The organism is Pseudomonas sp. SDO524_S393 (genome assembly GCF_054071875.1).
Genome location: NZ_JBSVVZ010000002.1, coordinates 55612 through 111468 on the forward strand (window position 1 = coordinate 55612; position 55857 = coordinate 111468).

At 57.9% G+C, this 55857-nt stretch carries 58 protein-coding genes and 2 pseudogenes (1 of these 60 only partly in view); 50 read left to right on the plus strand and 10 right to left on the minus strand.

Annotation, left to right across the window (positions count from 1 at the left end):
• Positions 1-508: 508 nt before the first annotated feature.
• Entirely contained in the window at positions 509-1414 is a 906-nt protein-coding gene (locus ACW9IB_RS01695) for a LysR substrate-binding domain-containing protein (protein ID WP_016973508.1), read from the plus strand.
• 25 nt (positions 1415-1439) lie between these two features.
• Here the strand turns inward: ACW9IB_RS01695 and ACW9IB_RS01700 are convergent, their stop codons facing one another.
• Entirely contained in the window at positions 1440-1790 is a 351-nt protein-coding gene (locus ACW9IB_RS01700) for a RidA family protein (protein ID WP_457412007.1), read from the minus strand.
• Positions 1791-1873: 83 nt separating this feature from the next.
• Positions 1874-3196 carry an NAD(P)/FAD-dependent oxidoreductase gene (locus tag ACW9IB_RS01705; protein ID WP_457412008.1) on the minus strand — a complete coding sequence of 441 codons (1323 nt, stop codon included), beginning with the start codon at positions 3194-3196 and terminating at the stop codon, positions 1874-1876.
• Between the two features lie 426 nt (positions 3197-3622).
• On the opposite strand from ACW9IB_RS01705, the gene purU reads away from it, so the two are divergent.
• From purU to ACW9IB_RS01720, 3 genes are all read left to right on the plus strand, one after another.
• Positions 3623-4483, plus strand: coding sequence for a formyltetrahydrofolate deformylase (purU, locus tag ACW9IB_RS01710; RefSeq protein WP_457412009.1), 861 nt, complete (start codon positions 3623-3625; stop codon positions 4481-4483).
• A 9-nt stretch (positions 4484-4492) separates the two neighbouring features.
• Entirely contained in the window at positions 4493-4837 is a 345-nt protein-coding gene (locus ACW9IB_RS01715; RefSeq protein WP_457412011.1) for a bifunctional methylenetetrahydrofolate dehydrogenase/methenyltetrahydrofolate cyclohydrolase, read from the plus strand.
• Positions 4838-4994: 157 nt separating this feature from the next.
• Positions 4995-6338 (plus strand): amino acid permease, encoded by a 1344-nt coding sequence (locus tag ACW9IB_RS01720; RefSeq protein ID WP_457412012.1) that lies wholly within the window; start codon positions 4995-4997, stop codon positions 6336-6338.
• Positions 6339-6531: 193 nt separating this feature from the next.
• Here the strand turns inward: ACW9IB_RS01720 and ACW9IB_RS01725 are convergent, their stop codons facing one another.
• Positions 6532-7569, minus strand: a complete 1038-nt coding sequence (locus ACW9IB_RS01725; RefSeq protein WP_042918723.1) for a GlxA family transcriptional regulator — start codon at positions 7567-7569, stop codon at positions 6532-6534.
• Positions 7570-7800: 231 nt separating this feature from the next.
• Between ACW9IB_RS01725 and ACW9IB_RS01730 the strand changes: the two genes are divergently transcribed.
• The 3 genes from ACW9IB_RS01730 (at position 7801) to ACW9IB_RS01740 (ending at position 11751) form a co-directional block, all read left to right on the plus strand.
• Positions 7801-9285: an L-serine ammonia-lyase, iron-sulfur-dependent, subunit alpha gene (locus tag ACW9IB_RS01730; RefSeq protein ID WP_457412013.1), complete on the plus strand. Its 1485-nt coding sequence runs from the start codon at positions 7801-7803 to the stop codon at positions 9283-9285.
• Between the two features lie 3 nt (positions 9286-9288).
• Positions 9289-10299: a proline racemase family protein gene (locus ACW9IB_RS01735; RefSeq protein WP_016973516.1), complete on the plus strand. Its 1011-nt coding sequence runs from the start codon at positions 9289-9291 to the stop codon at positions 10297-10299.
• A gap of 132 nt (positions 10300-10431) precedes the next feature.
• Complete coding sequence (locus ACW9IB_RS01740; RefSeq protein WP_457412015.1) at positions 10432-11751, plus strand: MFS transporter; 1320 nt, start codon at positions 10432-10434, stop codon at positions 11749-11751.
• Positions 11752-11991: 240 nt separating this feature from the next.
• On the opposite strand, the pseudogene ACW9IB_RS01745 reads toward ACW9IB_RS01740, so the two are convergent.
• A pseudogene (locus ACW9IB_RS01745) lies at positions 11992-12162 on the minus strand (LLM class flavin-dependent oxidoreductase); the annotation flags it as partial.
• Positions 12163-12198: 36 nt separating this feature from the next.
• On the opposite strand from ACW9IB_RS01745, the gene ACW9IB_RS01750 reads away from it, so the two are divergent.
• From ACW9IB_RS01750 to ACW9IB_RS01920, 35 genes and pseudogenes are all read left to right on the plus strand, one after another.
• Positions 12199-12408, plus strand: coding sequence for a transporter substrate-binding domain-containing protein (locus ACW9IB_RS01750; RefSeq protein WP_423812591.1), 210 nt, complete (start codon positions 12199-12201; stop codon positions 12406-12408).
• Between the two features lie 59 nt (positions 12409-12467).
• Complete coding sequence (lhpI, locus tag ACW9IB_RS01755) at positions 12468-14228, plus strand: cis-3-hydroxy-L-proline dehydratase (protein ID WP_457412017.1); 1761 nt, start codon at positions 12468-12470, stop codon at positions 14226-14228.
• Between the two features lie 226 nt (positions 14229-14454).
• Positions 14455-14547 (plus strand): annotated as a pseudogene (locus tag ACW9IB_RS01760) (LysR substrate-binding domain-containing protein); the annotation flags it as partial.
• 386 nt (positions 14548-14933) lie between these two features.
• Positions 14934-15686, plus strand: a complete 753-nt coding sequence (locus ACW9IB_RS01765) for a hypothetical protein (protein ID WP_457412018.1) — start codon at positions 14934-14936, stop codon at positions 15684-15686.
• A 101-nt stretch (positions 15687-15787) separates the two neighbouring features.
• On the plus strand, positions 15788-16018 hold the full coding sequence (locus ACW9IB_RS01770; protein WP_457412020.1) for an AlpA family transcriptional regulator: 231 nt from the start codon (positions 15788-15790) through the stop codon (positions 16016-16018).
• Between the two features lie 4 nt (positions 16019-16022).
• Positions 16023-16865, plus strand: coding sequence for a ParA family protein (locus ACW9IB_RS01775; RefSeq protein WP_457412021.1), 843 nt, complete (start codon positions 16023-16025; stop codon positions 16863-16865).
• 83 nt (positions 16866-16948) lie between these two features.
• Positions 16949-17158: a hypothetical protein gene (locus ACW9IB_RS01780; RefSeq protein ID WP_031320302.1), complete on the plus strand. Its 210-nt coding sequence runs from the start codon at positions 16949-16951 to the stop codon at positions 17156-17158.
• Positions 17159-17172: 14 nt separating this feature from the next.
• A complete protein-coding gene (locus ACW9IB_RS01785) occupies positions 17173-18759 on the plus strand; it encodes a ParB family protein (RefSeq protein WP_457412023.1) in 1587 nt (528 codons plus the stop codon).
• Positions 18756-19304 carry a DUF2857 domain-containing protein gene (locus ACW9IB_RS01790; protein ID WP_457412024.1) on the plus strand — a complete coding sequence of 183 codons (549 nt, stop codon included), beginning with the start codon at positions 18756-18758 and terminating at the stop codon, positions 19302-19304. Before ACW9IB_RS01785 ends, ACW9IB_RS01790 begins: the two co-directional genes overlap by 4 nt.
• A complete protein-coding gene (locus ACW9IB_RS01795) occupies positions 19301-20485 on the plus strand; it encodes an STY4528 family pathogenicity island replication protein (protein ID WP_457412025.1) in 1185 nt (394 codons plus the stop codon). Before ACW9IB_RS01790 ends, ACW9IB_RS01795 begins: the two co-directional genes overlap by 4 nt.
• Positions 20486-20706: 221 nt before the next feature.
• Positions 20707-21462, plus strand: a complete 756-nt coding sequence (locus tag ACW9IB_RS01800; RefSeq protein ID WP_457412026.1) for a PFL_4669 family integrating conjugative element protein — start codon at positions 20707-20709, stop codon at positions 21460-21462.
• Positions 21459-21977, plus strand: coding sequence for a DUF3158 family protein (locus tag ACW9IB_RS01805; protein ID WP_457412027.1), 519 nt, complete (start codon positions 21459-21461; stop codon positions 21975-21977). The genes ACW9IB_RS01800 and ACW9IB_RS01805 overlap by 4 nt, the downstream gene beginning before the upstream one ends.
• Positions 21974-22429: a single-stranded DNA-binding protein gene (locus ACW9IB_RS01810; RefSeq protein ID WP_219431431.1), complete on the plus strand. Its 456-nt coding sequence runs from the start codon at positions 21974-21976 to the stop codon at positions 22427-22429. The genes ACW9IB_RS01805 and ACW9IB_RS01810 overlap by 4 nt, the downstream gene beginning before the upstream one ends.
• A 225-nt stretch (positions 22430-22654) precedes the next feature.
• On the plus strand, positions 22655-24622 hold the full coding sequence (locus ACW9IB_RS01815; RefSeq protein WP_457412028.1) for a DNA topoisomerase III: 1968 nt from the start codon (positions 22655-22657) through the stop codon (positions 24620-24622).
• 894 nt (positions 24623-25516) lie between these two features.
• Positions 25517-26098 carry an STY4534 family ICE replication protein gene (locus ACW9IB_RS01820; protein WP_016973532.1) on the plus strand — a complete coding sequence of 194 codons (582 nt, stop codon included), beginning with the start codon at positions 25517-25519 and terminating at the stop codon, positions 26096-26098.
• Positions 26099-26169: 71 nt separating this feature from the next.
• Positions 26170-26427, plus strand: a complete 258-nt coding sequence (locus ACW9IB_RS01825; protein WP_016973533.1) for a hypothetical protein — start codon at positions 26170-26172, stop codon at positions 26425-26427.
• Between the two features lie 99 nt (positions 26428-26526).
• Complete coding sequence (gene radC / locus ACW9IB_RS01830) at positions 26527-27021, plus strand: RadC family protein (RefSeq protein ID WP_457412029.1); 495 nt, start codon at positions 26527-26529, stop codon at positions 27019-27021.
• A 52-nt stretch (positions 27022-27073) separates the two neighbouring features.
• Positions 27074-27820 (plus strand): DUF5983 family protein, encoded by a 747-nt coding sequence (locus ACW9IB_RS01835; protein ID WP_457412030.1) that lies wholly within the window; start codon positions 27074-27076, stop codon positions 27818-27820.
• 106 nt (positions 27821-27926) lie between these two features.
• Positions 27927-28469: a PFGI-1 class ICE element type IV pilus protein PilL2 gene (gene pilL2 / locus ACW9IB_RS01840; RefSeq protein WP_457412032.1), complete on the plus strand. Its 543-nt coding sequence runs from the start codon at positions 27927-27929 to the stop codon at positions 28467-28469.
• A complete protein-coding gene (locus tag ACW9IB_RS01845) occupies positions 28466-29137 on the plus strand; it encodes a chemotaxis protein (RefSeq protein WP_457412033.1) in 672 nt (223 codons plus the stop codon). Before pilL2 ends, ACW9IB_RS01845 begins: the two co-directional genes overlap by 4 nt.
• A gap of 9 nt (positions 29138-29146) precedes the next feature.
• Positions 29147-29866, plus strand: coding sequence for a TIGR03759 family integrating conjugative element protein (locus tag ACW9IB_RS01850; protein ID WP_457412034.1), 720 nt, complete (start codon positions 29147-29149; stop codon positions 29864-29866).
• On the plus strand, positions 29848-30396 hold the full coding sequence (locus ACW9IB_RS01855) for a lytic transglycosylase (protein ID WP_457412036.1): 549 nt from the start codon (positions 29848-29850) through the stop codon (positions 30394-30396). The genes ACW9IB_RS01850 and ACW9IB_RS01855 overlap by 19 nt, the downstream gene beginning before the upstream one ends.
• Entirely contained in the window at positions 30393-30917 is a 525-nt protein-coding gene (locus ACW9IB_RS01860; protein WP_457412037.1) for an integrating conjugative element protein, read from the plus strand. The genes ACW9IB_RS01855 and ACW9IB_RS01860 overlap by 4 nt, the downstream gene beginning before the upstream one ends.
• 9 nt (positions 30918-30926) lie before the next feature.
• Positions 30927-33086, plus strand: a complete 2160-nt coding sequence (gene traD / locus ACW9IB_RS01865) for a type IV conjugative transfer system coupling protein TraD (protein WP_457412038.1) — start codon at positions 30927-30929, stop codon at positions 33084-33086.
• 40 nt (positions 33087-33126) lie between these two features.
• Positions 33127-33855, plus strand: coding sequence for a TIGR03747 family integrating conjugative element membrane protein (locus tag ACW9IB_RS01870; RefSeq protein ID WP_457412039.1), 729 nt, complete (start codon positions 33127-33129; stop codon positions 33853-33855).
• 138 nt (positions 33856-33993) lie between these two features.
• Entirely contained in the window at positions 33994-34974 is a 981-nt protein-coding gene (locus ACW9IB_RS01875; RefSeq protein ID WP_457412040.1) for an integrase domain-containing protein, read from the plus strand.
• A 207-nt stretch (positions 34975-35181) separates the two neighbouring features.
• Positions 35182-35514, plus strand: coding sequence for an integrative conjugative element protein, RAQPRD family (locus ACW9IB_RS01880; protein WP_457412041.1), 333 nt, complete (start codon positions 35182-35184; stop codon positions 35512-35514).
• Entirely contained in the window at positions 35511-35750 is a 240-nt protein-coding gene (locus ACW9IB_RS01885) for a TIGR03758 family integrating conjugative element protein (RefSeq protein WP_457412042.1), read from the plus strand. Before ACW9IB_RS01880 ends, ACW9IB_RS01885 begins: the two co-directional genes overlap by 4 nt.
• A 17-nt stretch (positions 35751-35767) precedes the next feature.
• Positions 35768-36139: a TIGR03745 family integrating conjugative element membrane protein gene (locus ACW9IB_RS01890; RefSeq protein WP_104993674.1), complete on the plus strand. Its 372-nt coding sequence runs from the start codon at positions 35768-35770 to the stop codon at positions 36137-36139.
• A 7-nt stretch (positions 36140-36146) separates the two neighbouring features.
• Positions 36147-36560 (plus strand): TIGR03750 family conjugal transfer protein, encoded by a 414-nt coding sequence (locus ACW9IB_RS01895; protein ID WP_457412043.1) that lies wholly within the window; start codon positions 36147-36149, stop codon positions 36558-36560.
• The gene (locus ACW9IB_RS01900) at positions 36557-37198 is read left to right on the plus strand and encodes a PFL_4703 family integrating conjugative element protein (protein WP_277378134.1); all 642 of its coding nucleotides are present in this window, start codon (positions 36557-36559) and stop codon (positions 37196-37198) included. Before ACW9IB_RS01895 ends, ACW9IB_RS01900 begins: the two co-directional genes overlap by 4 nt.
• Positions 37195-38007, plus strand: a complete 813-nt coding sequence (locus ACW9IB_RS01905; protein WP_457412044.1) for a TIGR03749 family integrating conjugative element protein — start codon at positions 37195-37197, stop codon at positions 38005-38007. Before ACW9IB_RS01900 ends, ACW9IB_RS01905 begins: the two co-directional genes overlap by 4 nt.
• Positions 37997-39514, plus strand: coding sequence for a TIGR03752 family integrating conjugative element protein (locus ACW9IB_RS01910; protein ID WP_457412046.1), 1518 nt, complete (start codon positions 37997-37999; stop codon positions 39512-39514). The genes ACW9IB_RS01905 and ACW9IB_RS01910 overlap by 11 nt, the downstream gene beginning before the upstream one ends.
• On the plus strand, positions 39477-39893 hold the full coding sequence (locus ACW9IB_RS01915) for a TIGR03751 family conjugal transfer lipoprotein (RefSeq protein WP_457412047.1): 417 nt from the start codon (positions 39477-39479) through the stop codon (positions 39891-39893). Before ACW9IB_RS01910 ends, ACW9IB_RS01915 begins: the two co-directional genes overlap by 38 nt.
• Entirely contained in the window at positions 39893-42646 is a 2754-nt protein-coding gene (locus tag ACW9IB_RS01920) for a conjugative transfer ATPase (protein WP_457412048.1), read from the plus strand. Before ACW9IB_RS01915 ends, ACW9IB_RS01920 begins: the two co-directional genes overlap by 1 nt.
• A gap of 36 nt (positions 42647-42682) precedes the next feature.
• Here ACW9IB_RS01920 and ACW9IB_RS01925 read toward each other — a convergent pair whose 3' ends face one another.
• From ACW9IB_RS01925 to ACW9IB_RS01935, 3 genes are all read right to left on the minus strand, one after another.
• Positions 42683-43417 carry a zeta toxin family protein gene (locus tag ACW9IB_RS01925; RefSeq protein ID WP_457412050.1) on the minus strand — a complete coding sequence of 245 codons (735 nt, stop codon included), beginning with the start codon at positions 43415-43417 and terminating at the stop codon, positions 42683-42685.
• Positions 43414-43677 carry a hypothetical protein gene (locus tag ACW9IB_RS01930; protein WP_016973552.1) on the minus strand — a complete coding sequence of 88 codons (264 nt, stop codon included), beginning with the start codon at positions 43675-43677 and terminating at the stop codon, positions 43414-43416. The genes ACW9IB_RS01925 and ACW9IB_RS01930 overlap by 4 nt, the downstream gene beginning before the upstream one ends.
• 145 nt (positions 43678-43822) lie before the next feature.
• Entirely contained in the window at positions 43823-44080 is a 258-nt protein-coding gene (locus tag ACW9IB_RS01935; protein WP_016973553.1) for a LasR-specific antiactivator QslA, read from the minus strand.
• A gap of 169 nt (positions 44081-44249) precedes the next feature.
• On the opposite strand from ACW9IB_RS01935, the gene ACW9IB_RS01940 reads away from it, so the two are divergent.
• The 5 genes from ACW9IB_RS01940 to ACW9IB_RS01960 all read left to right on the plus strand — a co-directional run bounded on the left by ACW9IB_RS01940 (position 44250) and on the right by ACW9IB_RS01960 (position 48812).
• Positions 44250-44504, plus strand: a complete 255-nt coding sequence (locus ACW9IB_RS01940) for a helix-turn-helix domain-containing protein (RefSeq protein WP_457412052.1) — start codon at positions 44250-44252, stop codon at positions 44502-44504.
• A gap of 105 nt (positions 44505-44609) precedes the next feature.
• Positions 44610-45566, plus strand: a complete 957-nt coding sequence (locus ACW9IB_RS01945; RefSeq protein WP_457412053.1) for a TIGR03756 family integrating conjugative element protein — start codon at positions 44610-44612, stop codon at positions 45564-45566.
• The gene (locus tag ACW9IB_RS01950; RefSeq protein WP_457412055.1) at positions 45563-46945 is read left to right on the plus strand and encodes an integrating conjugative element protein; all 1383 of its coding nucleotides are present in this window, start codon (positions 45563-45565) and stop codon (positions 46943-46945) included. The genes ACW9IB_RS01945 and ACW9IB_RS01950 overlap by 4 nt, the downstream gene beginning before the upstream one ends.
• A gap of 3 nt (positions 46946-46948) precedes the next feature.
• Entirely contained in the window at positions 46949-47257 is a 309-nt protein-coding gene (locus tag ACW9IB_RS01955) for a hypothetical protein (protein WP_457412056.1), read from the plus strand.
• A 10-nt stretch (positions 47258-47267) separates the two neighbouring features.
• Complete coding sequence (locus ACW9IB_RS01960; RefSeq protein ID WP_457412057.1) at positions 47268-48812, plus strand: conjugal transfer protein TraG N-terminal domain-containing protein; 1545 nt, start codon at positions 47268-47270, stop codon at positions 48810-48812.
• 9 nt (positions 48813-48821) lie between these two features.
• Here ACW9IB_RS01960 and ACW9IB_RS01965 read toward each other — a convergent pair whose 3' ends face one another.
• On the minus strand, positions 48822-49205 hold the full coding sequence (locus ACW9IB_RS01965; RefSeq protein WP_457412058.1) for a DUF3742 family protein: 384 nt from the start codon (positions 49203-49205) through the stop codon (positions 48822-48824).
• Between the two features lie 453 nt (positions 49206-49658).
• On the opposite strand from ACW9IB_RS01965, the gene ACW9IB_RS01970 reads away from it, so the two are divergent.
• Both ACW9IB_RS01970 and ACW9IB_RS01975 read left to right on the plus strand, forming a co-directional pair.
• Positions 49659-49997 carry a hypothetical protein gene (locus ACW9IB_RS01970; protein WP_457412060.1) on the plus strand — a complete coding sequence of 113 codons (339 nt, stop codon included), beginning with the start codon at positions 49659-49661 and terminating at the stop codon, positions 49995-49997.
• A 126-nt stretch (positions 49998-50123) separates the two neighbouring features.
• A complete protein-coding gene (locus ACW9IB_RS01975; RefSeq protein ID WP_457412061.1) occupies positions 50124-51104 on the plus strand; it encodes an ArdC family protein in 981 nt (326 codons plus the stop codon).
• Positions 51105-51397: 293 nt separating this feature from the next.
• Here the strand turns inward: ACW9IB_RS01975 and ACW9IB_RS01980 are convergent, their stop codons facing one another.
• The gene (locus ACW9IB_RS01980; protein ID WP_031320307.1) at positions 51398-51592 is read right to left on the minus strand and encodes a DUF7740 domain-containing protein; all 195 of its coding nucleotides are present in this window, start codon (positions 51590-51592) and stop codon (positions 51398-51400) included.
• 230 nt (positions 51593-51822) lie between these two features.
• Here ACW9IB_RS01980 and mobH point away from each other — a divergent pair, with 230 nt between their 5' ends.
• Positions 51823-53553, plus strand: coding sequence for a MobH family relaxase (gene mobH / locus ACW9IB_RS01985; RefSeq protein ID WP_457412063.1), 1731 nt, complete (start codon positions 51823-51825; stop codon positions 53551-53553).
• 303 nt (positions 53554-53856) lie between these two features.
• Here the strand turns inward: mobH and ACW9IB_RS01990 are convergent, their stop codons facing one another.
• On the minus strand, positions 53857-55857 hold the 3' portion of the coding sequence (locus ACW9IB_RS01990; RefSeq protein WP_457412064.1) for a DEAD/DEAH box helicase. The gene runs 144 nt beyond the window's last position; only the last 2001 of its 2145 coding nucleotides appear in the window; its start codon lies off the right edge, out of view — the gene reads right to left on this strand; its stop codon occupies positions 53857-53859.

Sequence of the window (55857 nt, forward strand, 5' to 3'; positions counted from 1 at the left end):
AGGCTTGCCGCCAGAGACGACACACTGCCAGACGAAAACCGCCAAGACATATCAGTTTTCCGGCACCGCGTGGTAATTGAAGTAACCGCTTATCACACGTTTTAGCCATCGCCCTTGAATCCGGATAAGGTCATGACGCCGGCGACTCAACTCCTCACGGATCGCAAGAAGGGTCGCACGCATACACTTTTTGACAGTCAGTGGCAGTACTTGCATACCATGGCGAAAAAGGCGGTGTTAACGATCCACCTCGACTCAGCCAGCCCCCCGCATCGTTTTCCATCCTGCCGAGGCTTTTTCCTCACGCCCAATCCCTCCTTGTTTTGTTCGAGCGCACCCGAAGAGGTTCCGATCTGACATTAGAAGGGTATATTCTTCTCACAACTACTCAAACCATTTTGAAGAACTTAGAGCGTGTATCGACTCATTGCATAGTCAACAGGGCACGATTGAAAACTGAAAAATTGATTATAGTTGATCTTGAGTATTAGAGCCAAAGGTCCTTGGTATGGATAAAAACACCAAAGCACTCCCCCCAGTGGGTCCTCTGGTTTTCTTCGAAGCTGTAGCTCGGACAGGCAGCTTTACGCTGGCCGCCGAGGAGCTGTTCATCACGCAAAGCGCCGTCAGCAAGCAGGTGAAGAAGCTGGAGGACAACCTTGGGTTTGCGCTGTTTACACGCAAGTACCGCGGGGTTGTGCTGACCGAACCTGGGCGTGAGCTATACGAAGGTGTGCAGCCGGCGCTAGAGTCTTTCCGCGAAACCGTCCAGCGGGTGCGCAAATGGTACGACCAGAACACCATCAGCGTGGTGTGCACGCACGCGGTCGCTCACTACTACCTCTTCCCCAAACTCGCCCACTTCCAGCAGCAGTTCCCCGACATCACGGTCAACGTGGTGGCCACCAACCAGCTTTCCGCCCCACTGTGCTTGAACTATGACTTCGGCATTCTCTACGGTGCGGGGGAATGGACAGGCCTTTCCGGTGTGAAGTTGTTCGATGAGATCGTGTACCCCGTTTGCAGTGCAAAATTCGCCGCCGAGCAGGTGGAGTCACTTGATGACCTGTTGAAGCTCCCGCTGGTCCAGATCGACAACGAGGGCTGGAATATCATGAACTGGAATGACTGGCTCGGGCAGTTCGGGAAGACGTTCAAGCCTACCGGCAAGGTCATCACCTACAACCAAGTCACCTTGGCCTTGAACGCTGCGGAAAGAGGATTGGGGATCGCTCTGGGCTGGGAGTTCATGGCTAGAGAGATGATCGAGAAAGGCGCTGTGAAGGCGTTGCAGCAGTTCGAGCTAAAGACCGGCTTCTCAGACTTCCTCGTTCACTCGAACAAGGCCAAGCTCTCGAACGCATGCAAGATTTTTGAGGAGTGGCTGCTGCAATCAACCGCTGACGACCGATAACGGTGTCAGCGGTTAGCCTTCAGGCTTACTCGGCCACGTAGGCGAAGGCCTGTACCTCGACCACGTAGCCGCCGGCAACGAGTGCGCTCTCGACGCAGGCGCGCACCGGCTTTGGTCGGCCATCCAACCACTTCTCGTAGACAGCATTGAAGGTCTCGAATTCGGCGATGTTGGTCAGCCACACCTGAACACGCACCAGGTCATTCAGCGTGGCGCCGACTTCCTCCAGCAAGCCAGTCACTTTGCCAAGGACTTCAATGGACTGCTCTTCCAGTGAAGCCGCAGTATTGGTAGCGACCTGACCCGCGGTCTCTACAGTGCTCCCGTAACGGACGACCTGGGCCATGAGGTGGTTTTCGTGAAGACGTTTGATCATTCGATCCTCTCTGCAATGGATGAGTGCTGACCCAGCCCGCCGGTATCAAAGCCGGGCGGGCTATGTGCAGCTAAGGGTAGTCCTTAGATATCGCCACCAGCGTTGCTGGATTCGTGCTTGAGCCGAATGCCGGCCCCGATGGCCTTCAGGGGATCAGGCGGTACCCAGGACGGGTTGCTGTTATCGAAGATGAAATCCAGCTCTTCACTTGGGATGCCGCAGATGTAGTCGGCCATGTAGTAGCCGAGGTAGGTGCCCTTGGCCACACCTACACCGTTGCAGCCAACGATGGTGTAGACGCCTTCTGCGGACTTCTTGAAGACCGACTGGTGATTCAGCGTCATGCACAGCATCCCGCCCCAGGTGTATTCAAAATTCTTGTGGGCCAAGAACGGGAAGCGCGCCTCGTAAGACCGGCGGTGCTGCTTGAAGGCCATTTCCAGGCCCTCGGCGTTGCTGTTCAAGCTGCGCTCGTAGTTGAGCGAGTTGCGCACGAAAATACGCCCGTCAGTGGTGAAGCGCACGGTGGTTCCGGCTGGGTGCGCGGAAGTGGTGCCCCATGGCTTTACGCCGTCGAAGTACTTCTTCAACTCGTCCGGTGTCAGCTTTTCGGTCAGGCTCGCGTAGGTGAAGATCGGTGCCAATCGATTCTGCAGGTGGCCGAACTCCTCGTTGAACGAACTGGTGGTCTGGATCACGGTGCTAGCTTCGATCGAACCGCCCAGGAAGTTGAGCTTATGCGGCGAGCCATACTCACAGCTGACCACCGGGCTGTTTTCGAACAAGGTGAGATTTTTGGGCAGCGCAGCAGCCAGGCCTCTGATCAAGGAAGAAGGGTTGATCAGGATGTTACCCGGCGTGTACACCGCCATGCGGTAGTAGTCAGTACCCAGTCGCTTCTTCAGCGCAGCGCCTTCCACGACCTCGTACTCAAAGCCGGAGGCCTTCAAGGTCTCGACGAAGTGGTCCAGGCCGGCGACGTTGCTCTGCTCATGGGCGGACATGTACTTGCCGGCGTTCTGCCAGGCGCAATCGATGGAGTGCTTGTCCTTGAGGGATCGTAGGCGCTCGATGGCGAAGTTGTTGAGCTTGAACAGCTTGTGGTCGTGCTCGACGTTCGACTTGCCAGCATCCAGGTTGTGCGGCACATCGATCACGAAGCCTGCATTGCGGCCGGACGTGCCTTGCCCAACACCCAGCGCATCCACAATCGCGATTCTTGCACCGGGATTCAACTCGGCCAGGCGCTGCGCCACTGCAACGCCCGTGTAGCCGGCGCCAATCACGGCGTAGTCGAACCTCTTCCTGCCTTTGAGTCTTTCACCCAGCTTCTGCCCATGGGACGGGGATGTTTCATACCAGCCCAAGTTTCCGTCGACGATCGGGAACTTACTAATCTTTTGCATGGCTACCTCCAAAGGTGTTGTTGCAAGCATCCAGTAATCACCAATGGCTGACTAACGAAAAAACGGCATTTAGGAATTCCAGATGCTCATATTTCAACGGAAGGCTGCATTACCCTGCTCCGGTAAAGAAAGGCCAGTAGCACCTAGGCGGCGCGATTACTGCGACCCCTTCTTCGAAACCCTTCTAGCGCAGAGCTTTGAGATTCCTCACTCTAGGGCCAGCCGGTGACCCTGGGCGTGTCACTGTGAAAAGTATTCCATTCCAGAATCTATGGATTCCAACATATCCGTTGTTTTCGCTTATCTAATCCTCGATAGTTTCCTCGCAGCAACTCAATGAACTAACCACAAGCATCCATCACTTTGCTTGAGGGCCGCTGCTGCCGTAAGTCCGCGAAGCCGCTTCAATTGCTCCCTGAGGTATCCATGAGCAAACTGATTTTGACGCTCGTCTGTAATGATCAAAAAGGGATAGTTGCCGCCGTCGGCAATTGTATTTCTGTTCAATCGGGCAACATCACTGAGTGCGGCCAGTACGTTGACTCGGCCAACAACAAATTCTTCATGCGCGTCTGCGTTGAGCTCGGCCAGGGCGTCGCCCTGAGCGATTTCCGTGAGGTTTTTTCCTTCGTGGCGAGTGCCTATGGCATGCAATGGCAGATCTACGATGCAGCGTCCAAGCCGCGCGTGATGATCATTGTGTCCCAACTCGGCCACTGCCTGAATGACCTGCTCCATCGGCACAGCATTGAGCAACTGCCGATGGAACTTGTGTCCATCGTGTCGAACCATGAGCACTTTCGTCGCAGAGCCGAGCATGAGGGCCTGGCCTTCCACTACCTGCCAGTGACTCCCGCCAACAAGCAGGAGCAGGAGCAGGAGCAGGAGGCCAAGCTGCTCGAAATGGTTCGAGACCAGCAGATCGACTTGGTAATCCTTGCCCGCTACATGCAGATCCTGAGCGATGACCTTTCACGTGCCCTCGCTGGACACGTCATCAACATCCATCACTCCTTCCTGCCTAGTTTCAAAGGCGCGCGTCCGTACCACCAGGCGCACAAGCGCGGGGTGAAGCTCATCGGGGCAACCGCCCACTACGTTACTGCGGACCTAGATGAGAGGCCGATCATCGAGCAAAACGTGCAGCGCATCGATCATGCCGCGACCGCGGAAGACCTTGTGGCCATCGGACGCGACACGGAGTGCCAAGTTCTGGCCCGTGCCGTGAAACTCCACCTCGAACACAGGATTCTGCTCAATGACGATCGCACAGTTATTTTCCACTAAGCCCCCCAAGTGATCCGCAGCAAGGCGATCGTCGAGCGCATCCTGGCCGAAGTGCGAACAGCTGTTGTCCAGCATTCAATCGCACCAGGACTGGCGGTGGTGCTTGTCGGTGAAGATCCAGCCAGCAGGGTCTATGTACGTAACAAGAGCGCCCAGGCCGAAGCCTGTGGGTTCAACTCTCGCCAGTTTGAGTTGCCAGTCTCGACCAGCGAGGTCGAACTCCTCGACTTGATCAACTCCGTGTCACGCCACGCCCGGGCAATCACCCCCGTCCCCGGCGGCGCTGGCCCTATGACCATTGCCATGCTCATGCGCGACACACTGGAGGCCGCTCTCAATCAGAACGAACAGTGACTTCCACCATCCCAAGCTTTTCCGCGTGCAACACATAAGGCTGCTGTGACCGGCAGCCCACAGAGCCACATATTAACAACAATAAAGGTGTAGCCATGTCCACTTCTGTATCTGAGCAGGTGCGCTCGCGCACGGCTTCAAACAACGACATATCACGATGCTTTCCATCGCCGGCGTGATCGGCGGGGGCCTATTCAGCGGTTCCGGTCATGCGATCGCAGCTGCAGGTCCTGCCGCCATCCTGGCCTACATGATGGCGGGGGCACTAGTGGTGCTCGTCATGCGCATGCTCGACGAGATGGCCATCGCCTCTCCGGACACCGGGTCATTTTCCACCTATGCAGATCGTGCCATTGGCCCATGGGCCGGCTTCACCATCGGTTGGCTGTACTGGTGGTTCTGGGTGCTGGTCATCCCGCTTGAGGCCATCGCTGCAGCTGCAGTCCTCAATACCTGGTTCCCCGGCATCGAGACGTGGGTGTTCGCTTTCAGCATCACCGCATTGCTGACCATCACCAACCTCTTCAGAGTCGGCAAGTACGGGGAGTTCGAGTTCTGGTTCGCCATGCTCAAGGTGATCGCGATCATCGCCTTCATCGTACTCGGCGGCCTGGTGCTGTTCGACTTCCTGCCGAACCGTGAAGTCATCGGGCTCAGCACCCTGGTCGCTCAGAATGGCGGCTTCATGCCCAATGGGTTCGGCGCGGTCAGCGGCGCACTGCTGACCACCATGTTCAGCTTCATCAGTATCGAGGCGGTGACCATCGCTGCGGCGGAGTCGAAAGATCCGGCGCGCAACATCGCCAAGGCGACCCGTTCGGTGATCTGGCGAATCTGCCTGTTCTACCTGGTGTCGATCTTCGTAATCATCTCGATCGTTGCCTGGAATGACCCGCAGTTGCCGGTGCAGGGCTCATATCAGCGCGCGCTGGAGATCATGAACATCCCACACGCCAAGTTCCTGGTCGACATCGTGGTGCTGGTAGCGGTCTCCAGTTGCTTGAACTCAGCGATCTACATCTCCTCGCGCATGGTCTTCTCGCTGGCTAAGCGGGGCGATGCGCCAAGTGTCATCCGCCGCACCACTCGCAAAGACGTATCAGCTTTTGCAGTAGTAGCCAGCACGGTCATCGGGCTGCTGACCTCTGCATTGAACTTCTTCGCACCGTCAGAGGTGTTTGGTTTATTGCTGGCATCATCTGGCGCGATCGCTCTGCTGGTCTACCTGGTGATCGCGATGTGCCAGCTGCGCATGCGTTATAAGCTTGAGCGCAGCAACACGCCGATCGCGCTCAAAATGTGGATGTTCCTGGTACTGACCTGGCTGGCAATCGGCTTTATCGTCGCCGCGCTGACCACGATGGTCGTGCTGCCTGAGCACCGCAGTGAAGTGACAGCCACGGGTCTGCTGACGTTGCTGACGGTCGCGCTAGGCTTGATCTCGCAGAACCGTAGGAAAACAAAAAACTCAGCAGGGGCCCAGAGTGCGCTGAGTAACTGATCCAGCTGCTAGAGCGCCCTTATCCCAAGCTTGGGAGAGCGCTTCACCGTAAAGCTAGCTGGCTGTCAGCATCGACCTGAGCCCGGTTGGGTCGAAGGGCGCGCCTAGCTCGCCGTCTGGGAGCAAATCTTCGCAGGCTTGAGCCCTCCAGCGTACCGATGATGCTTTTGGACTTATAGTGGTTTGCAGTCCGCTATGACGGGGCACGCGCTTGGTCCCGCCACCGCGATGGTAGCATTCCGTACGCTTGAGCAAACTGCCGATTGAAATGTGATAAGTCAGTAAACCCGGTCTCGTATGCCACCTGCGTGACCGGGTGCGCTGTGCTTTCCAGCAACCAGCACCCCTGCTCCAGCCTGACACGCCGGTAATACTCCGAAGGTGTCACTCCCAGATATTTCACGAATAGCCGTGAAAGCTGCCGCTCCCCGATGCTCGCCTTCTCGGCGATCTGCGCAATCGTCAGCGGCGCACGGATATATTGATGCATGAGGAACACCGCCCTGCGTACCTTGCCGTCGAGTGAAAAGGCTTTCGAGTCCGAGTGCAGCAATGGGATCTGCGGATGGTTGGCCTCGCGCATCTGGTCGGAAATCAGGTGCCTCAGGCTCTTCGTCGCGCGGTCAACGCCGCAGTGGCGGCTGACCAGATACAGCGCCAGATCCATCGTCGATGTGCCACCCGCGCAAGTGATAATGCCTTTGTCGACGATGAATATTTCATCGGTCACGGGGATCGACTCAGGGAAGTACTCTTGGAATTCGGTGTAGTGATACCAGTGAACGCTGGTGTGCACGGCGTCCATCAACCCCGCCTTGGCCAATGCGAAGGAACCAGTGCAGGCTCCGACCAGCACTTTCCCTGTCGCCTGGGCTGTGCGCAGGTACTCCAGCACTCGGCGATCGTAGTCCAGAGGCCGCGGTACTCGCCCGCCCACTACCACGATGTAGTCGAACTGCGCGGGGTCCTCAAGTGTGGCCTCCGGCCGTACTTCCAGCCCGCAACTGGCTTTAAGCATCGATCGATCAGCGGCCATCAGCTTCCAGCGGCACAGTACCTGATCACTCTTGTCGCCTCGATCGGCCGCGTGCCGCAAGACCTCGACGAGGCCGGAAAACGCCATCAGGGTAAAACCTGGCAACAGCACAAACCCCACCGACAGGCCGGGCACGCTCACCACCGGCAGATGGTCGTCCACCGGAGAGGGAAAATTCAGCCTGGGAATATTCATCGTCAGCATCCTCATGGCGGATGTCCGGATAATACCTGCTGATGTCGCCTGTGTACTCATATTAACTAAACTTTCCCCCTTATGATTTTTTCAACGGGCACGCCTGAGTCCGTCCATAACTCCAAGACCACATCAGTAGAAGCGTTCATGACCCAAGACATCAGCCTGCTAAATACTGTCATCGGCCCCGTGATGCGTGGCCCTTCCAGTTCTCACTCCGCTGCGCCCTACATGATCGGCCGGACCGTGCGGGAACTGGCGCTCGCCCCAGGAGAGCAGTTGAGGTCGGTGGTCGTCCATTTCGACCCATCGGGCTCATTTGCCGAGGTTTACAGCAATCAGGGCAGCGATGAAGGGTTTGCCGCCGGGCTGGCGGGTGTGACCATAACCTCCGAGGCTTACAAGCAGGCCTTGCAGCGCGTTCGCCGAGGGCAGGATTTCGAATTCGCGATCCGCATCGTGCCGCTGGAGCGCAACGACCATCCGAACCGGGTCGATCTGCACGTCTGCGTCACCGGCATCCAAGCCCATGAGCGCACCGATGTGTTCGAGGGCGTGTCACTCGGTGGTGGTACCTTTCTGGTCACCCACCTCAATGGCCAGCACATCAATGTGGACGGCGCCGCGTACACCCTGATCGTCGAACACGAAGGAGCGGTAACGAGCGACCTGATGTTCTGCCTTGAAGGCTCGCAGGTAGCGCAGCGCCGAAGGCTCCACGACATGACGATCTGCGCCCTGACAGCCGCGCCGTCGGCCCGGATGCTCGCCGACCTGCGCGGGCAGGCTGGCCTGCGTCGGGTGCGTCTGGCCAGCCCCACCCAGGAAGTAGTGTGCAACCGCGAACGCACCTTGCTGGGCGCAAGCCATCTGCTGCAATGTGTAGCAGCGGACGCCGACCTGGCCGACTATGCGACGGCCTACGAATGCGACCGGCTCGGGCTGGACGTGGCCACTGTCCAGCAGCGGTTCGATGAACGCGTGCAACTGATGGCCGCCTCGGTGGAAGCTGGCTTGGCCAAAGAAGACAGCGCCGGCATGAAATACCTGCGCCCGACGGCCCGCCGATTTTCCCGCACCCCGTTGCCGGAGCCGCTGGAAAGCAGCTTCCTCAAGATCGCGATCGCCGGCGCGCTGGCTGCCATGGAAGAAACCACCAGCCGCGGCGTTGTCTGCGCCGCGCCCACGGCAGGCAGCGCCGGTATCGTACCCGGTTGTCTGCACGCACTGCGCGCATTCGGCGCCAGCTACCACGCCCTGAGCGACAGCCTGAAAGTGATGGCGCTGATTGGCGCGCTGTTCGCGGTGCGCGGCTCCTACGCCGCAGAAATGGGCGGCTGCTCCGTGGAAACCGGCACCTCGGCGGCCATGGCGGCGGCTGGCATCACCCACTACTTCGGCGGTACACCGGCGCAGATCCTTACCGCTGCATCGATCTGCCTGATGAACACCCTGGGGCTGATCTGTGACCCTGTGGGCGGCGAAGTGGAGATCCCCTGCCACGCCCGCAATATCGCCGGTGTGGGCCACGCGTGGAGCGCCAGCACAGCAGCCTTGGGCGGCTTCGATGCGGTTATTCCCTTCGATGAACTGGTCGAGCAGACCGTCAAGGTCGGCGACATGATGCATCCCGACCTGCGCTGCACAGCACGCGGCGGTTGCGCCACCACGCCCTCGGCGCTGCGCTTGGTCGCTGTCAAGAACCTGGAGGCCTGAACTATGCAGATCATCGAATTGGCTGGTGTGCACGCCGAAGGCGAAATCGGCCGGGTGCTGCTCAAGGGCGCACCGGCCATTCCCGGGCACACGCTGCGCGAGAAGATGGACTATCTCAACCTCGTGGATGACAGCCTGATCCGGCGCTGTCTGTTCGAACCGCGCGGCTCGGCCAACATGACCGTGAACCTGTTGCTTGAGCCGGTGGATACCTCGGCGGACATCGCCTTCATCCCGCTTCAGCCCGACGGCGCCCACGCGCTGTCTGGGTCCAACTGCATCTGCGTGACTACCGCCGCCCTGGAGATAGGCACGGTCGCCATGCGCGAGCCGCTGACCACCGTGGCGATCGAGACACCGGCCGGGCGCGTAGAAGCCCGCGCCAAGTGTCGCGATGGCAAGTGTGAACGGGTAACGGTGAAGATGGCGCCCAGCTTCGTCGAGCACCTGGACCACGCTCTGGAGGTGCCCGGCCTTGGGCAGCTGAAGGTGGATGTGGCATACGGCGGTTGCTTCTTTGTGCTGGTCGAGGCCGAGCAACTGGGTGTGCGTCTGGTGAAGCAGGCGGCGCGGCGGCTGGTTGAACTGGCCGCGGTCATCAAGCAGGCCGCCCAGGAGCAGATTCACCTCGCGCAGCGCCCGGGACTGGGTTCCTGCAAGATCGAATACGTGATGTTTACCGACACCGAGGACGGCAAACGGCTGAACTGCAACATCATCCACCCCGGTCGCGTCGACCGCTCACCATGCGGCACCGGCTGCGGTGCAAGGCTGGCGATCCTGCATCGACGGGGGCAGGTAGCAGTGAACCAGCCCGTGACTTTCCACAGCCTGATCGGCAGCACGTTCGAGTGCCGGATCGTCGAGCAGGCCGAACCTCGTAGCGGCAACATCACCCATGAAATTAGCGGCAGGGCCTGGATCTACTCCCGCGAAAAGTACTGGGCAGATGCCACAGACCCCTACGCCAACGGCTACGTGCTCTCAGACACCTGGGGCCCGAATGCTGAATAGATAACCGCCGCTTACAAGCACCACGCCCACTTGCCAGGTCGGCCTTCTGACCGTGCGACGGATTCGCTCAGCCCCAATAAAAACGATCCACATCCTTTGACCAAGCCAACTATAAAAACAGCGAGGCACACCATGAGTACAGTCGTTACTGGATACTCGGATTCCGTTTCACCCGGCTCGATCTCCTTTGATGATGCGCCGCTGCGGCGCGTACACGTCAAGGCTATTGCCGGCGGCATGGGCGGCCAGTTCACCGATGGTTTCATTATCGGCATGATCGGCATCGCCCTGAGCATGGCCGCTGGTGACCTGCACCTGAACAATTTCTGGACCGGCCTGATCGCCGCCGGCTCTTTGCTCGGTATTCTGTTCGGCAGCTTGCTTGCCGGCTCGGTGGTCGACCGTATCGGTCGCAAGGGCATCTACAACCAGACGATCTGGGTGTTCGCCGTTGCCGCGGTGCTGCAATACTTCGTCACTTCCCCTGAGCAGTTGCTTGTCTTGCGTTTGGTGCTAGGGCTGGCGATTGGCGCCGATTACGCGGTCAGCCTTTCGCTGGTCAGCGAACTAGCGCCCAAGCGCCATCGCGGTCGGATCATGAGCGCCGTGATGATCGCCTGGGTGGCTGGCTTTGTGTTCGCCTACTTTGCGGGTGTGCTGATCGAGAATATGGGTGAAGGCGCATGGCGCTGGGCCTTGGCCAGCAGCTTGATTCCGGCGCTGATGACTTTGTTGATCCGGATGGGTACGCCTGAATCGCCGCTGTGGCTGATCTCGAAGGGGCGTCGGCAGGAAGCGCAGGCAATCGTCAAACAGCATATGGGCGCCGACATTGCTCTGCCAGAGCAAGGCGCTGTGCAGAAGAATGCCGGCTGGGCGCAGTTGTTCAGCCGAGCCTGGCGTAAGAATGCATTTGTTGGCGCGGCGTTCTACTTCTGTCAGGTGATACCGTTCTTTGCACTGGGCACGTTCATTCCGCGGGTGCTGGAAGCCATAAAGGTGGAGAACACCGAGGCAGGCTCGATCATCTACAACATCTTCCTGTTCGTCGGCATCCTGGCTGGGTTCTGGATCGTGGACAAGATCAGCCGCCGTGTCTTCCTGATCGGCAGTTTCTACTTCTGCGCCGCCGTGCTACTGGTGCTCACCCTGTGGGCGGGCATGCCGCCAATGTTGGCTGTGGTGCTGTTCTCGGCGTTCGCTGTAGTGATGTCAGGGTGCACTGTGCTCGAATATGCTTATCTGCCGGAGCTGTTCCCGACTGAATTGCGGGCTTCTGGAATCGGATTTTCGGTGGCCATAAGCCGGCTAGGAGCAGCGGGCGGGACATTCCTGTTGCCGATCGTGATGGAGACCCATGGCGTGCAGGCAACACTGGGCATCTGTATTGTTGCGTTGGTGCTCGGCGGAGTAATCTGCCAAGCGTTTGCGCCGGAGCCTGCGCGAGCTTAATACACCGTGGGTATGCCCCTGGTCCGGGGAAACGCCAAATCTCGCTCCGGCAGAGCCATCATCTGGCTTGCTGGAAACAAGTAGTGGCGAATGCCAAGTGCCCGCTTGGGTCGATAGCTGTGAGCCGTGTACGGTTCGATCGCACTGCTTAGAAGTGCCCGGCGTATCATGCCGGGCATTATGGGATGATCATTTGGCCTCGGCGCCTGGCAAACTAGTCGCCAGGTCAAGCATCTCTGATCAGACGCTTTGGTTCAGCTTTTCCTGGTGAGTTGCGTTGCGATTCGCTGGGGTGGCCAGGCCAAAGTGGTCTCTCAAAGTCGTGCCGCTGTAATCAGTGCGGAAGAAGCCACGGGCCTGCAGTACCGGTACTAAAAGCTCCGTGAAGTGCTGCAGCCCATCTGGGAGCAACGGCATCAAGTTGGCGCTGACGCTAGCAAATACGCTGTGTTGAGCCCGCCTATTGGTAACGAGTTCTGGAGTATCGGTGTGAAGAAGGGCGAGCCAGCCTTGCTTGAATCGGTCAACAAAGCGCTTCGAGATATGGAGAACTCTGGTGAAATGCAGACAATTTTTGATAAGTGGCTGGGCGAGGGTACGCTCTACAAGATGAAGCGCTCCTTCACTGTGCAGCCGGTCAACTCTAAAAACAGCTAAATGACGGCCTTCAGCGTCCGATTGGGCGCCGAAGGTAAAGTTGAGTGCCGAGGTTACTGATGACGAACGAGGATAAAATTCTCCCAGGCCGCAGCTTGGTTGGCGGCTCTGCACAGGGCGAACTGCTTTTCGCGGACGTAGGACTCAGCTTCTGGGGAGGAGTGAATTCACTCACAGGTGACGTAATCGACCAGCATCATCCGCTAGCCGGGAAGAACTTAGCAGGTCGTGTCTTGGCGATTCCTTCTGGCAGGGGCTCTTGCACTGGAAGCAGTGTGATGATGGAGCTCATCAGTTCTGGCCATGCGCCTGCAGCGCTTATCCTAGCGGAAGTGGATGAGATCCTTACACTCGGAGTGTTGCTGGCGGAGATGATCTACGAGCGCTCAATACCTGTTATCAGCATCGGTAAGGAGGCGTTTGAATCCCTTCGTGGTAGCTCCTATGCACGTGTCAGCGACGAGTCCGTAAGGACACTGAGTAGCCTTCCCCAAGATGATTTTGCACCGAGCAAGCCCAACGGCACGCTCGACTTTTCAGCGTACCCAATCGTTCTTTCGGATGAAGATCGAAAAATGCTAGCAGGCGATCAAGGCAAAGCTGCCCAGGTTGCTATGCAAGTCGTTTTGAAGATGGCCGATTTACAAGGTGCCAGTGAGCTTATCAACGTCACCCAAGCACATATTGATGGATGCATTTACACCGGGCCAGCGAGCCTTAAATTCGCTGAGCAGTTTGTCGAGTGGGGTGCCAAGGTTGTTGTTCCTACGACGCTCAACTCAATTTCCGTTGATCAGCGCCGGTGGAAGACTCTCGGTGTAGATCCAGCATTCGGCGAGCCTGCCAGCGCTGTGGGAAGTGCCTATATGGCAATGGGAGCACGGATGAGTTACACGTGCGCGCCCTACCTGCTGGAGTCGGCGCCTAAGGCAGGTGAGCAAATCGTCTGGGCAGAGTCTAACGCGGTCGTGTATGCGAACAGTGTTCTTGCGGCCCGAACATTGAAGTACCCCGATTACCTAGATATCTGCATCGCCATCACTGGGCGAGCGCCCCTTTCCGGATGCCACCTAAACGAACACCGGAAGCCTCAGTTGAAAATCCACGTGGCATTGCCTAATGAGCTAGACGATGCGTTTTATCCTCTGCTCGGGTATCACGTCGGATTGTTGGCCGGGAAGCGTATTCCGCTTGTGTTTGGGCTAGAGAGCGCTGCTCCAACCCTAGACAACCTGAAGGCTTTCTCGGCAGCATTCGGAACCACATCAGGGGCCCCGCTATTTCACATCGCGGGTGTTACGCCAGAAGCACTGGATGTCGATAAATCCGAGTTTTTGGACTCCGGCTTAGAAGAGATAACCATTGCCCCAGTCGACTTGCTTCAAAATTGGAACAGTCTGAACAGTGCCAGTGAATCGCGCGTCGATATCGTAACGCTGGGTAATCCACATTTTTCGCTGACGGAATTCAAGACTCTGGCGGAGCTCTGCAAGGGTTTAGTCAAAGCTCCTGATACAGCAATGGTCATCACATGTGGACGTGCTATTTACGAGCAGGCGATACAAAACGGCTATATCGCGGAGATCGAGCGGTTCGGCGGCCAAATCGTGAATGACACTTGCTGGTGCATGCTAGGCGAGCCAGTGATCCCGCTGGCTGCCAAAAACGTCATGACCAACTCGGCGAAATTTGCGCATTACGCTCCAGGTCTCGTCGGTCGCCCCGTCCACTTCGCGAGCCTAGCTGGTTGTGTTGAGGCTGCTTCCAAAGGACATACTCAAGGAGCTTATCCTGCTTGGCGAAAATCTCTAGCTACATAATCGACTAGAGCATCAGGTGTGGGCCGGGACATCGCACGCCAAATGCTCTAGCTTAAGTTATAGATGGCCTTGGGCGATCCCCAGAGATCTAAGCGTCGAGTGACCGTCACAGAAGGCTGATTGGCGCTAGCTAATAAGGTAGCGCCACGCCACTGGAGCATCTCGTGCAATGGGAGATACACGGATGAGTGCCATTCAGACCGCAATATCTCCGGCCTAGTGAATTATGCATATCACTCCCATGCCACCATTGCAAAACCTCGTCGCGGTTGAGGCAAGCGCGCGCCACAGTAGTTTCACTCGGGGCGGCAACGAAATTATGTACGCATGTGCCAACGAGAGAGGAACGGTGTGATGGCAACCATCAGTAAATCGCCACAGACAGGCGCGGTAATAGCCCCATGCCAACCTTGAAGATCGCGCAAAGCCTAGGTCACAAAGCTTGTCTGGCGCCCCTTAATCTACCTTGGGAGTGAATCCTCATCTTCGGTAGTGTTAAGAATGAATGCGCCATTAGGGCGGGACATAGTGCGAAACCATACCGTCCATCCGTTGATGGAACCGTACGACCTGTTCCCGCTGCTGCCTTGGTCGGTAGCCTAACCGTAGGTCAAGCGGCGCCATTTGCTTAACGCCGCCCGGTCAGCGTAACCAAACTCATATGGCTGGTGACGTTCGTATTTTTGAGTGAAGAAGGATATTAAAATGGATAATAAATCCCTCAAATTGCCACACTCAAAAACTTTCTATCGCCCAATCGAAGTTGCCATCCGCTGGTGCGATTTATTACATCTAGAGGCGCAGATAGTCAGTGAAGCCGATCACTTACTACTGCAGCGAGGATATACTCATTCTTATCCCTGCATTCAACAAAAACTCGAAATTTTATGGGATGCCATCCGTCATCAGGAACTGCCTTACGGTTGTCTGGGAGTCACTGTGTCATCTAGCGAACACGTCGAACCTGCCTTACTGACTATCCGACATACTGACCTAAAAAACTGGTTCACTCAATTTCTTTCGGGTGAAAAACCAGCCTTTTTATTTAATGACTTGGAAAGAAAATCTGTACTACCTGAAACTTCTGACACGTACAATCTTTTATTGACAGAGATCGAAATATACAAGATCAAGCAAGCTCGCACTCAGTCCTTACTTCTTGAACTTCAGGAAGAACGAGACTCCCTTCGCGAAAAGAATATTGCTCTTACTTCAGAACTTTGCGTGCGAGGCAAGCCCTCCGAACGAAGCCAAAAAAACTATCTGCGTCTGATCGGAGCGCTTTTGAAGCTTATGCTTGGGAAATCCCCAGGAGGCAGATCTTATTCCACATTGACAAGTCAAGCTTCGATCATCAGCGCGCTGATTGCACACAATCGTAATAAGCCAGGTTTCAGCCAGCGTACTCTTGAGGAAAAATTTGCAGCGGCCAAGCGATGCATCGATGATTTTGAATAGATACCGAAATCCGCGAGAGCCACTATCGCATTTTTCGGTGCTCAGTTACTCATCTTGTTCTTGAATGGCAACTCCCCAGCAAGTGCTATGGAGTGCTCCACATGACTGATCAATTGGCCCACTACCTGCCCACGCGCGCAGACAACATTGAACGCCACATCATGCGACGTGACGAGGTGGAACGAAAAACCGGCTTCAAACGCGCGCACATCTACAACCTGATGAAGGAAGGTAAATTCCCTCAGGCTAAACGCATTGGATTGCGGGCAGTCGGCTGGGACTCGCTGGAAATCGAGCAGTGGGTCGTTGAACGCTTAGGCCAACAGGCCTGATGCCATGCGTGTGGTATCGGTGGTTTCCACCAAAGGCGGGGTGGGCAAAACCACAGTAGCCGCCAATCTCGGCGGCCTACTGGCTGACGCAGGCCTACGCGTCCTGCTACTGGATCTGGATAGCCAACCCACCCTCTCCAGCTATTACGCCTTGAGCCAGAAGGCTGATGCCGGTGCGTACGAGTTCATCGCACTCAACCTAGCTATGCCTGCCCAGATTATTTCCAGGACAGTGATTGCAGGGCTCGATCTGATCGTCTCCAACGACGATCAAGGTCGACTGAGTACCTTGCTGCTGCACGCCCCTGACGGGCGATTTCGCCTACGCAATCTGCTCGACAACTTCCGCGCCCGTTACGACCTGCTTTTGATCGACACCCAAGGTGCGCGTAGCGTGCTGCTGGAGATGGCCATCCTGGCCTCCGACCTTGCCCTCTCTCCCATCACCCCGGAAATGCTCGCCGCCCGCGAACTGCAGCGTGGCACCTTGAAGCTACTCAGCGAACTCGAACCTTTCCGCCACATGGGCATTCCACCGCCCCCTTTGCGATTGCTACTGAACCAGGTGAATAGCATTCGAGTGGACACACGGATGATCATCCGAGGCCTGCGCGAAACCTTTGCTGGGACTACCAATATCTCAGTTCTAGACACCGTAGTTCCAGACCGAGTGGCGTATCTCAATGCCGCCTCCCTTGGCCTACCGGTCCACCGAATCGAGACGCGCCAGTCACGCGAACGACGCTCGCCATCCGCGATGGAAACCATGCAAGCGCTGGCCATTGAGCTATTCCCGGACTGGCACAAAGCGATCTCTTCGGTAAGCCGATGCGCGGAGGTTCAATGAGACAAGTCACCCAACTGGCACTTCTCACCCCGTCATTGTGTTTGATCGATCTTGAGGCCACCCGTTTGGCTAGGAGTTCTCTGATGTTGGATCAACTTCCCATCATCGTTCCACCGTCCACTCAACCACACCACCCGCCTTGTGAGGAGTACTGCACCGTGGTCTTTCGCCTGCAGGGTGGGCGCTCGGCTATGGGCTGGTTCCTCGCAGAACTCTCTCGGCATTTCGAAGGTTCGGGTACTGCCGAGATCGTCAAGTTCGAGGTCGGTGACCATTTGCGCAACCGGCGTTAACTGAGGTTGTTCAGATGAAGAAGCTCAGTCAGGAGCAGATCACCGGCAAGCTGCACCAGGACCACTTCCCTCGGGGCCCGGAGCTGGAGCGGCTGTCCGATCCACTCATCGACACGCCCATGCTGGTCACGCTGGAGCAGTTGCGGCCCTACGAACACAACCCGCGCTTCATCCGTAATCCGCTGTACGACGACATCAAGGCGTCGATCCGTGAGCGCGGACTGGATCAACCCCCACCGATTACCCGCCGCCCGGGCGAATCCTATTTCATCATCCGCAACGGCGGTAATACACGCTTGGCAATTCTCGGCGAGCTGTGGCAGGAAACCCGCGACGAGCGTTTCTTTCGCATTCATTGCCTGTTCCGACCTTGGAGCAATGAAATCACCGCCCTACTCGGCCATCTGGCCGAAAGCGATCTGCACGGCCAACTCACCTTCATCGAACGGGCTCTGGCGGTAGCCAAGCTCAAAACCATGCTCGAAGCAGAGGGAGCGCTGCTCTCGCAACGTGAGTTGGCAGGACATCTTGCCGCTGGAGGCTATCCGATTTCGCAGTCGCACATCAGCCGAATGCTGGACACCCTCGAACACTTATTGCCCGCCATTCCACAAACCCTGTATGCCGGTTTGGGCAAACCTCAAATAGAGCGCCTGATCGGTCTACGTAGCCAGGCTGAACGAACCTGGAACCGCTATCCAACTGCCCCCATTGCGTTCACCGATTTTTGGTTCGATACACTGGGTTACTTTGATGCCGAACCCGAGTCATTCGATCTTGAGCAACTCCAGGATGAACTGCTCGAACGCATGAGCCGCTTGCTCGGACAGTCCTACCGTATGTTGGCCCTGGAGCTGAGCGATACCCAGCGAGTCATCTCAACGCCGGGCATCGTCGTGACTACACCCTCAGAGAATAGCCATCTGCCGAGCGTTGATGTCGCCGCGGCAGGACCTCCCTCCTCCGAGCTCCATCCCAAATCAACTGAGACTGGGCCCCATACCGAACCCACGCTAGAAGAGCCGCTCACACCGCCAGAAACGAAGGTCGTATCAGCGGTCAGTCTTCCATCACGCGTTCAACAGATCCGTGAACAGATCGATCGCGAGACCGCCACCGACGCGGCATCTTCGGTCGACACCTATGCGATCGACGACATCTGGACTATCGCACCAGCACTGGATAGCCCCGAACAACTGCGATCCGCCATTGCCAAACTGGCGCGGGAAATGGCGGCCTATGCTGGACATCCCGAGAGCATCATCGATCAGAAGCTTGGCTTGGGCTTCGCCCTGAACATCGAGCGAGTTGATCTTGCAGCGCCGCGCACGGCCGGCGTTCACTTATTGCTCCTGGCCCTGCTGCGTGCTCAAGACGAAGTGAACTGGGAGGATCGCAAGCAACTGCCTTCAGCCCTGTTCGGGCAGCTGCTGTTGGGGATCTATCAACTGCCGCTGACAGATCGTCCCGCCATGGATGTGGGACTGGAGCGATTGCCCGACAGTCTGCTCATCAAACTGTATCGCCTGATCCGCCTGGCCCGCCGCCTGATCGACTTAACGCTTAACCAGGAAGGCAACTCACCGAAGGAGCTGCTATGAATCTGTCTTTCAATGTGCTCAACCAAGCCATGCTTACCCAGGTGCTACACGAGTTGCGCCAGGGCAACCTGCAGCGCTGCAAAGCACTTGGACTGGGTGAGGACGACATCTACCTGTTGCAATCTTTACCGCCCACCACCCTGTCACGCCTGGCCCATGCCGCCGTACCATGGGTAGAGGTCAAGATCGACTCGCCGGTGCTGCACCGGTTGATCGAACAAGCCGAACGCGACGAACAGAACGAGCGCTTGATCAACCGCGCGCTCAAGTTAGGCGCCAGCAGCACAATCATGTATCACTACTTCGGCTTGGCGCATTCGGAAACCGCCCTGCGTCGACGTCTGCTCAAGATAGAAACCCGTAAGGGCCGCCCTCAGCATTTGAGCGAAGCCCAGGAACATGCGCTCTGGCAGCGATGGTGCCAGCTACGCACTCAAGACGGTACCGAGGATCAGCTCGACGCCATGATGCTGCTGGCCCAAGAACAGCAGATCAGCTTGACCATCGTCTGGCAGCAGATCAACCAGTACAGCAACGGAACATGAACCCTGCACCTTCCAGTCGCTGGCAGCGTGTTCTGCAGCAATGCACCCAGCAGCTTAGTGAACGCTGGCCCGCACGCCCCACCACTGAACAACCCTCCAACCAGGCCCTGCAGGCGGGCTTTTTGTTCAGTGGCCAATCTCACGAAGTCGTGCTACGTCGGCTGATGTTGGATAATCGGCTGACGCCATTGGAACGGAATGCCTGGCAGGTGTTTCGGCTCATGCTGCACGGTCAGGGCGTGGTCACACCGCGCTATGAGGATTTGCAGCCTTACCTATCAAGCGTGCCCTACGGAGCGTCAGCGTCCCGTGAAACCATTTCTCGGGTGTTGACGATGCTCAGGTTAACGCGCTGGCTCAGTTTGGTGAGTCGCGGACGCGATCAGCTCAGCGGACGTCTTCAAGGTTCGCTGTACGTTCTGCACGATGAGCCGTTAACCCCCGCCGAAGCCATGGAACTGGATCAGGATTACCTGGCGCTGGTCGGACATGCCCTCGGTCATGCCACCAAGGCGGTACGTATTGTCGCCCAGCACGTTGTGGAGGAAGTCCACCAAGACACGAATATTGATCGGGATCGATTACCGACGCGGCTCGACAGTTGGGGCGGACTTTGGGCGCAGCAAGGATTGGATCCGGAAACCGATGCCGCTCTGCACGATTCCGAACCGGGAGAAAATTCCCTCGTTCGGAATCGTGCAGACCCTTGTTCGGAATCCAAACCAGGCGTGAACGCCAGTGTTTCCGGCAGCGTTCGGAATCCGAACGGCGCCTGTACTGTATTAAAAGAAAGAATAAGTACTGTAACGCGCGCGACTCCACCAGTGGATAACCTTCACTGGCCCGAGCCGCTGCATCTAAGTCCAAGTGAGCGTAAAGCCGTCGCCGTGGCGCTGAACAAGCTCAGCCCAGCGGATCGGCAGGCAGTCCTTAACGAAGCGGGGGCACGCTGTGCGGCTGGTGGTATACGCAAGCCAGCGGCCTATCTGATGGGCTTGGCCCAGCGTGCGCTGAAGGGTGACTTTCGGCCTTGGGCAAGTCAGGCCGAACCATCACCCATCGCAGAGCCGTCCCCACCAGCCCCTTCGCGGACGTCTCGAAAAAAGGGCGAACCTGCATCAGCCGTCGCTCAAGCGTGCCTGAATGAGCTGCGCCAACTGCGTGGAGGGAGTGGACGTTAGTAGATTTGATGCCAGTGGCATCAAATCCATGGAGTTCCACTCTACGAACACATCGGAGCAAACGATGAAATTTTTAGGGAAAAGCCGGTCCCCCCTTCCCACTGACGTCGCCATAGTTAGCCCTCTTAAACCAAATCGAACAGACCGCATTCAGCTTTTTGGCTGCCCTTGACCCTCATCTGTCGCAACGTTCCCGTCCAAGCTTCTGTGAGGACAACACCGTGGCCGATCACTACCAACTCAACCTGGGTTCATTGCGCAGCAGTATCACCCTTACCCTGCACACTCACCACGCCGCCCGCATCTGGCAAGGTCGGACCGCACGTGAAGGTGCCCACTCGATCATGGGCATGGCGGGCTACATCAGTGTCACCAACCTGATCAAACAAACCGCGGCCCAAGACGACCCCTATGCCGACTGGGCCATCGTGCAACTCGAAGAAAAACTCATACAGGCCAAGGCTGGGATGTTAGAACTGAGCCAACAGCTGGATCGGATCAGGCAGGATCTGCCGACACAGATCGACATGGGCGACAACCTCAACATCCACCCCGTCACCTTGCCGTTGTACATCGGTAGCCAGCTGGGCTTTCTCGCGGTCTACCTGCTGACCGACTACGACACTCTGGTGCGCCGGACCCTATTGGCCCATCACACCGCCCTGATCGGCCGCATCGATATGGAAGCCTGGATCGACGACGGCGCCCATCTACTGCGTAGCCTGTTTGGTCAGGCACAGCGCTACCGGCATGCCGGCGTCACCCGTGATGACATGGCGGCGAACAACGCCCGTGCCCTGGCGGCCATCGATAAATTGGGTTTGCCCCCCATGGACATACTTGAGGGTCATCGACGCTCCCAGTTCGCGCCGCCGATCACTCGGCGTGGTGCGGTGGCAGTGGATGACGTCGACGCGTTGGCAGAGCAAGCGAGAGAGCTAGCTGCGACAGTGGATGAGCCGGAGGACGAAGCATGAATCTCATGATCCCGGCTCAACCAATGCCCTTCGAAGTGTTGACACCGGATGCCTATCGACAGCTCGAACACGCCGCCTCCCTAAAAGGCCTTTTAAAACCATTTAAGGGTAAGGGGGAGTTGGAGCAACTGGCACAGGTGGCGAGGGAAATCGAGGCGCAGTTACGTCACCTGATGGAGGCTGTGGTGCAGCAGGCCGGACAGCCCCCTTACTCGCTGCTGGACATTCGTTTAGTGCTGCAGAACACCAGCGCAGGCAGCAACTTTTTGCGTTGGCGCACCCGTGACTTCGCCCGTATGGGGGTTGCGGTCTGGGAACGCCAGGTCTGCAACACAGCCCTGCCGCAGGCCGTACGCGAGAGATTGCACCGTTTCGAATGCGATCGCATTGCACTGAACCTGCAGATGAGCGTGGTGCACTCGCTCTACCGCCAGGCCACGACCTGCGCGATCAAAATGGACAGCGCCGAGCGGCTGCTGCGCCAGTTCACACCCGCAGTGGAGGTATCACAATGAGTACTTTTTTCGTCGGTGAAGGCAATATCGGCAGTGCGCCGGAGTTCCAGGAGTTCGCCTCAGGCAATGACGAGCCACGGCGCTTGCTGCGGCTGAATGTGTATTTCGACAATCCCGTGCCACGCGAGGGCAGCTATGAAGATCGAGGCGGCTATTGGGCGCCGGTTGAGCTCTGGCACCGCGAGGCTGAACACTGGAGCACGCTGTATCAAAAGGGTATGCGCGTGCTGGTCGAAGGTCGTACGGTGCGTGATGAGTGGGAGGACAGCGAAGACAATGCGCGGGTGACCTTCAAGATCGAGGCCCGTCGAGTCGGCATCCTGCCTCACCGAGTGCACAGCGTGGTCATGCGGGAGCGCTCCAGTGAACCGACGGCCTCTCAAAATACAGAGCAGGCCAGTTCACCGGCGTCGAAATCCAAGAAACGCAGAGGGCCACCACCTACGGACTGACGGACATCAGGCATAAAAATTGCACCTCCACACGCAGTTGCTGGCGTGTTATTACGCGCTGCTCGTGAAGCTCCACACTGCCGACAAACTGCAATGGGCTAGCAGCCTCGGACCATTCAAGCATGCCCTCACCGACTAATATGAGGAACCTGCCATTCAGGTTTCTCATATCCCGTCACTGCTGTTTCCAATAACGCTGCTCCGAACTCAATCTGGAGCAGTTCTATGCGTCTCTTCCTCTGCGAGAAACCTTCCCAGGGTCGGGACATTGCCAAAGTACTCGGGGCCACTCGGCGCGGTGATGGTTGCCTGATCGGCGCCGACTCCACTGTCACCTGGTGTATTGGCCACTTGCTGGAGACAGCCCCACCTGAAGCTTATAGTGATCAGTACAAATCCTGGTCGCTGGATCATCTACCGATCATTCCCGTGCAGTGGCAGGTCGAGGTCAAATCCAAGACAGCGGCACAGTTCAAGGTCATCAAACGCCTGCTCAGTGACACTACCACCGTCATCATCGCGACCGACGCCGACCGCGAAGGTGAAATGATTGCCCGCGAATTGCTGGAGCTTTGCAGGTATCGAGGACCCGTTCAGCGCCTCTGGTTGTCCGCCCTCAACGAGGCGTCGATTCGCAAAGCATTGTCCTCGCTGAAATCCGGTCAGGAGACCTTCCTGCTTTATCACTCCGCCCTCGCCCGCAGCCGCGCCGACTGGCTGATTGGCATGAACCTCAGTCGTTTATTTACCCTTCTCGGTCGGCGGGCAGGCTACGATGGTGTATTGTCAGTTGGACGCGTCCAGACACCCACTTTACGTCTGGTGGTCGATCGGGATCGTGCGATTGCCGGCTTCGTCTCGGTGCCCTACTGGGACGTGGATGTGCACCTGTCCTCGATGGGCCAGCGATTCATCGCCTCGTGGTTACCGCCATGTTCAGGACGGGACGAGGCAGGTCGTTGCCTGCAGCAGGCGCTTGCCAGTCAGGCCGTCCAAGCGATCTCTAGCAGTAAGACCACCACAGTGGTCTCGCTGCAGACTGAGCACTCCCGCGAACCGCCGCCCCTGCCCTTCGACTTGAGCACACTGCAAGAAGTCTGCTCACGCAAGCTGGGACTCGGCGCTCAGGAAACCCTGAACATCGCCCAAACCCTGTATGAAACCCACAAAGCCACCACCTACCCCCGCAGCGATTGCCGCTATTTGCCAGAGAATACGTTCAACGAGGCACCCACGGTACTTGATGCCCTGCTTAAAACGGATCCTACACTCAGAACTGCATTTGGGTGCCTGGATCGATCATTACGCTCCCGCGTATGGAACGATACCAAGGTCACCGCGCACCACGGCATCATTCCCACCACCGAGCCGGCAAACCTGGCGCGGATGTCCGAACAAGAACGCCATGTCTACGAACTGATCCGTAGCCACTACCTTGCGCAGTTTCTTCCGCATCATGAGTTTGATCGAACCCAGGTCGAACTGGAATGTGGCGAAGAACGTTTGACCGCCGTCGGCAAACAGATCCTGATCCAGGGCTGGAAAGGCTTGCTCACCGAAAACACCGAGGAGGATGAGCCCAGTCAAAAATCCCAAGTATTACCCATCTTGAAGCAGGGCACGCACTGCGCAGTGGACGATGCCGAACTCAAGTCCATGCGCACTGCCGCTCCCAAACCTCTTACCGAAGGCGATCTGATCAAGGCGATGAAAAACGTGGCCAAGCTGGTCAACGACCCACGCCTGAAACAAAAACTTCGGGACACCACCGGTATCGGTACCGAAGCCACGCGAGCCGGCATCATCAAGGGGTTGATTGAACGCGGTTATTTGCTGAAGAAAAAACGCGCTTTAATGGCCTCCGCCGCGGCCCATACTCTGATCGAGGCGGTACCCGCTGCAGTCGCGGATCCGGGTATGACCGCGATCTGGGAACAGGCGCTGGACGAAATCGAAGCGGGACGTCTGACCCTGGATGCGTTCGTCGCGAAGCAGGCGAACTGGATTGCGCAGTTGGTCGCACACTACCGCTCGCTCACTTTGGCCATAGCGGGAGAAATGAGCCCGGACTGCCCCATGTGCAACGCCTCAATGCTCAGGCGAAAGGGAAAATCAGGTCCGTTCTGGTCATGCTCCCGCTATCCGGGTTGCAAGGGCACTGTGTCAATCAGTAAAGATACGCGTCGCTCTTGATGTGCCATGAGACGATCATCATGAGAACGGTGAGTTCTCTGGCTTGACCTCGTCCCACCCTCTCTGCTGTTGTGCCTCAGGATCATCGCCAACGGCGACCCAAGACCGACTCGCTCCGGGTAGTTCGGTCGGACTCCTTGAGTTCGGAGCCTTCTCTTCTGCGGGGTTTCGTTCCCGTTTTGTGCTCGACCTGATCGTGGTGGCGGATGACCACTGTTGCCTCTACGCGGCAATAGCGGTCATCCGCTTCGGCGATCGTATTCAGTCCCGGAGCCCACCGGGGAAACACGGGGCACCCTTTGTGCGCGGATGCGTGCCAGCATGTTCCGACCCAGGCCACGACAAGGGTCGGTTGGCGAATCATGGCGCAGTTAAACCAAGTTTTGCGAGGAGCTTGTGACTGCGTAAGACCGTCAAAGGTGGCTTTTCTGTTCCTCGCCTGGCGCCTCGCCAGGCCTACTCTTCATTTTTTCATTCCAGTGACTGCTACCGTATTCCAGGCGTAAAAAATCGGGTGGCAGCGCCTTGACGCTCCCCTGTGACAGGCTTATACAAAAGGCGTGGTTCGCTGTCGTTGACAGCCCAGCCCAGGTAGCTTGAACCTTCAAGGCTACGCCACGTTCGTGGTGGTTTACCCAAGTGCGATCAGCGTTCGGAAGCTCGCGCGATTACCGCTTCAGCGGTGATGAATGCCCACTACCCATGCCTGCGGATCACCACCGCAGACGCTCCTCTTCTGCACAGCTATTCCTCCAGACGCATCGTTCGGATCGTCATCGGCTTGCCGGTAGCGAGTCGTTCATTGCTCACCTTCACTTTACCCACCCTGACGGGGGCTCACTTCCCTCTTAGGGATTGTGCGTCGCCGTTTTCCCTTGAAACAGGAGAACCACCATGGCCCACACCAACCAATCCCAAGAAGCGACCACTTACTTCAACCTTCACACCGTCGGTATCGGCTACCTCAACCGTGTTCGTGAAGTACAGGTCCGCCGCGGCCAGCCGTTCATGGCCTGCGATATCGCCGCACTGCACGGTGCCAGCGATGCGGTGGAGTACACCCGTTTCGACTGCAAAGTCGCTGGGGGTGAAGCTGAACGCTTGATTCGTCTCTATATGGACGCCGTCAAAGCCGAGAAAAAGGTCTTGCTGTCGTTCCGTATCGGCGACCTGTGGATCGATCCGTTTCTCTACGAGAAAGGCGATAAACAAGGTCAACCCGGTGCCAGCCTGAAAGGTCGTTTGCTGTTCATCGATTGGATCAAGGTCAACGGGATGTTCGAATACAAAGCGCCCGCCAGGCAGGAAGCAACAGCACCTGCTGAGCAAGCGCCCACCAGTGAACCATCCCCACCATCGGCTGATGCCGAAGCTGACGGGACCGACGAACCAACAGAGGCTCAGGTCGAACCTGAATCTCCACCCACTCCCCGCACGGCCCGCCGTGATGCCACCCGCACTGTTCAGTCCGCCTGAACAGTCCACGATGTTCCACATCAAGGCGCTCTCTCGAGCGCCTTTTCTTCAATCAGCATAGGAGAACCGACATGGAATCCTTCTGGCTTTGCGACGACTGCCTATTCGCTGCGGCTTACGAGGACTACAGCGCGTTATCGCTCTACTACACGACGGATGAGATCGAGGATCGCATCGCCAATATCCATCGTGGACTGGTTCGATTAATGCCCATCAGTGCCGACTTCGATCCCGAAGCCGGCTGGGGAATAAGAGCCTTTTCCCCATTGCCCTGCGACGGCTGTGGTTCACCCCTGCACGGTCAGCGCCATCAATTCACTCAGCTGTAAACAGCGCGCCAGCGACTAACACCCGCCACGCTATATCCACCTGGGGACTCCACTCCCCTCGGGCGTGTACCCCTGATTGTTCCCTTCGGAGGTACCACCATGAGCACCCAACTCACCCTGATTGAAACCTCGGATGTCGAGGCTGATCGTATCGTCCAAGAAAACCAGATGATCGACGAAGCGTTGCATATTCTGGATCGTCGGCTGTTCACCCGCGGCCCTACCCTGAGCTCACCTGATACCGTGGCCTCGTACTTAAAACTGCACCTTGTGCAACAGGAGCATGAGGTCTTCGGTGTGATGTTTCTCGACGCCCAGCACCGGGTGCTGGCGTTCGAGATCCTCTTTCACGGCAGCATTGACGGCGCCAGCGTTTACCCCCGACAGGTCATGAAGAGATCCATGGCTCATAACGCCGGCGCTGTCATTTTGGTCCACAACCACCCTTCAGGTTGTACGGAACCCAGTCAGGCGGATCGCCTCTTGACCGCACGGTTGAAGGAGGCCTTGGCCATGATCGAGGTGCGCGTTTTGGACCACTTCATCGTCGGTGAAGGCCGTCCGCTCTCCCTTGCCGAACATGGCTGGCTGTAATCCTCACAGGCGTCTTCGGGCGCCTTGTTCATTTTCACTCTCGAGAACCCTCATGCACCCCGCACACCAAACCTCAACCCTACTGACGGCCTCAAACCCATTTGTTCGCGGCTACGACAACCTGCATATCGCACGGCTGCTACTGATCACCGATGAAAACGACTGCCCTCCCTGCTTTCGCCCCGTACACGACACACAGGCGCGGCTGCCCGACGAAGAGTTGCAACTGTTCCCCTGCCTGTTCAATGACGATTTCGTCTTGATCAGCGAAGGCCAATCCATTCCGAAGGACTTGGAGGAACGCTGCCCGTCTACCGGGTTGGTGCGCCAAGTGATCTACGCCGTGATGGGCGAAATGTTCAACGAGCGGCATCACGTCGGCGATTTGTACTCCCTGGAAGAAGCCCAAGTCATGGTCCATCGCTTGAGCTTCGAAACGGGACACTACAGTCGAGCCTGGGAGATCAGTACCGCGCACCTTCCCGACGAAGCGATGCTGTGCCTGGAGGCGTGGGTCGGTCACTCCGCCCTGTGGCAAACCGGCCTCTTGTTCGAGCTGTTCAACTTGCCGGATTGCTGTGGCATCGGTTGCAAACTGATCGGCACGCCATGGACGGACGACAACCTGCTGAACATTGAGAGCCAGCCATACTCCAGCCTGAGACAAGAGCAGCTCGACGCCGGCACGCCGGAAGCCTTGGTCAACACACTGTACCTGGCGGCATTGGCGGATGTGCGATTGTTGATTTTCGACCCCGACGCTGCCGTTTTGGATGGGCTCGCCATTTTTGACGAATAGCAACGTGTTCAGCGTTAACACGAACCGCCTTGAATCAACTTTCTCACTGAATCGCTCCTTCACCTCATGTCAGGTTCTGCACTGAATCTGACATGAGGTTTTTTCCATGGAGCGTTTTTTCACGCCTGTGTGCCTGCTGGGTTTGTTGAGCGCCTGCACTGCGCAAATCCCTACCCCATTACCGACCCATTCAGAGATCGACAGTGGCTTCAATCAGGCCCAGCTCTCGTCGGCCACAGCTGTAGGAAGCCATCCGGCAGAGCTTCGTTATGGCCGCTATACGCTGGTCAGCACCGAACCCACCACGGAACAACGCGATCTTCTCGCTCAAATCATTGACGTGAGTATCCCGTCCAACCTAAATCCATCGGTAGAGGAGGCGATGCACTACGTGCTGCTGCGCTCGGGTTATTCGCTCTGTCCAGTTTCCCCGTCGGTGGAGGTGCTGTTTACCGGGCCCCTGCCAGCGGCCCATTACCAGCTCGGTCCAATCCCGTTGCGCCGCGCGCTACAAGTGTTGGCTGGCCCCGCTTGGCAACTCACGACCGATGAAGTCAGCCGTTCGGTTTGCTTCGAACAGCAAAAAACTAATGCCAGCGTCACGCCGATCACGCCAGTCTCGCCCCATCAATGGGAGGCGCGTCCATGAAAGCCTCAACGTTTCAAACCCTCATCATTGGATTGCTTTGCCTGGCGGTCGCCGGCCTGAGCAGTGGTTTGTATAACCAGTATCAGCGCTTGGCCGAGCTACAGCGCACGGATACGCAATACCAACAAACCCTGGACATCCTGCAACGAGATTCAAGCGCCCTCAAGGACACACAGGAAAAACTGCAGTACGCACTGATAGACCTGAAGCAAATGGTCGATACCGGTGAGCAACAGGCCAATACCCTCGATCCGATGCTGGATCAGTGGGCGCAAGAAATACAGGAACTGCACGATGGTCTGGCAGCCCGTGCCACCGCGGCAGACATGACCGCGCTACGTGCACGCTTTGAGCACGTCGAGCAGCAGCTCCTGAACCTCAAGACCAAGCCTTCACTCCCACCACCGACCTCTTCCACGACCCAGCCGAAACAGATGGCTCGCCCAAAACCCGCCCCGATCTCGCCACCGTTCTCAGTATTGGGGGTCGAGGCCCGCGGTGGCGAGCACTTTCTGGCAGTCGCCCCTCCTGACAGTCGCTCGCTCAAGGATGTCCGGCTACTACATAGCGGCGAGCAGCTCGGGGCCTGGCAGCTGAAAGTACTGGAACCGAACTCAGCCATCTTCGCGGTGGCCGCTCAGCCAAACCAGACCGTGCAACTCCCTTGAGAAGCGATCATGAACCGAGCGTCACTGCCCACCATCGCCTGTCTGGTTTCGCTACTGATCACCGGCACAGCGATGGGCAATCCCGTCACCACTCAGTCACGGACTCAGGACACGCAGTCTGCTCCGCTGAGGCACGCTAACTCTGAACAGGCTGCGAGCTGGGGGCTGACCGAGCAGGAGTGGACGCGCTTCGAACAGATCCAAGCCGGCCCACGCGGTTTCTGGAGCCCGAACCTCGATCCGTTGACCACACTCGGAGTCGAAGCCGAGACCGACCAAGAGCGCCAGCGCTATGCCGAATTACAAGTAGCGCTGGAAGCCAAACGCGCCGCGCGCGAGTTGGCTTACCAAAACGCTTACACCGCGGCCTGGGCCAAGCTGTTTCCCGGGCTGCTGCCTATCCAGGGCATGGCGTCCCCGCCCCCGGCCAGCTCATCGGTAATGCCGCGCCAGGCCCTGTTTGTGGAGGACCACTGCCCAGCGTGCACCGCCGAAGCGCAGCGTCTGCAAAGCAGTGACACGGCGTTCGATATCTACCTGGTGGGCAGCCAAGGCGAGGATGAACGCGTCCGTCGCTGGGCTCGGCAAGCCGGCATTGATCCGACCAAGGTTCAACGCCGCCAAATCACCCTGAACCACGACCGTGGTCGCTGGTTCAGCCTGGGTGCCTTGGGGTCATTACCTGCCACATTTCAACAGGTGAATGGACAATGGCAACGCCTCGACTGAGTGGTATTGCGCTGATGCTAGTGATGCTAGCGGCACAGGCCGAGGAGCTTCCACCTCCAGCCTACCAATTGGCGGCGCGTGGCGCCGACATCCCTTCTACGGTGCTGTTCGCCATTGCCCTGCAAGAGAGTGGTATTCGCGTCCGTGGTCGACTGCGACCCTGGCCTTGGACCCTTAACATCGCCGGAACACCTTACCGCTTCGCCAGTCGCCAAGCCGCCTGTCACGCCTTGCTTCAGGCGCTCGCCCGACATGACGCGAAGCGGGTCGACGCCGGACTCGGGCAAACCAACCTGGGTTACCACGGCCAACGTTTTTCGAGCCCCTGTGAAGCCCTGGATCCCTACCGAAATCTCGCCGTGACCGCCGCGCTGTTACAAGAGCACCACGCCGCCACCGGCGATTGGGTGTCGGCTGCCGGACGCTATCACCGCCCGGCAGGCGGCGCGCCGGCCGCGCGTTACCGCGCAGGTTTTTCCCGACAACTCGAACGACTACTGGTTTCCTTCGAACAGGGCACATCACCATGAAGCGAATATCCCTTGCCTGCTATGCCAGCCTGCTCTTGGCACCGTTCGCCCAGCCGGAACTGACCATCGCCGGGGATCAGCCTAGCGACTTCTCCCGCCCCCATTTTCAAGTTTCCGGGCCGCCCATAAACAACAAGACCCAGCCTGATTGGCCCGATCACCCCATACATGCGGACCTGTCCACCTTTGCCGATGAAGCCTGGATACTGCCCGTCCATAGCTCTCTCTTGAGCCCCGGCCCAATCACGTCTCGTGCCCTGAACATGCCGGGCTTGCAGCCATTTTTCCTGGTCGGCGGCGACCCCCAATCACTGGCTTGGTTGCGTCAACGCGCGGCTCAACTGCAGGAAATGGGTGCGGCCGGCCTCGCCGTTGAAGTGGCCGATACTGAAGCCCTGGCCCAGATTCGAGCAGCCGCTCCGGGCATCACCATCCTCCCGGTCGACGGCAACGATATCGCCACTCGCCTGCAGATCGAGCACTACCCCGTCCTGATCACTGCCACCTCACTGGAACAGTGAGTTCAGGTCATGACCGAGCACGCGATGGAGTCCAAGCTCCGGCCAGCGGTGGAGCTGTACACCGTAGCGATCTGCATCGCCGCCGCGGTGCTGTGCGTGTACTCGCCCTGGGCTGTGGCCATATCACCCGGGATCGGTCTGGTTACAGCGCTGGCCTATGCCCTGTTCGGCCTTATCCGCCTGCGACAAGCTCGGGAGGTGCTGCGTTATCGGCGCAATATCCGTCGGCTGCCCCGCTACGAGCTGACCAGTCACCAGATTCCGGTCAGTCGTAAGCGTTTATTCATGGGCCGCGGCTTTCGCTGGAACCGCCTGCACACCCAGCGCTTGGTCGAGGCCCAGGATCCGGCGGTCGCTCACTATGTCGATCAACCGACCCGCTACCGCCTGGCCCGTGGGCTCGAACGGCACCTGGAGCATGCACCGTTTCCACTCTCGATACTGGCCCGTGTCACCGCCTGGGACAGTGCCCTCAATCCGTTGCGCCCTTTGCCCCCGGTGGGTGGCTCGCCGCTGTTGCATGGGGTCGAGCCCGATGAAACGGAAGTCAGTCTGCCGCTGGGCGAACGGGTCGGACACACCCTGGTGCTCGGCACTACCCGTGTCGGCAAGACGCGACTCGCTGAGGTGTACATCACTCAGGACATTCACCGTGTTGAACATGAGGTAGTGATTGTCTTCGATCCGAAGGGCGATGCCGACTTGCTCAAACGGATGTATGTCGAAGCCAAGCGCGCCGGTCGGGAGAAGGAATTCTATGTTTTCCATCTAGGCTGGCCAGAGATCTCCGCGCGTTACAACGCCGTAGGACGTTTCGGGCGAATTTCGGAAGTGGCGTCGCGCATCGCCGGGCAGCTCAGCGGTGAAGGGAACTCTGCGGCCTTTCGTGAGTTCGCCTGGCGTTTCGTCAACATCATCGCCCGCGCTCTGATCGAGTTGGGCCGGCGTCCAGACTACCTGCAGATCCAGCGACATGTGGTCAACATCGACGCCCTGTTCATCGAGTACGCCCAGCAGTTTTTCGCCAAGACCGACCCGAAGGCGTGGGAAGTGATCATCCAGCTCGAAGGCAAGCTCACCGAGAAAAACATTCCCCGGCATATGGTGGGACGCGATAAGCGCGTGGTGGCCATCGAGCAGTACCTGGCGGCCAAACGGGTATTTGATCCGGTAATGGACGGGCTGCGTTCGGCAGTGCGCTACGACCGTACTTACTTCGACAAGATTGTTGCCTCGCTACTGCCGCTGCTGGAAAAACTCACCACCGGCAAGACCGCCCAGTTACTGGCCCCCAACTACACCGATTTAGATGACCCGCGGCCGATCTTCGACTGGATGCAGATCATCCGAAAACGCGGCATCGTCTACGTCGGCCTCGATGCGTTGACCGACGCCGAGGTGGCCGCCGCCGTGGGCAACTCCATGTTTGCCGATCTGGTCTCGGTGGCCGGGCATATCTACAAACACGGCATCGATCATGGCCTGCCCGCATCAGGCAGCAGCAGTGACAAGCTACCGATCAACCTGCACGCCGATGAGTTCAACGAGTTGATGGGCGATGAATTCATTCCGCTGATCAACAAGGGCGGCGGCGCGGGTATCCAAGTGACGGCGTACACCCAAACCCTCAGCGATATCGAAGCGCGTATCGGCAACCGCGCCAAAGCCGGCCAGGTCATCGGCAACTTCAACACGCTGCAGATGCTCCGCGTGCGCGAAACCGCCACCGCTGAGCTGCTCACCCAACAGTTGCCCAAGATCAACGTGCTGACCAAGACCCTGGTCTCGGGGGCCACCGACACCTCCGATCCGGAGGCCAACACGGATTTCACCTCGTCCTCCCAAGACCGGGTCAGCAGCACCAGCGTGCCACTGATCGAACCGGCCCATATCGTCAGCTTACCCAAGGGGCAAATGTTCTCGTTCCAGGTGGGCGGTCAGCTCTGGAAAGTCCGCATGCCTCTGCCCAAACCTTCGCCGGACGATGCCATGCCCAAGGATCTGCAAGAGCTCACTCAGCGGATGCGCGTCAGCTACAACGAACAGCCGGGGCACTGGTGGAGTGCAAGTGGCGGCGGTCCGACGCTGGACTTCGATCCAGATCGGGTTACGCCTCCACGCACTTCTTCAGCGGTGGATGCAAGTGTTCCTGCTCAGGAGGCCCCATGACGCCGTCGGCCCTACAGTGCATCTCGTGGAGTCAAGGAAGATGACTTCAGCTCAGCGCCCTCCTCCGCAACCCATCCAGCGGCCAGGGCTGATCGTCTCGGCGATTAGTCTGGTCCTGCGCATTATCAGTTTGTTGATCGCTTCGTTGCTGTTCTCGATTCTAATCGAGTGGGCCGGTCTGCTGCTGTTCTGGGGCGATCAAGGCTGGCGACACAGTCAGGCGATGATGAGCAGCGAACTGGGCTGGCTCAGTGAGCACTTCACATCCTCACTCATTATCCAACAGCCTGGACAGACGATTGTCCAGTGGCTGGATTTCCTCAAGCAGTGGTTACTGGTCAAGACCGGTTTTACGGATTTTGCCCAGCAGACGCGAGTCTCGAGCCAGGGCAACGACTTTTGGAGCGGGATCAATCAGCTCTACGTGAACATCGAGGACTTTGTGCTGGCAGCGGTGTACGTCAGCTTCACGTTCGTGGTGCGCCTAACCATTCTGGCCTTGGCGATTCCCCTGTTTCTGCTGGCCATGTTCACCGGCTTTATCGACGGCCTGATGCGCCGCGACCTGCGAAAATTTGGAGCAGGGCGCGAAAGCAGCTTTGTCTATCACCGGGCTAAACGAGCGGTCATGCCACTGCTGATCGTGCCCTGGATCCTTTACTTGTCGCTGCCCTTCTCGCTCAACCCCATGGCCGTATTTCTGCCTTGCGCCGTGATGCTCGGGGTGGCCATGGCCATCACAGCGGCGACGTTCAAAAAATATCTCTGAGTGCGACACGAATGTTTATCTGCGGAAGTGTTCAGGGGGCCAGCTCATGAGAGGCCCAAGCTCCCGGTCGTAAGGAGCCGCCAGTCCCGCGTTAGTGGACAACCCTCACAGGTGTTTGGCTTCGAGAGGAGTGTGATCATGGCATTGGTTGGTAGACGAGATGGACGCAATTTTGGCTATGGCCGACAACTGAGTTATGCCGGACCGCAAGCATTGCGCGACTTTTTTGGCGGCGGGCATTACGCCACGGTCAAGGCGCACAGTGATCGCTGGCAGGCGTTTGTCCGCTGGTGTCGTTCGGAGGATGGGCCGGGATTTAATGATGCGCGACAGATAGATTCGCAGACCTTGCTGGACTACGCAGGGCATCTGCGCCAACAAGTCGAACAAGGCGCTATCGGCATCGCCACCGCGCAAAACCGGTTGTCTAGCGTGAACCGGACTATGGCGGCGCTTCGCGACGATCGGTCCGTGGCGGTGCCGAGTCCGAGTAAGACTTTGGGAATGCGGCGCACCAGTGTTCGTCGCTCGGTGCCGCAAGACCAAGACCATGAGCACGTGAAGCGGATCGTCGACGTGCTCTGCGAACACCAAATGCCGCGCGCGGCAGCCATCGTTCAGTTGGCCCGAGCCACCGGCATGCGCTTGCGCGAGGCCATTTTGGCCGACCTACCGCGCCTAAAACATGAGACCGAACACTATGGCAAAATCAACATCCGAGATGGCATCCAAGGTGGCCACTCACGTGCATCGGCGCTTCGTTGGATTACGGTAAATGATCCTATTCGTGACGCGCTGAAATTTGCCGAACAGGCTTCGCCCAACGGTAGCCGCAATCTGCTTGCACCGAACGAAAGCTATGTCGATTTACAACGGCAAATCGTCCATCCCGCACGAGAGATCCTCCATTCGCACAACCTCAAAGGCTTCCACGAACTTCGGGTCGCCTATGCGTGCGAACGCTATGAGCAGATCACTCATCATCTCGCGCCCATCAACGGTGGCCGTTGTTACCAACTCGACCGACGCCTGGATCAGGATGCCCGAATGCAAATTAGCTACGAGTTGGGGCTCGGCCGTGTCGAACTGTTATCGACTTACATTGGTAGTCGAACATGAGCAAGCCATTCGATATGGAGCTGTTCCTACTACTCGCGACGTAGTCCGGCATGATCGGACCAGTAGGTACGTGTGAACTGTGCTGGTGGATCTTTGGGAATGGCATGGTCGTTTCCCAGAAAAAGCGATTCATCAGACCTCAGGTTTCTTACGGAATAATTCGCCCTTTGACTTGATTCTGCTCCCAGCTCCATATGGGACAGCATCATGCCGACTTCCGTCTTTCGCTGCTTACTACTCTCGCTGGCTATTGTTCACGGCAGCAGCTATGCCGCCTCGGCTCATGAGCAGGATCAACTCAGTCTTATCCAGCGGCAACTCGACCCCATCGAACGCCTTGCAACGCGAGCTGAGGTAGCCAGTACGGCTGAACCCGGCGATCGCTATCGCTTCGACTATCCCCGCCTGTCTCAGGACATCCAACGTATTCGCCAAGGCATACGGGGCTATCTGTCCCCTTCACGCGCTCAACCCCGCGATCCCGCTGAGCTGGTCGGTGATTACCGTCTCGACACACTGCCTGTGGAGTCGTCGCCATGAGCATGACCGACGCCCAGAGCTCAGCGTTCCAAAACGCCTCCGGCTTCTCGGCACAGAGCAGTTCGACGCTCTGGCTATCCCTGGTTCTGGTCCTGGCGTTGCTTTGGTGTGCGTGGGTGATGTGGACGGCTTACCGGAGTTGGGCGGCCGGCAGTGTGCGCTTTGGCGCCTTCGGCGGCAGTGCCGCGCGCGTCTTGCTTACCTTGCTGGTTTTGATGTTCTTCACCCTTTCCTAACCCAGGAGATCGCCGCCATGTTCAAGTGCTTTGCCCCTCTGAAAAACAACCTGCGTGATCGTGCCAGCCAACGCTTGATCGGTCTGCTGTTGGTGCTCGGCCCAAGCCTGGCTTTTGCCGAACTTCCCACCATGGAGGCCCCTTCGCGCGGCGAAGGTTCCGGGTTGATCGAGACGATCAAAAACTACGCCTACGACGGTGGCATCTTGCTGGGTCTGCTGATCGCCCTGCTCGCTTTTCTCGGTGTGGCCTGGCATTCGCTGACGGTGTATGCCGACGTCCAAAACCAGCGCAAGACCTGGAAGGACCTCGGCGCGGTGGTCGGTATCGGCGCCCTGTTGGTGGTGATCATCATCTGGTTCCTGACCAAGGCTGCCGCGATTCTGTGAGGTTGGCATGAACGACACTATCGAACGCCTTGCCGACGGCACCCTGGTCTTTCTGCCGGAACGGCTCAATCGCGATCCCGTCGTATTGCGCGGTTTGACCAATGATGAGATGTGGGTGGCGCTCGGTGGCGGTGCGGTCATTGGTCTACTGCTGGGCGTTCCGCTGGCGATCGCCACCGCCTCCATTGCCGTGGCGCCAACCGGCATGATCGCAGGCATGGCGCTGGTGTTATTTGCTGGCGGCACTCTTTTGCGTCGGGCCAAACGGGCCCGCCCTGAGACTTGGTTGTATCGCAAGCTCGAATGGATGCTCGCCAGCCGTTGGCGTCTGAGCCGCGGGAGTTTGATCCTGCACTCCGGTGCCTGGACGGTTCGCCGTTCCCGCCGCCTGCGCCCTGCCCTGTCTCGGTGGCAGTCATGAGCCGATTTCGAAACAAGGTGGATGCCCAACAGGCCCACATCTTCAGCCTGCGCCTGGCGGTAGTGATCCTGGCCCTGGTCTGTGCCGGACTCTGGTATGGCTGGCGCTCGGCACCGACCGATCTGACCGTGCATGTACCCCCGGATCTGCGCTCGGGCAGCACGCGCAAGTGGTGGGATATCCCCTCAGAGAATGTCTATGCCTTTGCCCTGTACATCTTTGGCCAACTCAACCGCTGGCCCTCAGACGGCGAGCAGGACTATCGCCGCGCCATCTATGGCTTGCAGTCTTACCTGACACCCGCGTGCAAGGCCTTCCTCGATGGCGACTACGAGTACCGCAAGGCCGCCGGCGAACTGCGCCAGCGGGTGCGCGGTGTTTACGAAATCCTGGGCCGAGGCTACAGCGAAGATCCGGAACTCAGGGTCAAGCAGCTCGACCGCGACAGCTGGCTGGTCAAGCTCGACCTCAATGCCGATGAGTATTACGCCGCCGAACCGGTGAAACGAGTGGTAGTACGTTATCCATTACGCGTAGTGCGCTTTGATCTGGACCCCGAACGCAATAAGTGGGGGCTGGCACTGGATTGTTATCAGGGCACTCCGCAAAAAATCTCCTTGCCTGGAGGTGAACCATGAAGCGGATGTCTACCCTGGGACTCACGGTCGTACTGATGTTATGGGGACTTGCGGCGCAGGCCGTCGAGCTGATGCATTGGGAACGCCTTCCCCTCGCGGTCCCATTGGTGATCAATCAGGAGCGGGTAGTTTTTGTCGATGAGGCTATTCGAGTCGGCGTGCCCTCAACCCTGACGGGCAAGCTGCGCGTGCAATCAACCGGTGGAACGCTGTACCTGCGCGCGTCGGAAGCCATTGCTCCGACCCGCCTGCAACTGCAATCGGTCGCGACGGGCGAGATCATCCTGCTGGATATCGCGGCCACGCCTGGCGACCAGCCGCTGGAGCCTGTGCGTATTCTCAAAAATGCTCTGGCGCAAGATACCGAAGCTGAATCTAACACCGCCCCTGTTCCAGAACGCACGCCGATCCCAGTCGCCTTGACACGCTATGCCGCACAGAACCTGTACGCGCCGCTGCGCACCGTAGAATCCTTGCCCGGCGTCCGCCGCGTACCACTCAAGCTACGCACCGAACTGCCGACCCTGCTGCCGACCGAAAACGTGTCCAGCACACCGATCGCCGCCTGGCGGCTCGGTGATTACCGGGTGACGGCGATGAAGTTGCGCAATCGTGGTCCAGCGACGTTGCAACTCGATCCACGTCGGCTTCAGGCCAAGCTGTTCGCCGCGACCTTCCAGCATGCGTTCCTCGGGCCGGTCGGCAGTGCTGAAGACACCACGGTTGCCTACCTCATCACCCGCGGAGCCGGCCTCGAACACGCGGTGCTGCTCCCGCCCGTTGCGCGAGGGGCTGACGATGAAAGCTAACGCCTTGCTCAAATGGCTGGTACCGGCTGCGCTACTGGCCGTGGTGTTGATCATTTTGAAAACCTGGGTCGCAGGTAGTAACGCTCCCTCTTCAAAGAGCACGGTAGATCAGGGCAACCTTCAGCTATCCGCCGAGCAAGCCAAGTCGCTCGGCATTGCTGGCGATACCCCACGCGACACCGTCGCCACCCTGGTCGGCCAAGTGAAGGCCATGCGCAGTGATATGCTCGGTTTGAAGAAACACAACGATTCACTGCAGACGGAAAACAACCGCCTGCGCGAGCGGGAAAACAGTGTTGATTCGCGTATCCAGACGGCGCTGGGCAGTGTGACCCAGCAGGTCGACGAAGGCCGCCGACAAGCCAACGAGGCTCGACTCAAGGCGGAACAAGACAGTCGTCAGGCTCGCGGTCTGCTGACGCAATTGCAGGAGCAGTTGTCGGGGCTGACCGGCAAAGGCAAGGACATGCCAGTCGGATTGGGGCTTGAGCCCGGCGATGGTGCCCAGTTCGAAGGGCAGCATTCTGCCAATGACGAGATGCAGTGGATTGAGCCCTCGGATGTTCCGCTCACCGACGCACGAGGCAAAACCAAGACCTCCTCCGCATTGAGTCTGCCTACTGCCTTCAACTCACTGGAAGGCTTGAAAGAAAACGCGATTGATCGCAGCCAGAAACAGCTGCGTGCAGTCACCCAGGGTGAGCGTGACCTGACACGATCCATTGATCGTACCGAAGGCGCGAAGCCGGTCTACACCATCCCCGAAAACGCGACATTGATGGGTTCGGTCGCCATGACCGCGCTGATCGGCCGCGTCCCGGTGGACGGAACCGTGAATGATCCCTATCCCTTCAAGGTGCTGGTGGGTCCGGAAAACTTGACTGCCAACGGCATCGACCTGCCGGACGTCGCGGGGGCCGTGATGAGCGGCACGGCGTCCGGTGACTGGACGCTGTCTTGCGTACGCGGACAGGTGGAGTCAATCACCTTTGTGTTTACCGATGGCACCATCCGCACGGTGCCTCAGCCGAAGGCGGTAGCCAGCCGCAATGCCTCCACCCCCCAGAGTTCGAGCACCGACAAGATCCGTGGCGGACTCGGTTACCTGTCCGATCCGTACGGCATTCCGTGCATCGCCGGCGAGCGCCGCTCGAACGCCCAACAGTACCTCGGTAGCCAGAGCCTGATCACAGCCGCCGGCGCCGGTGTCGCTGCTCTGCTCGGGGATGAGCGGAACAACAGCAGCGTGATCAGTTCGGGCGGCAGTACGCTCGGGGTCACCAACAGCAGTGGCAACAGCGCGCTGAATTCAATTCTCAGTGGTGGAGTCAGCGACATCCGCGAGTGGGTCAACAAACTGTATGGCGAAGCCTTTGCTGCCGTGTACGTACCACCGGCAGCACAGGTCGCCCTGCACCTCGACCATGAGATCACCATCGACTACGAGCCCAAGGGCCGGAGCGTTCGCCATGAAAAAGACCGTACTTCCCTGCCTGACCTGGATTAGCGTGTTCTGCTGGGTCATAACGGGGTGTTCTACCGACAAGGACACGCTTTTGCCGCATGGCGAGCAAACCATGCTGGACATCTGGAACAGCGCCGGTTCGCAAGGCACTCAGCAGCAACTACTGGAGGCTCGGCAGCAGTTACGCCGCCCGTTGGCGCAGGGGGATTTCTCGGTTGCTCTCCAGGAACCGTACACACGCACAGCGGCGAGCGAGATCCGCAACCTGTTCCCTCGCTTACCCAATCCCGATCTAGTGCTGTACGTATATCCGCATTTGAGTGGTACCGAGCAGTCACCAATCCCGGGTTATTCGACCGTCTTTCCGTTCTACCAACGGGTGCAGTACGCATTACCGGGTGAACGTCAGGAAGACTTGTAGTGCGTACCAGCGAATCGGGCAAACGCACATCTGCGTGGAAAGCCTGGCGCCACCCATTGCGCCCTCGCGCCACCTTGGCCGATGACGCCGCACTGTATGCGCACAACCCCAGCTTCACCGATCACCTGCCCTGGGTCGAATATCTCGACACCGAGCAGTGTTTTTTGCTGGATGACAATCGCTCGGTAGGTGCGGTGTTCGAGTTGCTGCCCCTCGGCACCGAAGGGCGCGAACCCGATTGGCTGATGGCGGCCCGCGATGCCCTTGAGGATGCCCTGCAGGACAGTTTCGATGAGTTGGATCAAGTGCCTTGGGTGGCGCAGTTTTTCTGCCAGAATGACAACGACTTCACCCCCTACCTGACCCGGCTCACCGATTATATTCAGGACAGCGCGCGAGACACGGTCTTCACCCAAGCGTACCTGGAGCTTACTCGCCGCCATCTTAAGGCCATCGCCAAGCCCGGCGGTCTGTTTGACGATAAGGTGGTGACACGCCTGCCCTGGCGCGGTAACAACCGCCGGGTGCGCCTGGTGGTCTATCGCTGGCTCGAGTCTGACGCTGAGGAAACGGGGCTCACCCCGGTGCAATCTCTGCAACAGACTTGCGAACGTATCGGTGCTTCGTTGCAGGCGTGCGGCGTGCAATCGACGCAAGTCGATGGCCGCGGTCTGTATGCCTGGTTATTGCCCTGGTTCAATCCGGCACCCAAGCTCACCGATGAAGCGCCCGAGGAGTTCTACCGCCGCGTGGTCTATCCGGAGTCGGGCGCCGGTGAGTCGCTGGAACTGCCCTTCGATCATGACTTCGCCGAGCGGCTGTTCTTCAATGAGCCGCGTTCAGATGTGCAGCACGGACTGTGGTACTTCGATGGTCAACCCCACCGGGTGATGGTGGTGGACAAGCTGCGCCGAGCCCCCTTGATTGGCCAACTCACCGGAGAAACCCGCAAGGGCGACGCGGTGAATGCGCTGTTCGACCAGTTGCCTGAAGGCACGGTGATGAGTCTGACCCTGCTGGTCAAACCGCAAGATGTGCTCGAGGAGCAGTTGAACCGCCTGGCGCGCAAAGCTATCGGGGAAAACCTGGCCTCGACCCAGACCCGTCAGGATGTTGAAGAGGCTCGCGCGATCATTGGTCGCCAGCATAAGCTGTACCGCGGCACGCTGGCGTTCTACGTGCGCGGTCACGATGAACAGCAACTTCACCAGCGCTCGGTCAACCTGGCCAGCGCACTGCTGGGTGCGGGGCTACAACCGGTACGCGAAGGCGATGAAGTCGCCGCCTGCAACAGTTACCTGCGTTGGTTGCCAATGGCTTACAACCCGGCCCGCGACACGCGCAACTGGTACACCCGCCTGATGTTCACCCAGCACCTGGCGAATCTCGCCCCCGTCTGGGGCCGCAGCACGGGGACCGGCCACCCGGGCATCACCCTGTTCAACCGCGGCGGTTCGCCACTGAGCTTCGACCCTCTGTCACGCCTGGACCGGGCCATGAACGGTCATCTGCTACTGTTCGGCCCGACCGGCGCCGGCAAGTCGGCCACCCTGGTCACCCTGTTGATGCAGGTCATGGCGGTGTACCGCCCTCGCCTTTTTATCGTCGAGGCCGGTAATTCGTTTGGTTTGCAGGGCGACTACTTCGCGACACAGGGCCTGTCGGTCAACAAGGTCCAATTGAAACCTGGCGCCTCGGTCAGTCTCGCCCCGTTCGCCGATGCTTGGCGCCTGGTCGAGCAGCCGGATCAGGTGGCGAGTCTGTCGATCGATGAGCTGGACGATGAGGTGGGAACCAGTCGCGAAGACCAGCGCGATATTCTCGGCGAACTGGAAATCACCGCCCGCCTGATGATCACCGGCGGCGAGGCCAAGGAAGAGGCGCGCCTGAGTCGAGCCGATCGCAGCTTGATCCGCGAGTGCATTCTCGATGCGGCGCAGACCTGTATCGCAGCGGGCCGTCAGGTGCTGACCCGCGACGTGCGCGACGCCTTGCTGCGCGTCGCCGCCGACCCGCACTTGCCGGAAAAGCGCCGCGAGCGCGCCCAGGAAATGGGTGAGTCCATCGACCTGTTTTGCCAGGGTTTCGAGGGTGAACTGTTCGATCGCGAAGGTACGCCTTGGCCCGAGAGCGATGTGACCATTGTCGATCTCGCCACTTACGCTCGAGAAGGCTACGAAGCCCAGATGTCCATCAGCTACATCAGCCTGATGAACACCGTGAACAACCTTGCCGAGCGCGACCAGTACCTGGGTCGACCGATCATCATGGTCACCGACGAGGGCCATATCATCACCAAGAATCCGCTGCTGGCGCCGTTCGTGGTCAAAGGCACGAAGATGTGGCGCAAGCTCGGTGCCTGGTTCTGGCTCGCCACACAGAACCTTGCCGACTTCCCCACGGCCGCGCAGACCATGCTCAACATGATCGAGTGGTGGATTTGTTTGAACATGCCACCGGCGGAAATCGAAGAAATCGCAAGGTTCAAGAAACTCACGCCGGCACAGAAAGCGCTGCTGCTTTCCGCCAGCAAGGAACCAGGGAAATACACCGAAGGGGTCGTGCTGTCAAAGAAGCTCGAAACGCTGTTTCGAACCGTGCCACCCAGTCTTTACCTCGCCCTGGCCATGACAGAGCCCGAGGAAAAAGCCGAGCGCTGGACATTGATGCAGGAGCACGGCTGCTCGGAGTTGGAAGCGGCTTACCGGGTAGCCGAACGGATCGATAGCGCACGAGGAATAGAGCCGAGTTAAGGGAGGAGTAGCTCACCGCTCTGGCCTATCCAGCAGCTAGCCATTGGACACTTTTTCAACGTAGGCATCCATGAACCAGTCAGGAACCTCATCAACCTTGAACTCAAGGTCAGTGCCATCCGTAACTTCGGCCAGCAGCACCAGGTCGGCACCGGAGTTATCAAAGATGTAGGCCCGATTCGAAGCGGCAATAGCCGCAGGCAACAGGTTCAAGCAACGGGCGTAGCGCTGTACAATTTTCTCTGTAGGAACTGGGTGCCCACCTGCCGCAACACGGTTCTTGACCCTGTTGATATTGATGTCTGGGTCTTCAGTTGCCACGAAGTAGAGGTAGGTTCGGTATCCCGACGCTCTCGCCTTGAGCATAAAAGCGACTTTGTCTTCGCTGGACATCACCGTCTCGAAGGTGAAAGACAGTTGCTCTTCGAGGAGCTTGTTCCGAATGAAGTCAGAGAGCACGGAGGCAAAATAGGAGTTCGTCGCGACCGCCTGAAAACTCAGGCCGTTGCCGCTAAAGCCTATTTTGGCCGCCTCCTCATCAAGCCGGGCGGACCTGACCAGCCGATGCTCCCGAATGAAACCGAGGATTTCATCACTCTCAGCTTCCAGTTGAAAATCACTGAACTCCAGACGGCCGCTCTCTTTGGCAGCCTTCTCGATTTCATCCGGGTTAATATATATGCCGATCAGGTGGGAAGGGATGGCACTTTTCATCGTGCTCTTGCCGGAGCCGTTGGGTCCAGCAAAGACCCTCAACCGAGGGACAATCATGAGCAGCGGCGCACCTTGATGACACCACCCTGCGTCACTTTGTGCTTGGGTTTAGCCACCCGAATGACCTTGTGCTTACCGTCGGCAGTCGTTTCAACAAGCATGCCGTTCACGACTTCCATCACGCTACGGCCAGCAGCCAGCGCGTTGATATAGGCGGTATTGATGGCGCCTTCAGCCATGACCGGGATCTTATTCTCCAGCCGGCTCACCAGGTCATCACTCAACACTTCGTCACTCGACACTCGTTTGGCTTTCATATCGCGCTCCACGTTCTCAGAGCGTGCAGAATTTGCACTTAATCAGAATCTTAGCTACGTGAGCCTGTTGGTAACAGGGCAAAGGCTGGTTCTGTCGGCTCCATTCTAGAGGAATAGCGTCTGGAACCATACCTTTCAAGAGTTTTTAATGTGACACGCTCTGAAGCCGCTGCTGAATCCTCAACAGGAATCCGGCTTCAAACGCATCCTGGCAGTCGCCAACAGGAAACGTCTTGCGGGTTTGCGCCAGCTCCCACCACAGGGGTATCTCGCCGGGCGTATCAAGCCAAGCCTGGGCGCATTGCACGCCACGTTCGATCATCGGGGCAAACTCGCTGCCCCAAGGTGTCAGAAGACTCGGGCAACCATCCGCCGCGGGAATTGAAATGTAGTTTTCGTCCATACACACCCTAGATTGCTGATCTTATTGTTAGACGCTGGACCCAGCTTCGAAATCATAACGACACCAAATGAACGCTCGATAACAGACATCAGCATCAAATGGCCTAGATCAATACCAATGTAGACTATATCCCGTGGATTGAGAGTCCCTCAAAGCGCAATTTGCGCGCATGACTCAAGACTACGAACAGCTGCGCCTGCAACTGGCGGAAAACATCCGCTTGATGCGACGTATAAAGAACCTTACCCAAGAGCAGTTGGCGCTCATGGCTGAGGTCGATCGTACCTACGTCAGTCAAATCGAACGATGCACGGGCAATCCGTCGCTGATGGTCCTGTGCAAACTCGCCAATATTCTCGAAATCACCACAGATCAGCTACTTGTAGAACCCGATATTCTGCGCAGCTCCCTTCACGTCAAATAATAGTCTCACGCCTCACAAATCCGATAGTTCCGCCTTCATAATTTCCACTGACAGTCTTCAGTCCGTATCCGAACCTGCCCAGGCCATACACCGAGTGCCTGGATCATGCCTGTTGCCTGCTCGTCAATCCCGCCCACAAAGCTACGGCCCTTGGCGCTATGCATTCTGCTGGCGTGTGGCCCCAGCATGGCGCTGGACACCGCCAGCATCACGGCCTCCGTGTTTTCGCCAAACTGCCTCGCCTACAGGGTCGTCGGCATTTGTTTCTGGCTGCTCTGCACGCCCTTCGGCTGCACCGTCAAAACCTCGACCAAGGTTCGTCATTTCATTCCTGAACTGGTGGTCTCGAGCTACGCCACCACCGGCAACAACCCCTGGACCGAGATGGCTACACTCTCCGCTCCCATCAGCGGCGCGGAGGGTGGCGGCAACCTGATCACCCCGAACACCCGCCGTGACAACCTGCCCCGCTTCAAGAACGTCGACGGTATTGGCCACCCTGGTGGCTGGGCCGCCACGCAATTGGCTTCTCAATCCGGCTATGGCTGCGCCAGCGGTGCAACTGCGTTCATGCCCTACTACCTGAGCACCCTGGACTCGCTGGCCTGGCGCCATGGCTTACCGGAAAGTCTTTACCCCGAGTCGCTCATGCCGGGAATCCGTGAAATCGGTCGGCAGGCTTCGGGAAACATGTGGGGCAACGTTTATCCCCGGCAAGGCTTTCTGGTACAGCCCGACGACTTCAAGGCGGCCGCCGTCATGGCACAACGGGCCGGCGATGTGATTACCCGTAACGGGCAGCCGCATGTGTACTTACCGCTCACGCCCGCGAAAGGCGACGGCTACTGGCCGCCTGGCCCGATCGTTGAAAACGACGCTTCGACCCACAAATGGCAATTGCTCTACCCTCAGGTTCAGCCCACGTGCGCCATCTTCCCCAGCGATCCGGCACAGAGCGCTGATGGCGGCTACGCCTGGTCGCTGTGGCGTCCCTATAGCTGCTGCAAACGTGAGGGGCAGACCTTTCTGTTTAGCATCGACTTCGAAGGCGGTGCTTCATGAGTCGGCTTCTCGCGCGACCCAGGTTGGGTGTAATGAGTCTGTTGCTCTACGGACTGCTCGCCATGGCCAGGCATGCCCACGCCGCCGAGGACAATTACCGTCTGGGGACGCAGGGCGAAGTGCTCGACGACCGGGTGATGTACACCATCGGCGGCGGTTCGGCAGTCGGGTCACCGAGTTCGCTCTACCGACCCAGTGGTCTCGGTGTCGGCGGGTCCTGGCGAGCGAACATGATGTGCGGCAACATGAGCCTCACCAATACCCTGCAAAACCAGCTGAACGGCGCCACCGAAGGTTTCCAGCAGATCATGGGCAGCATCGTGCAGAACGCGACCCAAGCGGTGATGTCGCTGCCGGCGTTGATCATCCAGCGTGCCAACCCCGGCCTCTATGAGTTGCTCAGTAACGGGGTGATGCAGGGGCGTATCGACTTCGATCGCTCCAAGCTGACCTGCCAGGCCATGGCCGAGAAAATGGCCGACAAAGTCGGCCAAGCCGGTTGGGGCGCGCTGGCCAAGAACCAGGAGATGCAGGGCAATCTGGAGCAAACCGGCGGTGATGCAGTGGCCGCGGTGAAAAACACCGAGACCCATAACGGCAACAATGGGGTGTCCTGGGTCGGCGGTTCGAAGGCTGGAGGCAATGGGCAGACACCCATTCGGGTGACCGCCGACGTGGTCCGTGCGGGCTATAACCTGCTGCATAACCGGTCGGTGGATGACAGCGCCTCGATCAGTAGCAGCGATTGCCAGGGTGGCGCTATTTGCCAGACCTGGGCCTCGCCCCAAGAGGAGTCCGAATGGGCCGTTCGCGTGTTGGGCGAGAGCGAAGTCGCGACCTGCGACACCTGCGAAACCCTGCGTGCGACCGCTGGCAGCGGATTGACGCCGTTGATTCAGGAAGCCTACAGCGAACGTCTCAAGGCCCTGCAAGGGTTGCTGTCGGGCGCTCTACCACCAACCCCTGACAATCTCACTAAAGCCTCCAGCCCGATGCTGCCGGTGACCCGCGGTGTGATCGAAGCCCTGCGCGACGATCCCGACCAGGAACTATTAGCACGACGACTGGCCAGTGAGACGGCCTTGTCTAGCGTACTCGACAAGGCGCTACTGCTACTGCGCACGCTGCTGGCGGGCAGTCACGAACCGAACATCGCTTCAGCCGAGCCGGCTCAAACCGCCTTGACGAAAAATATCGACGCCTTAGAGCGCGAAATACGCCTGCTACAAACCGAACTGCAGGTCCGGCAGATGCTCGCCACCAATACCGCCAGCCTGGTGCTCGATCGGCATGCCGGTGGCGCCGATGCTTCGCGCACCGTCGGGCAAGGCGACCCCGAGCCCGGTCGACTCAATGACGCTGACGCCAGGCGCAAGTGAGCCATGAAACGCTCATGGTTCTTCACTTTGCTTTCGAGTCTGGGGATTGCCGCGGTGATGATCCTCACCGCCGCACTGATCGCCTGGATCGGCCGCACTGCGCTGGGTAGCTTTGAGGTCTGGCAGCAGGCATTCGAATCCGTGCGGCCTTATCTGCAGTGGTGGCGCGCTCTGCTCTACGGCGCCCTCTTTGCGCTCTGGTGGGATCTGCTTCGGCGCTACCGCCATCGACCACAGGATCGACTGCGCGTGAAACGCATCGGGGCATTAGGGCTCGTGCTCTTTACCTGCGTCGAGCTCACCCGACTGTGAGGTCATCACCATGCTCATGAGCACCAACAGCTACCTGGAGTTTTACCTATCGCTGCTGGCCTGGATCATCAACAACGGCCTCTGGAGCGTCCTGTCCGACACCGGGCTGTTTGCCGCGCCCTTCGGCGCAATCATCCTCCAGGAATGGCTATCGGCCCGTCAGCAAGGTGCGGATGAAGGCAACAAGGGACTGCTCTCGGTGCCGAGGATCGAGAACCGGCTATGGCTGGCCTACATCGTCGTCTTGTTCGGTTGCGCGCCGGTCTTTCCGCTGGGCCTCGCCTCAATGGCGTTCGATGATGCGGCGAGCCAGCGCTGCGGCGTGAGTGTGGCCAAGCCAGCAGAAACCGCCTGGGGAACCACCTTCAATACCATCGGCGAACGCTCCGCCAACGTACCGATCTGGTGGTTTCTGGTGCATGCCCTGAGCAAAGGGGTGACCGCCGCGGCCACTGCCTCCATCCCCTGCGCACCGGATATCCGGCAGATGCGTATGGAGATCGACAGTTCGCGCATCAACAATCAGGTACTGCTGCAGGAAGTCGCCGACTTCACCCGCGACTGCTATGGCTATTCCCGTTCTCGACTGTTCACCAACCGTCCGCAGTTGGACAAGGCACAAAGTCACGACGCCTCCTGGATCGGCTCAAGCTATTTTCTCGACACGCCCGGCTATTACGACACCGATCACTCACGCACACCGCGAGTCAACTGGCCGTATGACGAAAGCCGCGATGTTTCCTTACCGCGACTAGAGAATGGTGCGGGCTACCCCACCTGCAAGCAGTGGTGGAGTGATAGCGGTTTAGGGTTACGCGAACGTTTGATCGAGCAGGTTGATCCTTCGCTGCTGTCTCAGCTGAAGGGCTGGATGACAGGCCGATCGAGCAACGAGATCGAGGATGCCACCTTGCGCGAGCTGGTCAGCCCTCGCCAGCAATCGATGTCCATGTCACCCGGACAGGTGTACCAGGACTATGGCTCCAGTGCTCGCGGGGGCTCGATCAATCAGGGGCTCAATAACCTCGCCACCAACACCGGGCTGGCCCTCGGTTCCTTCAGCAACTTCCCGGCAATGAATGCGCTACGCGCCGCCCTGCCAATGGTGCAGGCTTTCCTGATCATGGGCGTGATCATCAGCTTGCCGTTGGTCCTGCTGGTCAGTACCTACCAGCTGAAGACCGTCATGACCGTGACGTTCGCACTGTTCACGCTGCACATGTTGAGTTTCTGGTGGGAACTGGCCCGCTGGGTCGACTCCAGCATGCTCGACACCTTGTACAACCAGGTTTCGGCTTCCAATCAGGTGCTGTTGTCGCTGCCCACATCCGGGCTTATGGATGGAACTGTCACCGCGCAGGTGATCGAGTACGTGATGGGGGCCATGTTCGTCGTTCTTCCAATGTTGTTTTTGGCTGCGATGAGCTGGGCAGGATATAGCGTTGGCTCAATTGCCGACGGCATGCTTAGCAAAGGAGCAGCTCAAGCGCAGGACGCTGGTGCAAGGGGCGCGGGAGCTCTGATGTCTGCTGGAAAGGCCTTAAGGAAGGGGTGAGGAACTCAACTACAGGTCTTTTAAATCAGGCTGCCCGGGTGCGCGGCCATACTCATACTCACCATATGGGTCGCCATATGCCTTGTACCGGAGAGCATCCTTAGGTTTGATAGGCGTTCCATTGGTTATGGCCAAACACAAGACAGTAAGGATCATCACCGATACTGTGAACCATAAGCTTACGAGAAGGAGTCCGGCAGCAACTGCCAACTTGATGACTAGAAAGCTCCCACGAACAAGTAATTTACCTGCGGGTATACCTGCCGTCACCGCACGCTCAGCAACGCGGGACTCAAACGCTTTCAACTTGCGGTAACCACGCTTTACCGACATGCCACAGGCATATGCCCAGCGGTGTGCACCGGAAACCTCAACACGGTTCTGAGTCGACATGCTCTCGCCCCCTTTTGAGCGTTTTCATGGTTGAGACAGGAGTAACAGCCTACTACTGAAAACAGTCCGTGCCTGACCGTCTATCAGTTTGCCCAGCCGAAAAATCTTCACTGGAAGGCACAAGACAAGCCCCGTGAAACAGCGTCTCTACAGTGTTTGACTCATGTAAATCGTACGGCTAAATACAAGGTACAGATCGCTGTTATCGACAGCACCTGCCCAGGTAGCCAAAGCCTTCAAGGCTACGTCACTTCGGTGATGGTTCTCCCCAAGTGCGATTAGCGTTCGGTGGCTCGCACGGTGACCGTTTCGACGGTGATGAACGCCTACTGCTCTCCTGAGCGCCTTTAGAGCTCTGCTCGCGAGGCAACCTTCTTGTTTTTCTTCAACCCACTGCGGGGAAATCCTTCCCGCACGGGACAGGTTTCTTCGCGTTTTCAACGGAGATATACCATGCCCGACTCACTTACATCGGAAATACTGAACACCCTTCGGCTGCCCATCGTGTTCACTCCTGGCGCGTGGCAACGTGCAGTACTGCTCGAGCGCTCAGATCATCCTGAGACGCTGCAGGTCGACCAACTGAGCCACGTATTGCGCGCAGCCTTCGAGGCTCACCTGGCCTCTCCACACGAGCCCTATGTGCTGTTCGAGGTAGTCCACATTCAATCAACGGATCACTTAAACCACGACCCGTTGCTGCAGTTGAGTCTCAGCCTACTCCAAGAACCGGGTCAGGCTGGCGCCTTGCTGATAGCACTTGCAGGAGAGGCCAACGCTAAACGCAGATAACCGTATCTCGGCGCCCAAACTCACATTCGGACAGCAGGCAAGACCTGCATCAATCCAACCATCACCCACCGGGGAACCCTCCCCGACGGGCAAGGCGTTCCTCCGTGTTCTCTCGAGGAAAATGCCATGCGCGATATCTACCAAGACGTGACTGACAAGATCGTTACCGCCTTGGACCAAGGCGTAACTCCCTGGATCAAACCCTGGTCCTCATGTGGCTCAGCTGACGTCGGTCATCATCACCCCTACCCCATTAACGCCATTACACAGCGTCCCTATTCAGGGATCAACTTGCCGTTGCTATGGGCCGAGGCCCGATTGCAGGGATTCACTCAAGATCGTTGGCTGACCTTCAACCAAGCCAAAAAAGCCGGTGGGCACATCCGTAAGGGTGAGCACAGTGCCCTGGCAGTGCTCTATAAGCCAATGGAACGCGAGGAGCAGAGCGAGTCAGGCCAACCCGTGCTCGATGAAAACGGTCAGCCTAAGGTCGCTCACTTTGGCCTTCTCAGGACGCATTTTTTGTTCAACATCGAGCAAACGGAGGGCCTCGAAACGTTCAACGAAACCTTGCTCGAAGCGGACTCGACCGATCCCTTCCTGGCCAACAGTGCTGCAGAAAGTCTGTTGTTAAGTTCGGGCGCAAAAATTGTTCATCGATCTGCCGATGAAGCCTTTTACCACCCGATCAGGGATCTCATCCAACTGCCGACAAAAGCACAATTTCATGATGAAGGCGGGTACTACGCCACCGCACTGCACGAGCTGACACACTGGACCGGGCATCACTCGCGGTTGCAGCGCGAAGGCGTAACGTCGTCTTGTCCGTTCGGCTCGCCAGGCTACGCGTTTGAAGAGTTGATTGCCGAAATGGGGGCTGCGTTTTTATGTGCCTACACCGGTATACAGGGAGAGCTTCGGCATGAGGGCTACATCGAGTCCTGGCTCAGCCTGCTCAAGGCTGACAAGCGCGCAATCTTACGTGCCAGCGGCCAAGCAAGAGCCGCGTCAGAGTATTTACTCAATCTGAAGCAGCAATTGGAGCAAGCAGTATTGGAGGAGCCCGCCGAGCAGAAGCGCCAACGTTTAATCATGAGTAACTCTTAAACTCACCGCATCAAATGCTTCACAGGGCCCGACGCGAGTTGGGCCTTTTTCTACTCGGCGATGACACATTAGCAGAGATGACCTCGTGCCTTTGGGAGACGCTCTTCGATGTCAGGATCGCATGCCATCAGCCATCATGAGCGCTATCGATCAATTAATAGTCACTCCATCGCAATGAGTGTGCTCTGCGGCATGCCGAGCTTTATCCACAGACATACCCACGCTTTTCGTGGACAACTCACTCTCGCCACCGAGAGCCATTTCGAGAGCTGAACGCCCTGAAAAGATTGTGGTCAGTCATCCAGGTTTTCCGCGAGAAACCCAACCAGCTCGAGTGGTCTCCGGCTGTCGATCACTTGGTAAATCAGATCACGCTTACTGCGCGGCAACTTCTTGACCACGCTCTTCGCCGAGGCCCTGACGGCTTCGTCGGTCCCATGGATACGTGCCGCGAGCAGCAGCACGAGCGTGGCGTCAGTGAGGTTCATGGCAAGACCCAAGAAAATTCGCACCGCAGTGTAGCGACTCTTGCCTTTGCCGTACCAGCACTCACCTCCAACAAAATGGCACCAGCGCAAATCGATATTCCGATTGCCGCACAAAGGGACCCAAGCCAAAAGGACGGGTAAGGGTTGGAAGGGAATGGGGACTCAAGGGTAAGAGCGCTATTCAAAAAAGGTTAAAAGGCCACTGACCCAGCCAACTCCCGGAGGCCACGATGCTCAGTCTGTTTCGCCGCAAAAGGCAGAAGCCCCCTCCACCACCGACCGTGAGCGTCGCCGAAGGCTACCTGCCCATTGAGTCGGCCAACAGTTTGTTGGCAGCGGAACACCGCCGGCAGTTGCTCGATCGCATCTGGCAATACACCGCCCTCTCCCACACCCAATTCACCCAGCTCTACTTAAATCCGATCCATCGCTATGCTGAACAGGTCCAGCAACTCCCGGCCAGCGAAACGCACCATCATGCGTATCTCGGCGGCATGCTCGACCATGGACTGGAACTGATCACCTGTAGTTTGAAACTGCGCCAATCCTATTTGCTTCCCACCGGCGCCGCACCGGAAGACCAAGCCGCCCAGACTGACGCCTGGTCGGCCGGCATCGCCTATGGCGCCCTGCTGCATGACATCGGCAAGATCGCCGTGGACCTGGAGGTCGAGCGCCAGGATGGCCGTCTTTGGCATCCTTGGTACGGCCCCCTGGATCAGCCCTACCGTTTTCGCTATGTCAAAGGTCGCGACTACCATCTGCACGGCGCCGCCGCGGGTTTGCTCTATACCCAGATTCTCGACCGACCTATCTTGGACTGGCTCAGTGGTTTTCCTTCGCTGTGGGCCAGCTTGCTGTATGTCCTGGCCGGTCAGTACGAACGTGCCGGCGTGCTGGGCGAGTTGGTGATTCAGGCCGACCGCGTCTCCACCGCGCAGAACATTGGTGGCAACCCGAGCAAGGCACTACAAGCACCCATTCATTCGCTGCAACATCACTTGCTCAGCGGACTGCGACACCTGGTTCAACACGAACTGAAACTCAACCAGCCGGGTGCCGCGGGATGGTTGACTCAAGACGCACTCTGGCTGGTCAGTAAAACGGTCACGGACAAGCTGCGAGCCTATCTGCTCTCGCAATCGATTGAGGGCATTCCCTCATCCAACATAGCAGTATTCGATGAACTGCAATCACATGGACTAGTCGAGTCGACTCCGGAAGGCAAAGCCATCTGGACCGCGCTTGTTACGCAGGGCAACTGGCAACAGACCTTCACCTTTCTGCGCCTTCAACCGGCGTTGATTTGGGGGAATGAAGATCGGCCTGAGGCTTACAGCGGAACGGTGAGCGTTATTGCCGATGGCCACTCGAATGACGCTTCGGCATCATCACCAGCGCCTAAGATCGTCAGTACAAGATCGCGTAAGAGCTCTTCGCAGCCAGATCCCATGGCCATAGAAGATGCCGACTACCTCGGAACTCTGCTCGATATGTTCGAGCTGGAGGGGCCAGAGGACAGTGACTTTCCGTCAGGAAGCCCTCCCGGGACCTCCCCCCTCCCATCGGATAACCCTGGCCAGGCATTCCTGAACTGGGTCAGAGAGGGCATCCAGAATCATAAGCTGATCATCAACGACAGCAAGGCCAAAATCCATACGGTGAGCGGTACTGTGTTTCTGGTCACGCCTGGCGTTTTTCAGCGCTATGCTCAGGAGTTTCCGGGCATATCATTAGGGGCCGATTCCACGGATGAGGAATGGCGATGGGTGCAGAAACAGTTCGAGAAGCTGAAGACCCACAAAAAGCGCGACGATGGTTTGAACATCTGGATCTGTCAGGTGGAAGGCCCTCGGAAAAAAGGAAACCTCAGAGGCTATTTGCTAGAAAATCCAGCACTCTTATTCGAAGCTGAGCCGGTACCTGCCGACAATCCTTTTCTAAAAGTTGAAAAAGCTTAAATGTCCGTAACATCACATTGAAACTCAACACGCTGAATCGACTCAAGTGATCAGGCTATGGATGGAGCAGGCTGTTCTAAAAAACAGCATCAGACCGGCTAACCGCCCGTCGATCAAACCACTTTCTATTGTAGACAGCAGGTGGGCCAGGTGAAGTTATTACTTAGGTACCATCAAGCTCCACGGTCACCAAGCCACCGCCCCCAAACCACCTGAAAAATACAATCACAGGGCACAAGTCACGCAAGAAGCTGAACGCACCGCGTATTGCCCCGGCAGATGCTCCCTGCCAGCGCCTCGGAGCTACATCTCGTCAATCGCCCATTTCATAATATTTCGCTCAAACGGAGACATCGGCATCCTATCCAGACGGCTCGCTAAGTGCCGTAACTTGTTCAGCAGGTCATTCAGGTTGTCAGATGGAAGGATCGAATTCTTAATCCGCGTCGAGACCTGTATGGGAATCCCATATTCGTCCAGCGCCGTCAGTAAGGGATCGTGAAAAAGGTTCTCCATCTGCTCAGAGAAAAAACTGAAGTCTCCTGGCTCAATATTGCGCTGGGTGAAAACATCCGCCTGGATCTTGCTGATGGCCATAAAATCACGAGGAAGGCGGTAGCACAGGACGTTACGGATAAACTTGAGCCGAAGGTTGATCGCTTCGCTCGCAGTGTTGCCCGCTCGGTTAGTGTCGATCGCGTTCTGCAGATACGCCGAGAAGTCTTTCTCCATCCGGACAGAGTTGATATGAAAGGCGAGCTGAGGGCCTGAAATGATTCCATAGTCCATTAGTTTGGTCTGAAGGTGATCACAGACTAGGGTGCACACGTATTCGAGCTGGTTTTGTTCGGGGTTTCCTTTCCAAGTGAGCATTCGGCGACTCAATGCAAGGTTTCTGATAATTGATTCGGCGATCTCTATCTGCCGGTCAACCGGGATATGCCGATTTTCGACGAGGGTGGCTGTGGACAGCAACGGCGTGGCATACGCCCGATCCAGCCGTTGGCGGGAGATCTCCGTGAGGTACTCCGGCTCTAGCTTCATCAAAAGCCCCATCGGTGAGTCTTCGTTCTGCAGTCCGATCGGATAGTCCACGGTGAGATCTTTTTCTTCCGGCGGTGCCTCCAGCATGTAAACCTTGCCGATGAAGTAGCGGTTCATGCGACCCGCGCGGCCAGAAATGTTCTTGAACGTGAAGAAATCGAACGGCGTGTTACTAACCCGGCGGTCATAAATGATGACGTTTTCTGCTGAGGTATTGACCCCCTCAATCATCGTAGACGTGCAGATGATGTGCTTGATTGTCCCCTCGTTGAAGAGCTTCACAAAATACTGCTGCAGCGCCCTAGGGACGCCACCATGGTGAATGGCGATACCGAGCGATATGGCCTTGGCGACGTTCCACTGTGGGTGGTACTCCTTCGCGATCCATTGAGCAATGTCTTGGGTCTGCGCGAGCGGCGAAAGCCCGCCTTTTTCGATAAGGAGCTGTGCAATCTTGTTAGCGCTTGCCGGCGATTGAGAGTAGATCAGCGTGGGGGTGGTAATTTTGCGGCAGAGTTCTAGGAGCTTGTCCTTGCGCGCATCTCCGTTGGTCGGCAGATTGAAATGCTCAACATCAACGGCCACTGTGGAAAAATTGGAAGGGATAAAGTTGTACTCGTAAGCGTCGAGACCGTGGATGTTTTGGATATGAGGGCCGAGTAGGTAGAACTGCGCCCCCTGTTTCGCCAGCTTGTGGAAAGCCAAGGTCAAATCAATCGCACGGCTGCCGGCTTCCGAGTCACTGGACAGATCAAGTTTGTAGAATTCATCTACGACGAAAAAGCCAACGTCCTGTAGATCGTCGCGCTGGAGGACTCTCTCCTGGGTCAGCAGGTAGACGTTTACTCGTGCGTCGTCGGCCTCCTGAGTCGGATGCGTAATGACGTTGCATTTCTGTTTGAAACGCTTGACCAGACGTCGGCGCGTTTCGTCGATGAGGGCGATGGTTGGAACGATGACTACAATCTTGCGAAATTTTTCCTGGGCCAGAATGGCGTCGATCACCAGGCTTTTACCGACGCTTGTGGAGGCGCTCAGCACGACGTTGCGTCCTTGCATTAGCAAGCTGAACACATGAGCCTGCAGCCGGTGAAAAACCATGCCCGCTTCAACTCCGTCCACCCGATGCACCTCGTAGGCCAGACGGTCTGAAATCGATACTTCATCGAGGTACGGAGTGATGTAGGGAAATAGCCCCACAGCGCGGATCATACTCAGCAGCAAGGATTGCTCAACTTCACCAAACAAGGCGAATTTATC

Coding starts and splice junctions, on each gene's coding strand:
- ACW9IB_RS01980 (WP_031320307.1), bottom strand. CDS start 51,592: ATGAACCTCACTGACGCCACGCTCGTGCTGCTGCTCGCGGCACGTATC.
- traD (WP_457412038.1), top strand. CDS start 30,927: ATGACCGAGCACGCGATGGAGTCCAAGCTCCGGCCAGCGGTGGAGCTG.
- mobH (WP_457412063.1), top strand. CDS start 51,823: ATGCTCAGTCTGTTTCGCCGCAAAAGGCAGAAGCCCCCTCCACCACCG.
- ACW9IB_RS01805 (WP_457412027.1), top strand. CDS start 21,459: ATGAATCTCATGATCCCGGCTCAACCAATGCCCTTCGAAGTGTTGACA.
- ACW9IB_RS01960 (WP_457412057.1), top strand. CDS start 47,268: ATGCTCATGAGCACCAACAGCTACCTGGAGTTTTACCTATCGCTGCTG.
- ACW9IB_RS01935 (WP_016973553.1), bottom strand. CDS start 44,080: ATGGACGAAAACTACATTTCAATTCCCGCGGCGGATGGTTGCCCGAGT.
- ACW9IB_RS01880 (WP_457412041.1), top strand. CDS start 35,182: ATGCCGACTTCCGTCTTTCGCTGCTTACTACTCTCGCTGGCTATTGTT.
- ACW9IB_RS01775 (WP_457412021.1), top strand. CDS start 16,023: ATGCGTGTGGTATCGGTGGTTTCCACCAAAGGCGGGGTGGGCAAAACC.
- ACW9IB_RS01810 (WP_219431431.1), top strand. CDS start 21,974: ATGAGTACTTTTTTCGTCGGTGAAGGCAATATCGGCAGTGCGCCGGAG.
- radC (WP_457412029.1), top strand. CDS start 26,527: ATGAGCACCCAACTCACCCTGATTGAAACCTCGGATGTCGAGGCTGAT.
- ACW9IB_RS01695 (WP_016973508.1), top strand. CDS start 509: ATGGATAAAAACACCAAAGCACTCCCCCCAGTGGGTCCTCTGGTTTTC.
- lhpI (WP_457412017.1), top strand. CDS start 12,468: ATGACGAACGAGGATAAAATTCTCCCAGGCCGCAGCTTGGTTGGCGGC.
- ACW9IB_RS01815 (WP_457412028.1), top strand. CDS start 22,655: ATGCGTCTCTTCCTCTGCGAGAAACCTTCCCAGGGTCGGGACATTGCC.
- ACW9IB_RS01700 (WP_457412007.1), bottom strand. CDS start 1,790: ATGATCAAACGTCTTCACGAAAACCACCTCATGGCCCAGGTCGTCCGT.
- ACW9IB_RS01890 (WP_104993674.1), top strand. CDS start 35,768: ATGTTCAAGTGCTTTGCCCCTCTGAAAAACAACCTGCGTGATCGTGCC.
- ACW9IB_RS01720 (WP_457412012.1), top strand. CDS start 4,995: ATGCTTTCCATCGCCGGCGTGATCGGCGGGGGCCTATTCAGCGGTTCC.
- ACW9IB_RS01730 (WP_457412013.1), top strand. CDS start 7,801: ATGATCGGCCGGACCGTGCGGGAACTGGCGCTCGCCCCAGGAGAGCAG.
- ACW9IB_RS01965 (WP_457412058.1), bottom strand. CDS start 49,205: ATGTCGACTCAGAACCGTGTTGAGGTTTCCGGTGCACACCGCTGGGCA.
- pilL2 (WP_457412032.1), top strand. CDS start 27,927: ATGGAGCGTTTTTTCACGCCTGTGTGCCTGCTGGGTTTGTTGAGCGCC.
- ACW9IB_RS01740 (WP_457412015.1), top strand. CDS start 10,432: ATGAGTACAGTCGTTACTGGATACTCGGATTCCGTTTCACCCGGCTCG.
- ACW9IB_RS01945 (WP_457412053.1), top strand. CDS start 44,610: ATGCCTGTTGCCTGCTCGTCAATCCCGCCCACAAAGCTACGGCCCTTG.
- ACW9IB_RS01885 (WP_457412042.1), top strand. CDS start 35,511: ATGAGCATGACCGACGCCCAGAGCTCAGCGTTCCAAAACGCCTCCGGC.
- ACW9IB_RS01910 (WP_457412046.1), top strand. CDS start 37,997: ATGAAAGCTAACGCCTTGCTCAAATGGCTGGTACCGGCTGCGCTACTG.
- ACW9IB_RS01845 (WP_457412033.1), top strand. CDS start 28,466: ATGAAAGCCTCAACGTTTCAAACCCTCATCATTGGATTGCTTTGCCTG.
- ACW9IB_RS01855 (WP_457412036.1), top strand. CDS start 29,848: ATGGCAACGCCTCGACTGAGTGGTATTGCGCTGATGCTAGTGATGCTA.
- ACW9IB_RS01835 (WP_457412030.1), top strand. CDS start 27,074: ATGCACCCCGCACACCAAACCTCAACCCTACTGACGGCCTCAAACCCA.
- ACW9IB_RS01900 (WP_277378134.1), top strand. CDS start 36,557: ATGAGCCGATTTCGAAACAAGGTGGATGCCCAACAGGCCCACATCTTC.
- ACW9IB_RS01915 (WP_457412047.1), top strand. CDS start 39,477: ATGAAAAAGACCGTACTTCCCTGCCTGACCTGGATTAGCGTGTTCTGC.
- ACW9IB_RS01895 (WP_457412043.1), top strand. CDS start 36,147: ATGAACGACACTATCGAACGCCTTGCCGACGGCACCCTGGTCTTTCTG.
- ACW9IB_RS01905 (WP_457412044.1), top strand. CDS start 37,195: ATGAAGCGGATGTCTACCCTGGGACTCACGGTCGTACTGATGTTATGG.
- ACW9IB_RS01955 (WP_457412056.1), top strand. CDS start 46,949: ATGAAACGCTCATGGTTCTTCACTTTGCTTTCGAGTCTGGGGATTGCC.
- ACW9IB_RS01725 (WP_042918723.1), bottom strand. CDS start 7,569: ATGAATATTCCCAGGCTGAATTTTCCCTCTCCGGTGGACGACCATCTG.
- ACW9IB_RS01930 (WP_016973552.1), bottom strand. CDS start 43,677: ATGAAAGCCAAACGAGTGTCGAGTGACGAAGTGTTGAGTGATGACCTG.
- ACW9IB_RS01705 (WP_457412008.1), bottom strand. CDS start 3,196: ATGCAAAAGATTAGTAAGTTCCCGATCGTCGACGGAAACTTGGGCTGG.
- ACW9IB_RS01925 (WP_457412050.1), bottom strand. CDS start 43,417: ATGATTGTCCCTCGGTTGAGGGTCTTTGCTGGACCCAACGGCTCCGGC.
- ACW9IB_RS01940 (WP_457412052.1), top strand. CDS start 44,250: ATGACTCAAGACTACGAACAGCTGCGCCTGCAACTGGCGGAAAACATC.
- ACW9IB_RS01790 (WP_457412024.1), top strand. CDS start 18,756: ATGAATCTGTCTTTCAATGTGCTCAACCAAGCCATGCTTACCCAGGTG.
- ACW9IB_RS01850 (WP_457412034.1), top strand. CDS start 29,147: ATGAACCGAGCGTCACTGCCCACCATCGCCTGTCTGGTTTCGCTACTG.
- ACW9IB_RS01795 (WP_457412025.1), top strand. CDS start 19,301: ATGAACCCTGCACCTTCCAGTCGCTGGCAGCGTGTTCTGCAGCAATGC.
- ACW9IB_RS01780 (WP_031320302.1), top strand. CDS start 16,949: ATGTTGGATCAACTTCCCATCATCGTTCCACCGTCCACTCAACCACAC.
- ACW9IB_RS01735 (WP_016973516.1), top strand. CDS start 9,289: ATGCAGATCATCGAATTGGCTGGTGTGCACGCCGAAGGCGAAATCGGC.
- ACW9IB_RS01820 (WP_016973532.1), top strand. CDS start 25,517: ATGGCCCACACCAACCAATCCCAAGAAGCGACCACTTACTTCAACCTT.
- ACW9IB_RS01870 (WP_457412039.1), top strand. CDS start 33,127: ATGACTTCAGCTCAGCGCCCTCCTCCGCAACCCATCCAGCGGCCAGGG.
- ACW9IB_RS01770 (WP_457412020.1), top strand. CDS start 15,788: ATGACTGATCAATTGGCCCACTACCTGCCCACGCGCGCAGACAACATT.
- ACW9IB_RS01875 (WP_457412040.1), top strand. CDS start 33,994: ATGGCATTGGTTGGTAGACGAGATGGACGCAATTTTGGCTATGGCCGA.
- ACW9IB_RS01970 (WP_457412060.1), top strand. CDS start 49,659: ATGCCCGACTCACTTACATCGGAAATACTGAACACCCTTCGGCTGCCC.
- ACW9IB_RS01860 (WP_457412037.1), top strand. CDS start 30,393: ATGAAGCGAATATCCCTTGCCTGCTATGCCAGCCTGCTCTTGGCACCG.
- ACW9IB_RS01975 (WP_457412061.1), top strand. CDS start 50,124: ATGCGCGATATCTACCAAGACGTGACTGACAAGATCGTTACCGCCTTG.
- ACW9IB_RS01950 (WP_457412055.1), top strand. CDS start 45,563: ATGAGTCGGCTTCTCGCGCGACCCAGGTTGGGTGTAATGAGTCTGTTG.
- ACW9IB_RS01765 (WP_457412018.1), top strand. CDS start 14,934: ATGGATAATAAATCCCTCAAATTGCCACACTCAAAAACTTTCTATCGC.
- purU (WP_457412009.1), top strand. CDS start 3,623: ATGAGCAAACTGATTTTGACGCTCGTCTGTAATGATCAAAAAGGGATA.
- ACW9IB_RS01825 (WP_016973533.1), top strand. CDS start 26,170: ATGGAATCCTTCTGGCTTTGCGACGACTGCCTATTCGCTGCGGCTTAC.
- ACW9IB_RS01785 (WP_457412023.1), top strand. CDS start 17,173: ATGAAGAAGCTCAGTCAGGAGCAGATCACCGGCAAGCTGCACCAGGAC.